General features: G+C 51.5%; 31 protein-coding genes and 1 pseudogene. 6 read left to right on the plus strand and 26 right to left on the minus strand.

Features of this window, described 5'->3' with window-relative positions; all coding sequences use genetic code 11:
- Nucleotides 1-134 precede the first annotated feature (134 nt).
- Nucleotides 135-962 carry a hypothetical protein gene (locus Q0R57_RS10600; RefSeq protein ID WP_294747202.1) on the minus strand — a complete coding sequence of 276 codons (828 nt, stop codon included), beginning with the start codon at nucleotides 960-962 and terminating at the stop codon, nucleotides 135-137.
- A gap of 439 nt (nucleotides 963-1401) precedes the next feature.
- Nucleotides 1402-2286, minus strand: a complete 885-nt coding sequence (locus Q0R57_RS10605) for a hypothetical protein (RefSeq protein WP_294747205.1) — start codon at nucleotides 2284-2286, stop codon at nucleotides 1402-1404.
- Between the two features lie 354 nt (nucleotides 2287-2640).
- On the opposite strand from Q0R57_RS10605, the gene Q0R57_RS10610 reads away from it, so the two are divergent.
- The 3 genes from Q0R57_RS10610 to Q0R57_RS10620 are packed head-to-tail and all read left to right on the plus strand — an operon-like array spanning nucleotide 2641 to nucleotide 13308.
- Nucleotides 2641-2799 carry a hypothetical protein gene (locus Q0R57_RS10610; RefSeq protein WP_294747208.1) on the plus strand — a complete coding sequence of 53 codons (159 nt, stop codon included), beginning with the start codon at nucleotides 2641-2643 and terminating at the stop codon, nucleotides 2797-2799.
- A gap of 49 nt (nucleotides 2800-2848) precedes the next feature.
- Complete coding sequence (locus tag Q0R57_RS10615) at nucleotides 2849-3724, plus strand: hypothetical protein (RefSeq protein ID WP_294747210.1); 876 nt, start codon at nucleotides 2849-2851, stop codon at nucleotides 3722-3724.
- A gap of 35 nt (nucleotides 3725-3759) precedes the next feature.
- Nucleotides 3760-13308: a LamG domain-containing protein gene (locus Q0R57_RS10620; protein ID WP_294747213.1), complete on the plus strand. Its 9549-nt coding sequence runs from the start codon at nucleotides 3760-3762 to the stop codon at nucleotides 13306-13308.
- 91 nt (nucleotides 13309-13399) lie between these two features.
- Here Q0R57_RS10620 and Q0R57_RS10625 read toward each other — a convergent pair whose 3' ends face one another.
- The 22 genes from Q0R57_RS10625 to Q0R57_RS10730 form a co-directional block, all read right to left on the minus strand.
- On the minus strand, nucleotides 13400-13633 hold the full coding sequence (locus tag Q0R57_RS10625) for a hypothetical protein (protein ID WP_294747215.1): 234 nt from the start codon (nucleotides 13631-13633) through the stop codon (nucleotides 13400-13402).
- A gap of 84 nt (nucleotides 13634-13717) precedes the next feature.
- Nucleotides 13718-15349, minus strand: a complete 1632-nt coding sequence (locus tag Q0R57_RS10630) for a beta-N-acetylhexosaminidase (protein ID WP_294747218.1) — start codon at nucleotides 15347-15349, stop codon at nucleotides 13718-13720.
- A 1-nt stretch (nucleotide 15350) separates the two neighbouring features.
- Nucleotides 15351-16538, minus strand: a complete 1188-nt coding sequence (locus tag Q0R57_RS10635; RefSeq protein WP_294747221.1) for a hypothetical protein — start codon at nucleotides 16536-16538, stop codon at nucleotides 15351-15353.
- Between the two features lie 16 nt (nucleotides 16539-16554).
- On the minus strand, nucleotides 16555-17745 hold the full coding sequence (locus Q0R57_RS10640; protein ID WP_294747223.1) for a helix-turn-helix domain-containing protein: 1191 nt from the start codon (nucleotides 17743-17745) through the stop codon (nucleotides 16555-16557).
- A gap of 116 nt (nucleotides 17746-17861) precedes the next feature.
- Complete coding sequence (locus Q0R57_RS10645; RefSeq protein ID WP_294747226.1) at nucleotides 17862-17984, minus strand: hypothetical protein; 123 nt, start codon at nucleotides 17982-17984, stop codon at nucleotides 17862-17864.
- Between the two features lie 3 nt (nucleotides 17985-17987).
- Nucleotides 17988-18782, minus strand: coding sequence for a prephenate dehydrogenase/arogenate dehydrogenase family protein (locus Q0R57_RS10650; RefSeq protein WP_294747228.1), 795 nt, complete (start codon nucleotides 18780-18782; stop codon nucleotides 17988-17990).
- A 151-nt stretch (nucleotides 18783-18933) separates the two neighbouring features.
- Entirely contained in the window at nucleotides 18934-19998 is a 1065-nt protein-coding gene (locus Q0R57_RS10655; RefSeq protein ID WP_294747231.1) for a bifunctional 3-deoxy-7-phosphoheptulonate synthase/chorismate mutase type II, read from the minus strand.
- Between the two features lie 27 nt (nucleotides 19999-20025).
- On the minus strand, nucleotides 20026-21189 hold the full coding sequence (locus Q0R57_RS10660) for an aminotransferase class I/II-fold pyridoxal phosphate-dependent enzyme (protein WP_294747234.1): 1164 nt from the start codon (nucleotides 21187-21189) through the stop codon (nucleotides 20026-20028).
- 19 nt (nucleotides 21190-21208) lie between these two features.
- The gene (locus tag Q0R57_RS10665; RefSeq protein ID WP_294747237.1) at nucleotides 21209-22039 is read right to left on the minus strand and encodes a prephenate dehydratase; all 831 of its coding nucleotides are present in this window, start codon (nucleotides 22037-22039) and stop codon (nucleotides 21209-21211) included.
- A gap of 243 nt (nucleotides 22040-22282) precedes the next feature.
- Nucleotides 22283-23158, minus strand: coding sequence for a tetratricopeptide repeat protein (locus Q0R57_RS10670; protein ID WP_294747240.1), 876 nt, complete (start codon nucleotides 23156-23158; stop codon nucleotides 22283-22285).
- A 128-nt stretch (nucleotides 23159-23286) separates the two neighbouring features.
- A complete protein-coding gene (locus Q0R57_RS10675; protein WP_294747279.1) occupies nucleotides 23287-25149 on the minus strand; it encodes an AAA family ATPase in 1863 nt (620 codons plus the stop codon).
- 25 nt (nucleotides 25150-25174) lie between these two features.
- Complete coding sequence (locus Q0R57_RS10680; RefSeq protein ID WP_294747243.1) at nucleotides 25175-26161, minus strand: zinc ribbon domain-containing protein; 987 nt, start codon at nucleotides 26159-26161, stop codon at nucleotides 25175-25177.
- Complete coding sequence (locus Q0R57_RS10685) at nucleotides 26154-27965, minus strand: U32 family peptidase (protein ID WP_294747245.1); 1812 nt, start codon at nucleotides 27963-27965, stop codon at nucleotides 26154-26156. Before Q0R57_RS10685 ends, Q0R57_RS10680 begins: the two co-directional genes overlap by 8 nt.
- A gap of 15 nt (nucleotides 27966-27980) precedes the next feature.
- Nucleotides 27981-28898, minus strand: coding sequence for a homoserine O-succinyltransferase (metA, locus tag Q0R57_RS10690; protein WP_294747248.1), 918 nt, complete (start codon nucleotides 28896-28898; stop codon nucleotides 27981-27983).
- A gap of 8 nt (nucleotides 28899-28906) precedes the next feature.
- On the minus strand, nucleotides 28907-29653 hold the full coding sequence (locus tag Q0R57_RS10695) for a protein phosphatase 2C domain-containing protein (RefSeq protein ID WP_294747251.1): 747 nt from the start codon (nucleotides 29651-29653) through the stop codon (nucleotides 28907-28909).
- Nucleotides 29654-29659: 6 nt separating this feature from the next.
- Nucleotides 29660-30259 carry an FHA domain-containing protein gene (locus Q0R57_RS10700; protein WP_294747253.1) on the minus strand — a complete coding sequence of 200 codons (600 nt, stop codon included), beginning with the start codon at nucleotides 30257-30259 and terminating at the stop codon, nucleotides 29660-29662.
- Nucleotides 30256-33600, minus strand: coding sequence for an AAA family ATPase (locus Q0R57_RS10705; protein ID WP_294747256.1), 3345 nt, complete (start codon nucleotides 33598-33600; stop codon nucleotides 30256-30258). The genes Q0R57_RS10700 and Q0R57_RS10705 overlap by 4 nt, the downstream gene beginning before the upstream one ends.
- Entirely contained in the window at nucleotides 33597-36662 is a 3066-nt protein-coding gene (locus Q0R57_RS10710; protein WP_294747258.1) for a protein kinase, read from the minus strand. The genes Q0R57_RS10705 and Q0R57_RS10710 overlap by 4 nt, the downstream gene beginning before the upstream one ends.
- Nucleotides 36662-37585 (minus strand): zinc ribbon domain-containing protein, encoded by a 924-nt coding sequence (locus Q0R57_RS10715; protein ID WP_294747261.1) that lies wholly within the window; start codon nucleotides 37583-37585, stop codon nucleotides 36662-36664. The genes Q0R57_RS10710 and Q0R57_RS10715 overlap by 1 nt, the downstream gene beginning before the upstream one ends.
- A 115-nt stretch (nucleotides 37586-37700) precedes the next feature.
- Nucleotides 37701-39740: a M13 family metallopeptidase gene (locus Q0R57_RS10720; protein WP_294747263.1), complete on the minus strand. Its 2040-nt coding sequence runs from the start codon at nucleotides 39738-39740 to the stop codon at nucleotides 37701-37703.
- Nucleotides 39741-39772: 32 nt separating this feature from the next.
- Nucleotides 39773-41728, minus strand: coding sequence for an ABC-F family ATP-binding cassette domain-containing protein (locus tag Q0R57_RS10725; protein ID WP_294747265.1), 1956 nt, complete (start codon nucleotides 41726-41728; stop codon nucleotides 39773-39775).
- 19 nt (nucleotides 41729-41747) lie between these two features.
- Complete coding sequence (locus Q0R57_RS10730; protein ID WP_294747268.1) at nucleotides 41748-42920, minus strand: alpha/beta hydrolase-fold protein; 1173 nt, start codon at nucleotides 42918-42920, stop codon at nucleotides 41748-41750.
- Between the two features lie 91 nt (nucleotides 42921-43011).
- On the opposite strand from Q0R57_RS10730, the gene Q0R57_RS10735 reads away from it, so the two are divergent.
- Together Q0R57_RS10735 and Q0R57_RS10740 are read left to right on the plus strand one after the other, a co-directional pair.
- On the plus strand, nucleotides 43012-45081 hold the full coding sequence (locus Q0R57_RS10735) for a TonB-dependent receptor plug domain-containing protein (protein WP_294747270.1): 2070 nt from the start codon (nucleotides 43012-43014) through the stop codon (nucleotides 45079-45081).
- Nucleotides 45082-45083: 2 nt separating this feature from the next.
- A complete protein-coding gene (locus Q0R57_RS10740) occupies nucleotides 45084-45953 on the plus strand; it encodes a DUF4249 family protein (RefSeq protein WP_294747273.1) in 870 nt (289 codons plus the stop codon).
- A 19-nt stretch (nucleotides 45954-45972) separates the two neighbouring features.
- On the opposite strand, the gene Q0R57_RS10745 is transcribed toward Q0R57_RS10740, so the two are convergent.
- The gene (locus tag Q0R57_RS10745) at nucleotides 45973-49770 is read right to left on the minus strand and encodes a glycoside hydrolase family 2 TIM barrel-domain containing protein (protein WP_294747275.1); all 3798 of its coding nucleotides are present in this window, start codon (nucleotides 49768-49770) and stop codon (nucleotides 45973-45975) included.
- A gap of 125 nt (nucleotides 49771-49895) precedes the next feature.
- Between Q0R57_RS10745 and Q0R57_RS10750 the strand changes: the two genes are divergently transcribed.
- Nucleotides 49896-50744: a hypothetical protein gene (locus Q0R57_RS10750; protein WP_294747278.1), complete on the plus strand. Its 849-nt coding sequence runs from the start codon at nucleotides 49896-49898 to the stop codon at nucleotides 50742-50744.
- A gap of 227 nt (nucleotides 50745-50971) precedes the next feature.
- Here Q0R57_RS10750 and Q0R57_RS10755 read toward each other — a convergent pair.
- Nucleotides 50972-51331, minus strand: a pseudogene (locus Q0R57_RS10755) (pyruvate:ferredoxin (flavodoxin) oxidoreductase); the annotation flags it as partial.

A 51331-nucleotide genomic window follows, 5' to 3' on the forward strand; every position in this document is an offset into this window, starting at 1 on the left:
CGGGGCTATTTGATTAATATTTAACTCGTCCCAATTTTAACGGGACACTAATGATTTTAAGTATTAAAATGTAAAGAAAGTGGAGCTGATTTTCTGTCAACCAGAGATGTAAGACCTAGAGAACTCAGAACACCTCATTTGCCTTGAATAGGAGCGATGCCCAAGCGTGCAAGATTAAGCGTAAACTGCAAGAGTTGGTCTTTTTCGATATCCTTCATCATCCTGTCCACCAAGGCGCTTGGTGTTGCATCTCCTCGATCTAAGTAGAAGATCTGGTCGGAATTAACGGCATGGAACGTAAACTGCATGATAGGTATCTCCTTCCTTAAATCGAGAATGGTGACTAGACTCTCGATATGTCCGGAACTAAATGTATCGGAACCAGTGATGGCTGGGCCCGTGAATACAATATTATTAACAAAGACAAGATAGTCGTAGTCTGTCTTTCTTTCTATATACTCCTTGAAACCCGCTATTGACTCTTCAGTTGTTTCTTCGAGTCCTTTGGAATCTCTATAGCGTCCCTGCAAGAATCCTTTCAGCGTCTCCTTAACCTCTTCACGCTTGGTTAACTTGATGTAAAACTCGTCCCATGCCAGACTATCAATATGTTCATATCCATAATCCAAACCGATAAGACCTTGACTATAGACCATAATCTTAGAGAAATCATAGGTTTTGCGGATGCTGTCTTCAGAGAGGGACGCATAAGGCTCATGGTCTATTTCTAGAATTCTTAGGCCTTCAAGCGGCTTCCTGCATTTCCCATAGGTGTCTATCAATCCCTGGATGGTTTTCAGTTTGCCTATCGCATTCTTATTCTCATCCATCACGCTGTCTACTATGCGCTCAGCAGTCTCATTAGCCACCTCATCAGAGAGCTTGTCAGAGTTCTTACACGCCACACAAAAGACCATGCTCAGCGCCAATACTGCCAGTTTAAAAAACATCGACTTCATCATATTAATATTAATAATTGGCTATTTACGACCAGATCCACCACACTTCCAGCATTTACCGCTGCCTTTTCATGTGGAGCACTGATGTCGACCTGTGGTATATGGGTTACTAACGGATCCTGCCCCATAGCATGTTTGACAATTGCCCGTGCCATAACAAACAGAACACGACTGACTAGAAGAAGTAGTTGTAGTAGTACTCGATGAACTCGACGTACTCGTTGGGTATATATATGTTGGATACCCACTCGTCGAATACGTTCTATTCGCATATGTAGGGGAGAGCAAATTTAATACTGTACATGAAGACAAACATACAGTAATTAGAAATGCGAACAACAGATAAAAGGCTTGTTTCTTAATCATAATAGAACGAATTTTAGTTTAACATTATTTTTACGGAAAATTTCGCAAGATGTCTAATTGTTTATACCTTCAGAAATCATTCTTCAAAAGAAGACAATAATTCTGCATTCTTAAATCTCAAGACACAAACTTCATCCTTTTTCTTATCTTGAATAATCACCTTAACGTCATATCCTTCATCGATACATCTTCCAAGAGCTTTGAAATTACTTTTTAGTTTGTTTAGGACGTTCAATATACCAAATCGTATACGTTGCGCATAAGCATCTTTCTTTTCTTTGGATATTTTGTTGATATCTTCTATGTCCTGAATTCCAAACTCATAAATGACCACATCTTCAGTATCGCTGACATCCATATTATTGAGTGTGATCCCATCGCCAAGATCTTTTCCAAATCCGGAACTCTTTACCATTCCGTCATGAATGTTTTTCAGTTCCTGTCTGGCAGAAATGCTGTTGTTAGGTAACACATCTTCTGCAATCTTTATGGTTTTAAGTGTTGAAGCAAATATATTCGGCTTTCCATCCTTGCGCATAAAGAGAATAACATCTGTTGTTGAGCCATTGATGAGGCAATATACCGTACACAAATGTTTTTCTCCAAATATATAATTAGTGAAGTCCATTTTCAGGGCATCATACCCATCCAATTGTGTCTTCTCTGTTTTTCCCCACACAGCACCTTTGTAAAAAGCTGACTGATTATTACGTATAAGACTAGCCATCGCATAGTCTAAATCATCAACCTCAAGATGGTATTCTGTCAACGAATATACATAACTTGGACGATCTGAATCCATCAGCATAAGCATTTTTCCCAACGTTCCAACATCAGGATTCTGAGTCTTCCAACTATCGGGGACTGTCACTGTAATCAATCCGCACTTACTATTTTTCTGAGCATACCCTCCCATCACGAAGCATGAGAGAAGTATTAATAACATCATTACTTTCTTCATAATAGTATTGTTTTGATTAGTAATTCATATTTCTTTGTGTTAGTCTATCGTTTGCAAAGATACAAACTTATACAGACAAATCCAAACATTTGCGTGGATTTTTTCGTTTCGGAGTCTGAAAGAGAATTCTGAATGTCCTATCACCATAATTAATTAGAAAGGCAGGGTTCGGAGAAAGGGAGAGAAAAGAAAGTATTGCTATTAACAGTATTTGCCCTGGCTTTATTAGGATGATGTCAAAGTGATTAAGGTAAAAAAAGATCTCACATAAAAATATTTAAAAATATTAAAATAGTTTGGATTTTGTGAATTTTTTACTAACTTTGCCCGTTGAATAACTAAAACTAACTAACAATGAATAACAAATACGAGAAACCTAAGACGAAAATAGTCCTTTTACAGGAACAGCACCACCTGCTGCAGGCCAGTAATCCGAAAGGAATGAGTGTGAACATGAGCAGTTACCAGGAAGGCGGTAACGGTTCAGACGACAGCGACGGCTGGGAGAACTAACACCATAATGACCAAGACGATTTATTAACACAAATACATGATGATGAAGATGAAACTGACAAGCATAAAGGCCTTTGGCTTTGTAATGATAGCAGCCTTGCTGGGCGCCTGCTCGTCGGACGACAGCACCACACCGCAGGAGGACAACAACGGACGCCGCATGAGGCAACTCACCATCCAGAACGTGGCGATGAACACCAGAGCAGCGATTAACCCATCGACGTACGAAGCCACATGGGAAACGACAGACAGGCCGACATACATCATCCTGAGCGCACAGCCAGAGCTGCGCTACGGCACACTCACACCATCGGCAGCAGGAGCCTCGACAACGCTGACGGGTAGCGTATATTGCACACTGGGCGACAACATTGCCATCGTACTCCCAACGGTGACGCCCGAGTTGCCAGCGAATGGTTCCCTATCCTACCCCATCGACCTGAGCGGACAGAAGGGAACGCTGGCAGATATTGGCGCACGCTACCATTATATATATGGTGTGGGCTCGGTGACATCGACAGACGGCGCTACGGCTACAGGCACTATCAGCAATACGAAGAGCCTGCTTTCACTTTGCAAGTTCACGTTTACAACTATCGATGGTCCTGTCAACGTGAAGTCAGTTCAGATAAACTACAAATCAGAATATACTGGCAACCTCATAGGCTATCCTCAGACGGGTACGGTATCTCTGGCTAATCCAGCGAGCGTCTCAGCAGAAGCCGGTGATCCTAGCGGGCCGCTGACCGTCACACTCGACAAAGCCAACGCAGAGGGTGTGGTCTATGTTGCTCTGTTCCCTTGCAGCAAAAAACTTGCTTTCCACTTCACCGTGAGCGACAACGACAACAATACCTACACAGCAACGAAGAACGCCAAGATGCTGGAAGGGAAATACTACGAAGTGCCAGTGACAGTGGAATAAACAATAACGATAACTATAACTATAAATAATGATCTATGGAAACTAAACGATTCAACTCCACACTACAGCGAATGCTCGTCGTAGTGTTTATGCTTATCGCGATAGTGACAGGTGTGCACGCCGACGGCTATATCACCGAAGTGATCTCACTTGGAACCAAACAAGGTGGTGGCTCTTCCCTAAAGGCTGAGTACAAGAATAAAGGCTGGATAGTCGTCGATAAAGACCTCAACAGGAAAGCTGGCGGCTGGGATGTCTATATTGCCTATAAGACCAGTAGCACGGCTAATCCGGAGACGGGCTACATCACCGACATCTGTGCATCGGATAAGAACGTGAACTCCTTCACGTTTGAAGGTCGCACCTACTATCGAAGCGCGACCAACAGCGGATTCAACGGCGACCTGAACCGCGGAGCAGGAGGTGCGTATATCTACCTTTATTATACGCGCGACAGAAAGAATCTGCTGACGTATGGTGATAGTAAGCGCGTGATAACAGAACTGTCAACGACGAGTTCTGGTGAGGATGGCAAAGCCGAAACAGGCGCTATCCCATGGCGCAACTCCAAGTACAGCGGTCTGTGCGAGGTGAACAAGGGTGCTGGTGGCGACGATATCTATATTCAGCAGCACTTTGCTACCCAGACGCTGCAATGGAGGGAAGAGCCGACGTTCGCGTCAGGCCTCGTCTTCAACGGCGTCGTTCAGAACCTGGTGAGGAAAACCGCAGTTGATAAGAACTGGGGCACGATAAAATTCAGGGTGAACGACGGTGCGTGGACGACTGACATACCGCAGGGACAAACAGTCGGCACCTATAAGATTGACTACTATCTTGACGGTGGCTCCTTTGCCAACAACAGCACTACGCTGAGCACTACCGTCACCATCGACGCGCCCACCGTGCAGGCCAAGGACCTTACGGGCGTGTTCAACCAGGCCGAGAAGAAAGTACGCCTGAACTGGAGCGTAGCTTCTGTTCCAGGCAACTATAGCGACTATCATTGGGTGGTTTATCGCGACGGTGCGAAGATTGCCAAACTCAACCACGATGTGTTTACCTATGCCGATGGCGGCTACACGAACGAGACCTCGACAGTCTATGATGTCTATTACGTGTCAAAGTTCTGGGATGAGAATACTAAGCGCGACGACACGAAAGCCACGGTGACGGTAAGCACGGTACGCACGGTACCTGTGAACAACGTCGAGGTGGAGTGTCAGGCCGACCGCATCATCTTCGTCTGGACCTCCGACGGCTATGCTGCCGGCTTTGGCAATAAGTTCCGCATCTATGTGGGTGACGACGAATCGCCCATCAACACCCTCACACCGACGGACATGCAGACCACCTTCCGCTGGGAGCACCGCACCACCGACCAGCACAGCAACCGCCAGAACAAGGTGGACGACGAGACGGGCGTGCCTTACACCGAGGAGCCGCTGAACGCCTGTGCCCCCTCAACCTACCGCATAGAGGGCGTTATCGGCGACAAGGTGCTCAACTCGTATGACATCAACCCGAAGGCCATCGGCAACGGCACGCTGTTCTACAGCCTCGATGCCACGAAAGGCGTGTACGAGAGCATGGTGAAGTTGACATGGCACGTCAACAAGCAAGGCTCGACGCTGAGCAAGACCTACATCGTGGAGCGTCGCCAGGCAGAGCAGGAGAACGAGGCATGGACGATGCTCGCCCGCATGTCGAATACCGATGATTACCTGAGCTACGACGACCAGACGGCTCTGCCAGGCATCTTCTACGACTACCGTGTGACAGTGGAAGACAAGTGCGCTGACGGTACCGTCATTAACAACGAGATAACGAACATAGGCTATACCAAGTCAACGGGTACTGTGACGGGCCGTATCGCCTACGGCTCGTCGGGTACTGCAGTACAAGGCGTGGAGGTGGTGATGACGATGACCAGCTCAGGCGGTGAAAATCTGGAGCAGTACCACTCTATGTACTTCACCGATGTCAACGGCTCTGTGACGTGGCAGTACCCCTCCGATACCTACGCCTCCAACCTGTTCTCTTCAGGCGACATGACCATACAGATGTGGCTGTTCCCTGAGGCGTTCAGCGACAGCAGGATAGTAGATTTGGGCAACAACATCGCCCTCGGCATGACGAGCAGCGGACAGCTCACCTTCACCAACGGCACCAGCACCCAGACCTTCGACGGCATCGCGCTGAAGGCGAACACCTACAACCACGTGGTGCTGACCCGCAAGGGCACGACGCTGACTTGCTACGTGGGAAAGATGGAAGATGACCAATGGTCAATGGTCCAAGGTCAATGCTCAATGCTCAATGCTCAATGGATGCTTGACGGTGCCACACAGTTTGAACTGGGTCACTTCAAAGGTTCTGTCGATGAGTTCCGCCTCTGGACGAAATGTCTCAGCGAGGCCGATATCTTGGAGAACTACGACCACCTGCTCGTGGGCAACGAGAAGAACCTGGAGACCTACTGGACCTTCGACGAGGGCCTACGCACACAGTTCTTCGACTATTCGCGCAACGGCACCACCTACCACCAGCACCACGGCAGAGTGGGTAGCAACGCCATGTCATCTACCGTTACGCCCAGCGTGCTGACCCTGAAGGCCAAGACCGACAGCAACGGCAACTATGTGATCCAGGGCATACCATTCAGTGGCGAAGGAACGGCCTATGCTGTCGTACCCATGTACGGTATTCACGAGTTCAACCCCAACAAGAAGTTGCTCTTCTTCAACAGCAACTCGCTCGTACACAACAATACCGACTTTGACGATGTGTCGTCGTTCATCATGAGCGGTCACATCTACTATGCTGGTACCAACGTGCCCGCCGACAGCGTGCAGCTCTATGTGGACGGTATGCTGCAGAGCAAGGACGGCGAATCCGTGCAGACCGACGAGAATGGTTACTACGAGCTGTCCGTACCCATCGGCAAGCATTTCGTGGAGGCCAGACGTTCGGGTCACGCTATGGTTGACGGCGGACGCTATCCCACGCATGGTACGTTCTATTTTGACCGTCCCGTGCAGCACGACTTCACCGATGCCACGCTGGTGAACTTCGTAGGCCGCGTGGGTGGCGGTGAGCGTAACGACACGCTGGCTGTGGGCTTTGCAGCGTCGAAAAATAACATCGGCATAGCCACCATCCAGCTGGCGCTGAACAACGAGTCGTTCTCGCTGAACTGCCTCGACGACCACATCAGCGATGCCACTACCCAGCGCTCATGGGCCAGCGACACCACCAGTATCAACAGCAGCGCCTGGACTGGTACGAGTTACGATTCGAAGTATGTCTTCATCCGCACCGACTCGCTCACCGGCGAGTTCTCGGCTCTGTTGCCGCCGCTGAAGTATAAGGTCAAGAGCCTGCAAGTGGATAACAACCCCGATATCGAGTTCTTCTCGCTGCCCGAGATCGATATGACCAATCCTATGCAGGAGTACACGGAGAAGATTCTGCCAGAGGACAGGGACCCCAACCTTGTCATAGGCCCAGACACCTATAAGTATAATGCCAAGCAGGTGTTCACCCACTATGCCCCGCCTCAGATTGACGTCACAGACAAGGCCAATGGAACGACGGGTGCCTTCGGCATAGAGGAACTCATAGATTATCCTGTAGGCGACTCCGACTCGCCAGAGACGGTAACCATCAGCGACATCTGGAAGCAAGAGCAGGACGGTTCCATCAGTTACATGCTGGGCTACCCGCTCTACCAGAAGGGGAAAACCGTGAGTTACGAGATTTTCGGCTATGAGAAGTACACAAACTACGACGGCAAGGAGCCTGTCGATGACATCATCCCGCTGAACGATCAGGAGATAACACTCGTCAACGAGATGGGTGAGAACCAGAAGGTCGTCTATCAAGTGGAAGATCCGAGCTCCGGTTATCAGGTGGGCGAGATCTACGACCTGGAGACCAACCAGGTCACCCTCGACGCAACAGGACATGTGACCTATAAATGGGGTGTAGGCCTGCCTAACATCATTGCGCCCTACAGCCGTAACTTCAGCATCCTGCTGGAGCGCAACAACCGTACCTATCAGCCCTTCTCGCTGAACGCCGTCGTGCTGGGCGACCTTCCCGAAGGCGATAACTTTGTGACACAGGGTCCCGACCTGGTGCAGTTCGTGCTGCGCGACCCGCCAGGAGCCAAGTCGAAGACCACGCTGAAGCGCGCCGTAGTGAACGGAACGACCCATTTAAGTTCTGATTATGGCGTAGGCAACCACCAGCTGCTAGTCCAGAATCTTTTCGGTTCAGGTGTTACCTCAGGTTCTGGAATGGGTTTCATCTTCATTACGCAGCAAGAGGTCTATGACAAGCTCGATGTCGGAACACACGCCACTTGGCGCTCCGGGCATTCCGACGACAAGTCGTGGACAACCACCTATACCCAAGCCATCTCCACCAGTTCGGAGTTCCCGTATATCGGTAGCGCCGGTGACGTGTTTGTAGGAACGGCCACCAACATGCTCTTAGGCAAGACCCGCAACCTCTGCATCGTTAAGAACCTGGAAGGCAAGTTTGTGTTCGATGTGGTCGATGCGCTTTCACTGGGTCAGGAGGTGACCACGCTGTTCAACTACACTGCCTACGAGCTGGAGAACGTGATGATTCCGAAGTGGAAAGACCAGCGTCTGTCGTACCTGACAGAGGTCGCCGACTCGATGGCTGCGGTGAACTATGTGAACACGGGCAAGAAAACCGTCTATGTCACGTGGGTAGGGAAGAATAAGGACACCGAGTATATCACGAATGTGAACTACTTCGCTATTCCTCCACAAGAAGTGGTGGAGAATGAGATGGACAGCGTGCAATGGTGTACGAACCAGATTAACAGTTGGAAGCAGGTGCTCTCTGACAACGAGGAAAACAAGGTGAAAGCCATGCAGAGCCGTAAGGCTGACAAGTCTCAGCCTTGGAAAGGATGGGAGAACTTCTCCGTTGATGGAGGTTCGAGCTATACCTACTCTGTCGCCCAGGATACCTCTGCCGTCCATAAGACCGAAACAACCTGGTATATGGGTGGCATCGTCAACAACACTTGGGGAAACAACTTCAAGAACGTGGTCCACTGGAGCATTCTCACCACCATCAGTAATGAGGCGGGACGTGAGCAAAGTGACATCGACGGCGAAGTGCATAAGAACTCTATGGAGTGGGATTACGTAATTGCCGACGGCAATGCCGATACCGACCTCTCCATCGACAAGTACCCTTCCGGGCAGACAGGCTACAGCGATGTCTTCTCACTTTTCGGCGGCCAGACCTACAACCCCTATGAGGGCAAGGAATACACGAAGTGGTTCGAGCCCGGACAGCACGTGCTGAGCAACGGCTCGGAACAGATGGAGCAGCCCGACATACGCATCAGCGCCGATGGCGTGAACAGCGCCAAGGAGGCCACGCTGACCGATGTGCCCGCCGGACAGGAAGGAACCTTTACGTTGTACATGTCGAACAAGAGCAACGCCAACCGTCACTACGACCCCGTCTTCCAGATGATATTGCCGGATAACGCTAATGAGAAGGGACTGCAGATTCAAATGGACGGCATGCCGCTGGTCAACGGCCACAACATCCTGATTCCACAAGGCGAGACCGTGAAGAAAACCATCACTGTCAGGCAGACCGACCAAAGCGTGCTCGACTATGAAGGCGTGGGAATTGTGCTGGCATCAAGATTCCAGGCTATAGAGATTCGGGACAGAGCGACGTTGAACGTACACTTCAAGCCCAGTTCCAGTCCCATTGACCTGGTCATCAACGAGCCGATATTCAACATTGAGAACATGAACCACAACCAAGGCAACCTGGAGATGAAACTGACCAACTTCAACCGTCAGTTCAAGGGCATGAAGAAACTGGGCGTTGAATACCGCTACGAAGGTTCCACTGCGTGGACACAGCCCTCGGGTTTGCAGTTCTATGTGAACAAGGAGGATTCTACGAAGCAGGGCGACCAGGTGTTGCCCGCCACTGGCGACCTGCGCCTGTACTTCAACATGAACAATGCCAACGACTACCCACAGGGCACCTATACCTTCCGTGCCTACACCACGACGATGTACGGTGAGGAACCGATCACCGTCTATAGCGACGAGATTGAGGTGGTGAAGGACGACGCAGCTCCACACCAACTCACCACACCAGCGCCGACAGACGGCATACTGGGCTATGGCGACGACTTGCTGGTTGAGTTCAACGAGGACATCGTACCAGGCTATGTCAGCGACAAGAACATCATCGTCACGGCCAAGCTCAACAGTCAGAAGGTACAGCACGATGTGGCTGTGCGACTGTTCCCTGCAGGAGGCACGCCAAAAACGCTGAACCCCATCTTCCTCAATGGCGACTTCTCCATTGATTTCTGGATGAAATGGATGTCGAGCGGCACCATCCTGTCGTTAGGACAGAGCCAACTGACGATGGGTGTGGATAGCGAAGGCCACGTAGAGGTGGGCGTTGCTGGTTTGGTGATCAAGTCGGAAGAGGTAATACCCAAAGATACCTGGACCTACGTCGTGCTGAGTTACAAGGCCGACGAAATGACGTTCTCCGCCTTGGCACAATATGACGCCGTCACGCTGCCCTTGTTTACCAGCCAGCAGGTCACAGCGGGTATCGTGGAAGCCCACGATTATACCAGTGAGAACTGGCTCTACCTGGGCAACATGAATGGTGCCATCCATGACCTGAGTCTCTTCAACATCTACCGCGATCCTGTGGTGGCTGCTTCCGAGAAGTATCAGTCGAAGGACAACTATGTCTATGGACTGGTCAACTACTGGCCTATGGACGAGGGACACGGAAGTGTGGCACGCGACACACGTCATACCCATGACTTCACTGTATCAAACTGGCTCCGCGACAACAAGAACTATGCCCTGAGTGTAGATGAAAAGGGTGCCGATATTGACATCTCGCAAATCAACACAAGGCCTGGCGACAGCTATGTGATAGAAATGTGGTACAACTCGCCTCGTCGTCCAGATCAGGAGCAGACCGTATTCGAGGTGGGATATAATGACGCTAACCGTATCGGTCTCTATCACAATCATGACTATGACTGGATACTCCGCTATGGCGGCAACGAACATGTGGTAGGCAATAATGGAGATATTGTTGACACAGACTGGAACCATGTGGCGCTGAATGTGGTGCGGGGGCAGTCTGCATCTTTCTATTTCAACGGACAGCGTACGGCTGTCATTGCTGAGGCCGACGTGCCGTCATTGGAAGGTGCCATTCTCAGCGTAGCCAAAGGTGCACCACAGGCTCTCATCGATGAGCTGCGTATCTGGCATGCCACACTCTCTGAGAGTCGTCTGCTCAACAATATCTATAACTGCATAGATACTGCCGACCATTATTCGCGCGGACTGGTGGCCTACTATCCTTTCGAGAAAGAGGGAACAGTTGATGGTGTAGCCACACGTGTTGAGACGCTCGACAATATGGCGTCGCGTTCGCTCGGCACTCCTGTCAGCCAAGGTATGACGCTGGAAGGAGCATATTCGTTCAGCAGTATGACACCAGCTATCAAGAACGCTCCTGTAGAGAGCAGACTCATGGCCAAGCCCATCGCCTCAGAACGTAAGGTGGTCATCAACCTGGTAGAGAGCAGCGGCATCAAGGCCCGTGACATTGAGGGTACCACACTCAACATCACCGTTGATAAGATTCACGATATGCACGGCAACCAGTCGGCACCAATACGCTGGACAGCTTACGTGCAGAAGAACACGCTGAAGTGGGCTAAGGATAGCGTCACCATCATCAAGCAGTATGGCGACAACCGCTATTTCGACGTGGAGATTGTCAACAAGGGTGGTAACACCGAGTACTACACCTTATATAACATGCCACAATGGCTCACCCTTGTCAATGCACTCGACGGCTCACCTGTCGAGACTACTGGCGACCTCGCTCCACAGTCCAGGAAGACGCTGCGTTTCAAGGTTTCGTCAACTGTACCAGTAGGCAACTACGATGTCACCGTAGGACTGCAGGGCAACGACGAGATTCTCGAACCCCTGCGCATCGTGATGAAGGTGCGCGGCGAGGCTCCTGAATGGATAGTGAATCCCAACCTTTACGAGAACTCTATGAGCATCGTAGGCCAGATTTATGCCAACGGTGTGCTGATGAGCAACATTGAGAGCTGCGTGGCTGCATTCATCGACGGTGAGTGTCGAGGAAAGGCCTATATAGAGCCAATACGAGGCTCCGCCTTCGTGGCACTAAGCGTCTATGGCACCGCCCAGCAAAACGTCAACGGCACAATGAAAGACCTGGACAACGGTAAGAACGTTACCTTCCGCATCTGGGATGCAGCCAGGGGCGTGACCTACACCAACGTCAACGTCACCTTGCCATCAGCCTCTACTCCCGAGTCATCATTGGGCATCGCCTTCGACCCCTCCGTGACCTACGGCAACTTCGACAAGCCCGTCACCTTCACCAAGAGCAACCTCATGGAGCAGGAACTGAAGCTGAAGCAGAACTGGAACTGGATATCACTCAACGTCGAACCCGTTGATGACAAGACCTCCGTCGTCTTCAAGGATATCTCCACATGGAACGTGTACATCAAGGACCGCACCACGGGTACCTACTATTGCAACGGCACCTACTGGGACGGCACACTCGCCAACGTTCATGCCAACACCATGTACAAGATGAAGCTCACCAAGCTGTCGAAGAGCAAGGAAATACCCACATCGCTGCCCGTCACGGGAGAGCAGGTGAAGCTTTCTGACACGAAGGTGACGCTGAAGAAGAACTGGAACTGGATATGCTATCTGCCCACCACAACTATGACCCTCGACATGGCACTCGCTGGAGCCAACCCGCAACGTGGCGATCAGGTCAAGTCGCAACAAGGCTTCGCCATCTACGGCAACAGCGGATGGGACGGCAACCTCAAAGTGATGGAAAGCGGTAAGGGCTACCTCTACTACAGCGTCGATGATGCCGACAAGGAGTTCGTCTATCCAACAGCCAATGGCGCCGCAGGCAGCAGACAGAGTAGAGATGGCGCGGAAGAAGATAACCCTTCACCCTTCACCCTTCACTCTTCACTCTTCACTCCTCTCGACCCAGAAAACTATCCTGACAACATGTCTATGGTTATCAAGCTCGTCAAGAGCGGGCAACCTGTGACCAATGCCGAGCTGGGAGCTTTCATCGACGATGAGTGTCGTGGTGCTGCTGTTGCCTCCGAGACGAGTGGTCTCTACTACCTGCTCATTGCTGGCGAGGGTCACGAAAAAGCCATGCAGATACGCGCCGCCATCGATGGCATTGTCACCACCGTATGCACCACCGTACCCTTCAACAGCGATGCCATCGTCGGCACACCGTGGGAACCCTTCGTCATCGATCTCGACGCCCCAGCAGTCATCAACGCCGTCTCCTCTGACCTCGACTATGACACAGAGTGGTACACGCTCCAGGGCTTTAAGATTGGGCGCCGTCCCACCACCCCGGGCATTTATATACACCGTGGACAAAGGGTAACCGTTGGCTTTGAGGAAAGAGGAATGAGGAAAGAGGAATGAGGAAAGTGGATAGACTCTGCCCCACCCGTCTGATTCACGAGAACATAAAGAAATGCACCGACCTAATTAATATTTAGGCCGGTGCGTTTTGTTAAAGATGAATTAACGAAGCTCCACGCAGGTGGTCACCCTCGTCGTCTGTGGGAGGATTATTCTTTGGGAAGTAAGGATTCAGCTTAAAGATACGGCTCCAGCGCACCTTCTGGTCGAACGCCGTCTTATAGTAGGTGTTGGCGAACGACTGCCAAGGCTTATTGCTGCTATATCCATCAGAAATTGTCGTGCCTTCCCAATAGACATACTCGTTACCGTTGTCGGTTGTCATCGCTGTCAGAGCAAGACACAAAAAACATTGCAGCCAAGAAGGCAACCGATAAATAGTAGATTTTTTTTCATATGTTTTATTATGTTACTCAACACCTTGACAGTATCTGACGCCAAGGATGTTGTATATCTGCTTCATATGGGGGAGACGCTGTTTGAAGTCGTCGAAATCTTTTTGCTGAGGACGGCACCACTGCACCTCGCTGATGGCATCGAGACGGGGCAGGAGCATATAGAAGAGATGGTCGGGAGCAGCCACGTATTCCGTCCAGAGGTTGACCTGGGCACCGAGGATATACTGCTGTTCCTCTTCCGTCAGCGTCTCGGGCACCAACGGCTCGAAGGCATAGACCTTGCTCAGGGGCACATAGCCTCCGATGGCCAGTGGTTCGTTCCACGTGTTCTTCAACTGATAATAGTCGATATAGCAATAGTCAGTAGGCGTCATGATGACGTGATGATGCTGACGGGCCGCTTCGATACCGCCATTGATGCCGCGCCACGACATAACGGTGGCCTCGGTGGTGAGTCCGCCCTCGAGGGTCTCGTCCCAGCCTATGAGGGTGCGGCCCCGTTGCTTCAGGAACTGCTCCATCTCGCGGTTGATGTAGGTCTGCAACTGGTTCTCGATGCTATGATGCCCGTCGTCCTTCAGTCCTAACTCGCGCGCCTTGGCCTGACATTTCTCGCAGTTCTTCCAACGGTGTTTGGGACACTCGTCGCCACCGATATGGATGAACTTCGAGGGGAAGACGTCGCACAGCTCGCCATAGACGGTCTTCAGGAACGTGAGCACCTCGGGGTTGCCGGCACAGAGCACATCATTGCTGACACCCCACACCTGCCATACCTCGTAGGGACCGCCCGTACAGCCCAGATGGGGATAGACGTGGAGGGCAGCCTGCATGTGGCCCGGGAGGTCGATCTCGGGGATGATGTTGATATAACGTTCGGCAGCGTAGCGCACAATCTCGCGACAGTCGTCCTGGGTGTAGTAGCCGCCATAGGGCTGACCGTCGAAGACGCCGCTGTTGCGACTGATGACGGTCTGCTGTCGTACGCTACCTTTCGGTGCCAGGTCGGGAAGAGCCTTCACCTCGAAACGCCAGCCCTGGTCGTCGGTGAGATGCCAGTGGAACTGGTTGCAGCCGTGCAATGCCAGCAGGTCGAGATAGCGTTTGATGACGTCGACGGAGAAGAAATGACGGGCACAGTCGAGGTGCACGCCGCGATAGCTGAAGCGGGGCGAATCGTTGATGGTGGCGTAGGGAAACAGGATGGGCGCCTGGGCTTTTACAGGCAGACTCTTACGCAGGGTCTGGATGCCACGGAAGATGCCCTCGGGCTCGTGGGCCTGGATGGTGATGCCTTTCTTGTGGACGGTGAGGGTATAGGCCTCGCTGGGCAGTCGGTTGGGCTTATCCATGAGGCTGAGCCAGATGGCGCATCGGAGGTCGGTGCCGCGATGCGGATGGGGAATGAGTTGCAGACGCAGCCCTGTGAGCTCTGCCACCCATTGCTGCAGGAACTCGGCATTACGCTGCATCGCGGGTACGCTTTCGTCATAGACGATACCCATGCCCGTCTGTAGCTTAAACACCCGTGTTGTGTCAATCGTGATGCTCCTGGGCAGAGGCACAACGCGATAATCGGCCTGTGCCCTGGCACTCATGCCGACCAGCAGGCTCATGAGTATAAGGCAAAAAATCTTCTTCATGCTAATACTGATTAATCTTCTTCTGGTCTATGATGCGGAGCCCGCGAGAGGTCTTGGTGGTAGGGATGCCATTGAGGTTAAAGGCATGCACGTCAGTACTTTTAGCTTTTACAGAACGAATCTTCGTTATATCGTTGAGATACTTGAAGTTATTGTCGATGATAGCCTTCACCAGTTGGGCACCTTTTACGTTGTAGCCCTCGCTCTGATCCACGCCCACATAGTCCATGATGACCACGCCCATAGGACCAGCCTCGTGCGTGTCCAGGTAGTCGAGAATGGCGGCGTGGGTGTGTGCGGCATTGTCGCGATAGCCCTCGCTTGTCGATATCTCATAACCGAAAATCGACAACACCTTTGAGTAGGCTGAGGCGAAGTTGAATATCCAGCGTATGGAGGTAAGGTTGGTGGTGGTATGGGTGGTGCTGAAGTCCAACAGTCGTTTGATGGCGTTGACCTTGATGTCGAGACCACCCGTGTTGTGGGTGTCGGAGTAGTCCTGCATGTAACAAGTGCCTGACGTGCCACCAGGACCCATGATGCGTCCCTGCGTCTGTTTGTCCCAGTTGGCCTCGCCCGTCCAGTTCTTGAACACGCCGCCCGTGGTGATGGTGGTGGCATAGTTGTCGCGGCTCAGCAGCAGTATCTTACCTCGCATATCGCCTACAGTGAGTCCCGTCTTGAACTTCACGAACAGGGGCTTCAGGTCGTCACGATTCAGCAGCGCCTTCAGTCGGGTGCCGTAGTCATCATCCACCTGGTCGCCGTCGGTCTCGTGCAACAGGTGGATCACCACGAACTCCGTGGGATGCGCGGCCAGCGAGTCGCGCAGCAGCTCCAGCGCCTCCTCGAAATGCATGCTGGTGGGCACGATGCCGTGGTTCAGATTCATGTAGCCGTCGTAGAGACAGGGTCTCAGGTCGAAGGCCCTGACGCCTATGTGCCACTGCTGCGCTATGTTCAGGTCCTGTGTGCGGGCATAGCTGTTGCCTGTCTCCTCGGCACCCTCGCCCCAGCCACAGCCCGTGGCCGAGTCGTGAGCCCCAGGTATAGACACTCGGGCCACCAGCACATCGTCGGCCAGCCGTCCCATCCAGTCACCGTCAGGCGTCAGTTCCGCGTCCTGTGCCCACGTCGCCTGCCCTACTGCACATAGTAGCACGAACATACATAGAATCCTCTTCTTCATAGTTTTATGTCTTTAGTTAGTATCGGAAGTTTAATTTGTGCAACCACACCGTCACCGTCGTTCCCATATTCTGCTTGAAGGCTGTATTGAACGTGTTGTAGCTGCGGAAGCCACTATCGCGGACCAGTTCCCGCAGCGTTATTGTTTCATTGGCTGCGGCCTTCTTTTGGCAGAGCGTGACGAAATGCTGGATGCGCAGGGCGTTGATGTAGGTGTTGTAGGTGATGCCCTGCAAGGAAAAGTAGTTGCTGAGGTAGGTACGATTGGTACCAATCATGGTGGCCAGCTCGTTAAGGGAAATATCATGCTTCAGATAGAGCTGCGGTTCCTCGCAATACTGCTTCAACAATGGTCCGATGTCGTTGCGAGCAGACAGGAGGGCATCGAGCGAGAGACTCTCCTGACTCTCCTCCGACAGACTCTCCCCCGTCCCCTCCCTGTGAGGGAGGGGCGTAGATAGTTTTTGTTCTTGAGTCTGAATACTACCCTCGATCAATGAGAGAGGGCGGGGCTGAGTCTCCAAGGTCTGCAGCGTCTCCACACGCCACAGCAGATAGAATATCAGTATGATGGCGCTCATCTGGATGATGTATTCGTAGGTCATGCCACTGACACCGCTAACGTAATAGCCGAACATAAGCATGATGTAGGCCAGCGCAAAGATGCTCTGCCACACCTCCTTGTGCTCCAGGTCGGCATAGTTTTCGCGCAGCCACCGGCCATACTGTTTCAGAGCGTGTAGCATATAGATGATGAAAGCAATACTCATCAGCACGAAATAGATGCGTACCATGGGTAATAAGACATCGCTGAGAGTGAAAAGGCACACCGCCATTCCCACCACGAGGGGCGCTATCATCACGGCGACAGGCCACAGCGGTCGCTGACGGTCCTGCAGCATACAAAGCATGACGATGAAGGCCATGGGGATGGTGAGCAGGCAGTCGAGCAAGCCGCCTATGAGCAGGCTCATCTTGAAGCTGTCGACAGAATCGGGCATGATGGATGGGATGTACCACAAATGTCCTATGGCTATGACACCTAAGAAGGCTGCCGTCCAGCGGCGCAGGCGCCTCGGCGTCGTGATGTGAGCAGCAAAGGCATTACCCCGTCGAAACAGCAAGTAAATGCATGCAATTGCGGAGATCACCGTCACCACAGTATAAAGTATAATAAATAGTGTGTCTTCTAATATCTGTTCGTACATAATCAATGTCAGGTTAGTATCTTATTTGTTACAAGTACCGACTGCAAAGATAAAAAGAAAAAACTTTCCATCCAAATAAAATGGACAGAAAGTTTATAAATGAGGAACGAGAGCGCTCAGTCCTTCAGGTTGTTAAGGTAAATCTCTTCTACTCTCCTGTCGAGTTCTTCCAACTCTTCACAGCTGGTGAACGCCAGGACACCAAGCATGGCGATGGCAAATAATCTGATTGTTTTCATTTTCTATTTTTTGATTTCAATGTCGCGACGCACGTTGTCACGAATCTTGGTGAGATAACGCTTCATGCCGTCGGCATCCTTGTTGTCGATAATCTCCAGCAACTCCTTCAACTCGGTACGAATCTGCGACACCTGGTCGTGGGTGTAGGGGTTGAACAGGATTTCCTGAAGCAGGTAGTCGTCTTCGTTGAGCACACCCTTGGCAATGCGCATGTGACGCTTGAAGGTGGTACCAGGGGCATCCTGATGCTTCATCACAGCGGCAAAGACGAAGGTGCTGACAAAGGGGATACTCAGCGAGTAAGCCACCGTCTTGTCGTGCTCCTCGAAGGTGTACTCATAGATGTTCAGCCCCAGCTTCTGGTAGAGGTCCTTGAAGAAGATGCGACCCATATAGTCGCCCTCGCTGATGATGATGGCATTCTCCTCGGAGAGTTGCTGCAGGTTGGCAAACGTCGGACCGAACATGGGGTGTGTGGATACATAACGCATACCCGTCTGCTCGTAAAACTCTTTCAAGTCGGTTTTTACGCTGGCGATGTCGCTGATGATACACTCCTTAGGCAGGTAAGGTATCACATCCTTAAATACAGGAATGGTATATTTCAGCGTCACAGCATTAATCAGCAACTCGGGCTTAAAGGCCTTGATTTCCTCATATGTAGTAAACCGCTGGCAGTTGTAGGTGAAGCGCATACGCTTGGCGTCGCGTTCGAACACAGCCACCTCGTGGTCAAAGCTCAGCAGGTCGATGAAGAAGCTTCCCATCTTGCCTGCTCCCATCACAAGAATTTTCATATACTATTCTTTATATTAGGAAACGAATTAGAATAATGAGAATAATTTATCCACGAGACTTGTCGAAGACCCACGAGTGCTTGCAGTAATGAGAATAAAAAATATTATTCGTTATAATTCGTTTTAATTATTCTAATTCGTTTCTAAAAACTCATTTATTGATGATCTCTATCTGCTGACGAACACTTTCTTCGTGAATGCTCTCGAAGACGTGGGCCACGAAATCGGGCGACATACCACAGAGCGAGCCCTGGGCACCACGCTTAGACAGAATCTCATTATAGCGCGAGGTCTGCAGCACCGTCATGTTGTGCTCCTTCTTGTACTGACCAATCTCACGACATACACGCATACGCTTGGTCAGGATATCCATGATCTGGTTGTCCAACTCGTCAATCTGCTTACGCAACTGCTGGATGCCCTCGGTGGTGGTATTCTCGTCGCGGATGACCAGCAGCGAGAGGATATAGTCGAGCACATCAGGCGTCACTTGCTGCTTAGCATCACTCCAAGCCTTGTCGGGGTCGCAGTGGCTCTCGATGATAAGACCGTCGAAGCCCAGGTCCATAGCCTGCTGACACAGCGGGGCGATCAGCTCACGACGTCCACCAATATGGCTGGGGTCGCTGATGATGGGCAGGTCGGGTATGCGGCGATGCAGCTCGATAGGAATCTGCCACATGGGGGTGTTGCGGTAGATCTTGTTGTCGTAAGACGAGAAGCCGCGATGGATGGCACCCAGACGCTTGATGCCGGCGCCGTTGATGCGCTCCAAGGCACCAATCCACAGCTCCAGGTCGGGGTTGACGGGGTTCTTCACGAAGACAGGCACATCGACACCCTTCAGCGAGTCGGCCAGAGCCTGCATAGCAAAGGGGTTAGCCGACGTGCGGGCACCTACCCACAGAATGTCGATATCGTATTTCAGGGCCAGTTCTACATGCTCGGGCGTAGCCACCTCAGTAGCCACCAGCATCTTCGTTTCCTGCTTCACCTGCTTCATCCACTGCAGGGCGGGCTCACCGTGACCTTCAAAGCCACCGGGTTTGGTACGGGGCTTCCACACACCGGCACGAAAGTTATGGCAGCCTTTCATGGCCAGCTGCTTGGCGGTGGTCATCACTTGCTCTTCACTCTCGGCAGAGCATGGGCCGGCAATCACGAACGGACGTTCGTTGTCGCTCGGCAAATTCAATGGTGCTAATTCTAAACTCATAACTATATTTTCTATTTTACTATTTCACTATTTTACGATTTGCTCAATGCGTTCGAGGGCTTGCTTGATTCTTTCCTCCTTGGCGCAAAGGGATATTCTGATGTATCTTTCGCCATTCGAGCCGAAGATGAAACCTGGGGTGATGAAGACACGAGCCTCGTGGAGTACACGCTCGGTGAGGTCTTCCACGTTCTTGATATCGGCAGGAATCTTACCCCAAAGGAACATACCCACCTGATTCTTATCATAGGTACAACCCAGCACATCCATAATCTTCTCGGCCCACTGGCGACGACGGGCATAGGTCTCAATATTGTATTCACGATGCCAGGTCTCGTCATTCTTATAGGCCTCGGCAGCAGCCAGCTGGATGCCGCGGAAGGTGCCACTCTCAATATTCGACTGCACCTTGAGAATCCACTGAATAAACTGTGGGTTGGAGGCGCAGAGACCCACTCGCCAACCAGGCATGTTGTGACTCTTCGACATAGAGTTGAACTCAATGCAGCAGTCTTTGGCACCAGGAACCTGCAGGATGCTGAGATGTTCCTCGCTCAGGATGAAGCTGTAGGGGTTGTCGTTCACCACCACGATGTCGTGGTCTTTAGCGAACTTCACCAAGCGCTCGTAGGTCGCCATCTGAGCACGACCACCTGTGGGCATGTTGGGATAGTTGGTCCACATCAGTTTCACCTTGCTCAGGTCCATCTTCTCCAACTCATCGAAGTCGGGCTGCCAGCCATTATCCTCGCGCAGGTCGTAGTTCACTATCTTGGCACCAAGAATCTTCGACAGCGAAGTGTAGGTAGGATAGCCGGGATTGGGCACCAGCACCTCATCGCCAGGATTTACGAAAGCCAGCGTCACGTGAAGGATACCTTCCTTAGAACCAATCAAGGGCAGCACCTCGCTCTTGGCGTCGAGGTCTACACCGTACCAACGCTTGTAGAAGGCTGACATAGCCTCGCGCAATTCAGGTGTGCCCTGTGTGGGCTGATAGCCGTGGGCGTTGGGCTGCTGGGCCACCTCACAAAGCTTGTCGATGGTTTGCTTCGACGGCGGCATATCAGGACTGCCAATGGCTAACGAGATAATATCCTTGCCCTCGGCGTTGAGCTGGGCCACTTCCTTCAGTTTGCGGCTGAAGTAGTACTCCTGTACTAAACTTAATCTTTCTGCTGGTTGTATCATAATTCTCAATTTTCAATTCTCAATTCGCCTTATACTCTCCCAATATCTTCAGTTCCTTGGTCAATGGGATGATCGCATCCACAGCCTGACGATAACGGGTGAGGTCGTTGTAGGTCACATCGACATAGAACAGATACTCCCACTCTCTACCGATGATGGGCAGCGACTGAATCTTGGTGAGGTTAATCTTATAAAACGACAAGATGGCGAGGATGGCCGACAATGATCCCTCTTCGTGAGGCAGCGCAAAGACGATGCTCGACTTGTTGGTCTCGACCAACGGGCGCAGCATGTCGGCTTTCTGTGGAGCAGAGCAGACGAGGAATCGCGTAAAATTGTGCTTGTTGTCCTCGATGCCGTCCTCCAACACCTTCAGACCATAGAGCTTAGCAGCCTCTGCATGACAGATGGCAGCCCACCCTTTGTGCTGGCCCTCGGCAATCATCTTGGCAGAGCCGGCAGTATCGTCGCCTTCCACAATGCGCAGATTAGGATGGCGCTCCAGGTAATGACGCGTCTGCATCAGGGCCACAGGATGTGAGTGCACCTCGGTAATGGTGTCCCAGTCATCGTCGGGCAGACAACAGATGCAGTGGGTGATATGCAACTTATGCTCACCAACCACCGTCGTACCGCTGTCGCGAAGCAACTCGTAGTTATGTAGCAGCGAGCCAGCGATGGTATTCTCGATGGCAGCCATACCAATGACGGTAGGGTCCTGCTGTATGCTGTCGTATACCTGCTCGAAGGTCTGACAGCAGATAAGCTGCAACTGTTCGCCCTTGAAATACTGATGTGCAGCAATGTCGTGAAACGATCCTATCTCTCCTTGTATCGCAATTCTCTTCATCTTTACTCTTTACTTAAAAGAAAGCCCCACTATCACTCTTCGTGAAGCGGGGCCTTATTTAATTTTCAACTTTCAATTTTCAACTTTAAATTTACATACGACTACCCGCTTCACAATTGCTTGTAAAGTAATAATAAAAGTAGAAGTATGCGTTAAATTTAGTCATTTTTGTTACTGTTTGTTATTTTCGGGTGCAAATTTATAACAATTCTCCGAATTACGCAAATAATTTGGCAAAAAATTTCAAATACCAAACGGATTCATGTTCGAGTAGGCCCGTTTCACGGCTTGTTCCACCCCTTCTGCAGTATAATCGCCACTAACATTGGCCATCTCGTCGGGGTTCATCTCGAGCAACTTCTGCATCTCCTCTTCAGCACCTTGTTTGTCGCCTAACTCGAACTTGAGCTTGCCACGTTCGCGATAGGCATCCAACTGGAAGGGATTCAGTTCTGTCACCTTATTATATATGTTGATAGCCTCTTCAGTCTGTCCCTTGGCACAAGCCACACGGGCAGCCATCAGCAACACGTCTTCCTCTTCGTCAGTATGCGCCATCAGCCAGTCCACATCCTCGCCGGCGCCCTTCACATCGCCCATAGCCAGCAACGTCTTAGCTCGCAGCAGACGGGCATCGGCCAGCTCTTCGCTCAGCGTGATGGCCTTAGTCAGATAGGCAATACCACTAATCGTATCACCCTGTCCAATCACGGCCTGTGCCATCTGATAGTTAGCCAACGCATTCTCACCGTCAAGAGCGAGGGCCTGTTCGCACAGCGTCTTCATCTGCTCGTAGTTCTCAAGCATATAAGCCACATGAGCACCCTGCATCAACACCGCCACATTATCGGGGGCCACACGGGCCATTGTCAGCAGCTCTTGCAGCGCACCTTCCAGATTACCAAGACGGGTGAGCGTCTGCGACAGATAGTCGTGCACCTCCATATCGTCCTGTATTTTCAATGCCTCGTTGAAGCATCGCTCTGCATATTCAAGCTGTCCCATGCGCATAGCCTTCACACCGTCATATTTCATCAGGTCGAAGTTCTTGGCATCTGCATTCTTCTTCTCCTCGGGTGTTGCTTCTTCACCACCGAAAAACGTTTTCCAAAATCCCATTATTTATCTATTTTATAATTTGCCTATTAACTATCCTCTTTGACCTACGGTCTAGTCTGCTTACGCTCGGGAGAGCTTAAGCGAGCTTAGCTCTCCTCTCGCTTACTCGCAGCCTTCCACTTTCCTCTTTATACTTTCCTCTTTCCACTTTTTCTCTTCTTTTTCTTCAGCGTCTGCTCATCCATTGCATCAAGCAGCGAGTGTTGCTTCTGACGCAGATAGTCGGCAATGGTGAAGGTGCGCTCTGACAACTGCTGCAACAGATAGCGGCGTGAGAGCCAAGCCTGTCGCAAATCGGTATAGTTCTCCGTAAGTCGTTTCATCGCTAGTTTGTTCTGTGACTTGATATCTAGCACCAACGACAAAGGCTTCGTCAGTACCTTGTCGAGCGTCTGCTCGAAATAAGCCGCACTACGTTTCACACGTTCCAGGAATTCCTCTTCGTGTAGCGCGTCGATGGTCATCTGCTGAATCATCGCACGCCATTTATCGGCCACCACAATCATCTTCTGTTTGTAATCCTCCAACGCACGCTTGTGCAACTCAGCAATATCGGTATGACTGCGATAGAAGAACTCGATGATGATGCGTCCCAAGTACTCCTCACGGTAGAGGATATCCTTGAAGTCGAAGAGCTCCATCAACAGGTAACGGTAATACTCATCCTTGAGCGTAGGCAACTGGTCGATGCTACGCTGCGCAGCCTCTTCCTGATGCGAGATATAGGAATCGACACGTTCATCATTGATGATGGCATGAGGCGGAATCTGCGAGGCCAGCACCATACCTTCCAAAGTCTTACAGCGGCTCAGAGCCACATATACCTGACCAGGGGCAAACGACAGGCTGGCGTCAATGATAGCATGTTCGAAGGTGAGTCCCTGACTCTTGTGGATGGTGATAGCCCATGCCAGTCGTAGAGGCAGCTGCGAGAACTTGCCCAGCACCTCGGTCTCTATCTCGCGGGTCTCGTCGTTCAAAGTATAGCGGGCATTCTCCCACTCTAAAGGCACCACCTCGATGGCATCAGCGTCGCCAGGACAATACACCATAAGACGGGTGGGTTCAGTCAATGTCACATGTCCTATGCGACCATTATAATAGCGGTGCTCGTTTGAAGGGTCGTTCTTCACAAACATCACCTGCGCACCTACCTTCAGCGTCAACGTCTCTGCCGTAGGATAGGAATACTCAGGAAATGTTCCTTCAATCTTGGCCTGATAGTTGACTGCACGTCCTGATAACTTCTGCAACTCCGTCTCGTTATAGTTATTAGCCATCTGGTTGTGAGTGGTCAGACGGATATAACCCTCTTCGGGCTTGGGCAGGAAGACGGGCTTATAGCGGGAGTTCAGCAAGGTGAGGTCGGCGGCTGTAGGCTGTCCCTCACGGATATGGTTCAGCAGCGAGAGGAAAGTATCGTCCTGCTGGCGATAGACCTTCTCCAGCTGTATCGTCACATAGTCAATCTCTGAAAGTGCCTTTGAACCGAAGAAATAAGGTGTGTCGTAATAGGGTTTCAGCATCCTTTCGTCATCAGGGGTCACCACTGGCGTCAATTGCTGTAGGTCACCAATCATCAACAGTTGCACGCCACCAAAGGGCTTGTAGCGGTCGCGAAAGCGTCGCAGGATGCTGTCGATGGCATCAAGCAGGTCGCTGCGCACCATTGAGATCTCGTCGATAATCAGGAGGTCAAGCGAGGCAATGAGCTTACGTTTCTCCTTGCCAAAGTCGAACTTACTCTCTATCTTGGCACCAGGCACAAAAGGTGAGAAAGGCAGCTGGAAGAACGAATGGATAGTCATGCCGCCAGCATTGATGGCTGCCACACCCGTTGGGGCCACCACCACATTACGTTTGCTACTCTGATCCACAACGGTTTTCAGAAACGTGGTCTTACCCGTTCCAGCCTTTCCTGTCAGGAAGATGCTACGCCCTGTATGCTCCACAAAGTCCCAGGCGTTGCGCAGTTCCGTATTCTGAGTCATCATCACGTCTTCCATCATCACTCTATCAGATGTTATTGGCACCACAATGTGGACAGATGCCCTTATGCGTTAGTTGTTGTCCACAGCTTCCGCAGATGTAGTTGGCACGATTCTTACGGATATAACGTCGAACGGCAATGATGACATAGATTACCAACAGGGGATAACCTATATAATATAATGTGGAGATGCTGAACACCACATAGTTGATGGTGCAAACACCCATGAGTCCGAAGAGATAAAGGATTGTCTCGCCAAAAGGCAGATGACGACGGATATCGTCGATAGCTGCCAGCGATATCAGCAAGAGGGCCCACACAGAGAAGATAAAGATGCCAAGATGGAGGGGAACGGCAAAGGGATTGAGTGTGGGGTGATAGTAATAATGGCGCCACGAGTCGGGAGCTACCAACTGGATGGTGCTGTAGAACACAGCTGCGGCAGCCACGAAGAGGGCGAGAAGCGTGGGATAGAACGATGGAATATCATTGAAATGCACAATCTTGGCATTGCGGCGAGCCAACGCCCAGATGGTATAGATGGCTGCCACCACAGCCCAGAAGGCCAGCATGATGAGCAGGTGGGTATCGGAGAACGCATCGATGAAGCGGGAGATAGGATTATCGGGAGCCACGTTTGGCAGCATCTCTTTTTCACGCACCCATCCAATAGTTTCCTGATCGCGTGCCACCTGTACCCATACCGAGTCGATAGTATCTGTTGATAGCATCATGATGTCAGCTACCACCAGACGGTCGTTGTTGACAACAGCAATCGTATCGACCCACATCTCGCTGAGGAATTCTGTAGGCTGCTGTACGATAAGACGCAACGTGTCGGCTGTCACGAAGAAGTTATAGTTCTGAGTATAGTGGTGCGTGGTATAGAACGAAATGGAGTCCATCTGCTCTTCGGTAACTATCCATGCATCAGACGTTTCCGGCTCCTGATGATAGCAACTGTTGAACATTAGGAACAACAAGCCTATGAGATATGTGTACAGCTTATTCATGGGCATAGACATTCATTTGACAATGCTGGCAATCGAACTCAAGACGGAACAGGCGTCCGTCACCCAGACGCAACGACAGGGGCTCTTTCCACTCAGGACGGCGTCCACCATGCTTCACGCAGAAGCCTAACGAATAACGCAGACAATGGCGGCATTGCATGATGAGAGGCTGGGCAAGCTGACGTAACTCGAAGGCCTCGCCCACGTTGACACCTTGTGTCTTATAGAACTCACGGGCCAGACGGTTGGAGATGTTATAGAGATAAGGCACATGATAGGTTTGAACGGGGGAAACGGGGCGTTTGCTCTGTTGAGACTGGGCGTTTGCTCCGTTCATACTCATCGTTTCCCGTAAAGCCACAACTTGTCGCCTCATATCAGAGAGGAGGCTCGCGGGAATGAAATAGTTGAAGGCCTTGGGGATATCGACATCACTACACTCATAGGGTGTTCCACCCAACTTGGTCAACTGTCGAATGATATTCTCGCGAGGGTCTTTCTGTGCCTCCTGATGTTCGGCCTGAATACGCACCACAGCATCGTCCATCCGTAATGAGAAACCATCATCGGTGGCACGAAGCGACATGGTGACGGGAATCTTTCGTTCAGCACTGGGCTTTGATAAGAGTCGCTCCATCTCCTGATCATTATTACGATAGAGACGAAGTCCGGGACGCAAGTTATCAGGCATCTTCAGCGGAAACAGACGGTTACCCTCAACCCTATTCACACGGAATCCCTCCAACTCGCGTTGGTCGTTGACGAAGCAGAGTCCATCGCCATTACTAAAAGAGGCAACACCAGCCACGTTGAATGAACGGCCTCGAATCTCCTTGACCGTTCCTACATATTCGCCCATAGCCTTTGGGGTATCGAAAGATGCAATATTCGGCTGACGACCCTTTAGGAAATAGGTGGTATAGCCACGATTGAATGTCTTGCGCAAATCGGGCTTGAAGGTATAGGCGCAACGACCTTTCGAGGCTCGTTGGTATTCTAAGGGATGGGTAGCGATATAGCGATTGAGCAGTTCGCTGTAGGCGGCAGTAACGTTCTTGACATAAGCCACATCCTTCAGACGACCCTCAATCTTAAACGACATAGTGCCTGCCTCTATAAGTTCGGCAAGGTGCTCGCTCTGGTTCATATCTTTAAGCGAAAGGAAATAACGCTGACTGTCAAGTTGCTGACCATCAGCATCGAGCAGGTCGAACTTCATGCGACAGAACTGGGCACAGGCTCCACGGTTGGCACTTCGGTTGAAGCAATACTGCGAGGCATAGCAGAGACCACTATAGCTGACACACAAAGCACCGTGAATAAAGACCTCGAGGTCAGTATCGGGTACCTGACGATGAATATCTGCAATCTCTGCAACAGAGAGCTCGCGTGCTAACACCACTCGTGAGAACCCCAGCGTGCTGAGCCAACGGACTTTCTCTGGGGTGCGGTTATCGGTCTGGGTGCTGGCATGAACGGTAAGTCCCAGCTCCTGCGCCATCTGCATAACGCCCATATCCTGCACTAAAATAGCATCGACACAAGCTTCTGCCAATTGCTGCAGCAGCTGACGCACGCCATCCAACTCATCATCATAGACGATGGTGTTGACAGTGACGTAAACCTTAGCTCCATAACGATGGGCATAGTCACAGAGGGAACGGATATCATCGACAGAATTGCCTACAGCAGCTCGTGCGCCAAAATGTGGAGCACCAATATATACAGCATCGGCACCATGATCAATGGCAGCGATACCACACTCCAGGTTCTTGGCGGGGGATAGCAGTTCCAGTATGCGCATCAGTAACACAAAACCCTACTCAATCTTATTGATGTCGTAAGGTGTCTCTTGATATACGTAATAGTTAATCCAGTTGCTGTAGAACAGGTTGGCATGAGCACGCCACGTGACCACGGGTGACTGCGAAGGGTCATCATTGCGGTAATAATTGCGAGGCAGCTCCACATCATCGCGTACTCCGACATCACGACGATACTCATTATCGAGGGTGTTGGGTGCATACTCCAGATGACCTGTGATAAAGAACTCTCTACCATTGCGGGCCATCACGATGCTGACACCGCTATCCTCCGACTCAGCAATGAGCGACAGCTCAGGGCGAGCTAGCACATCTTCCTTGCGAATCTCGGTATGACGACTATGGGGCATCATAAACCTATCGTCGAAACCTCGGAAGATAGGCATCTTGGGTACGAGGGTATGCTGTTCGAAGATGCCAAACATCTTCTTGGGCAATGGATATTTTGGCACACCATAGAAATGATAGAGTCCAGCCTGTGCTGCCCAGCAGATATAAAGCGTACTGGTGACGTGAGTACGGGCCCAGTTGAAGATCTCTACAATCTCGTCCCAGTAGGTCACCTCTTCATAGTCCATCGTCTCAACAGGAGCTCCTGTGATGATCATACCATCGAACTTCTCGTTGCGCATGGACTCAAAATCACGATAGAACATCATCATGTGCTCTATCGGTGTATTCTTGGGGGTATGACTCTTCAGTTTCATGAAGTTGATATCCAACTGAAGCGGGGTGTTAGAAAGCAGACGTACCAAGTCGGTCTCTGTCGTAATCTTCAGCGGCATCAAGTTCAGGATGACAATACGCAAGGGACGTATATCCTGAGCATGGGCCCGCGAGTTATCCATCACAAAGATATTCTCATTCTTCAGAATATCTATCGCGGGCAGTTTATCGGGTAATCTTAAAGGCATTAATTCTTTTATTCTTCTACGTGAATCACTATAACTGAGACATTATCGTAGCCACCGGCATCATCGGCCAATTGACACAAGGCATCGGCATCAAAACCTGCTGCCAGCTGTCCCTTGATAGTCTCGTCGTCAACCATATCGGTAAGACCATCGCTACAAAGCAGCAACACATCGCCCACCTCAATCTGATCGGTACATTTCTCAATGTCGATATAGCTTTCCTTGCAACCGCCACCAATACAGTTCACTATCAAACTGGAGTGCTCTTTGCTGCCCATCATCTGACTGAGGGAATGGTCGGTGGTGAGCTGGGTAAGTACACCATTATGCAGACGGTAGAAACGACTGTCGCCACAATTCATCCAGTAGAACTCGCCACCAATATAAACCAATGATACCAGCGTAGTTCCCATGTTCAGATACATGGGGTCGCTATGTCCTTTGGAGTCGATGGTCCGGCAGATACTTGTCAACCAACCATATATAGCATTGGGAAAAGCTGTTGTCGAGAGATTGTCAGGGAGGTCGTTGAAATAATAGCGTAAGTTATGAAGCACATCAGAGCTGGCCACCTCACCGCTGTTATGTCCTCCCATGCCATCGGCAAGTGCGATGAGCATTTTTTTCTCATCGGCATCAAACTCATAATGGTCCTTACCATTACGAAGAAATGATTCCTTAACCAGAATCATATCTTCATTATTTGTTCTTACACAACCTACTCTGCTTGAAGCAGTTATATGAAAATGTAACATATTACTTTAGTTTATACTAACTTTTAACACCACATTTGCCAAGATGACGATATCGCCATTCTTCAGTGACATCTCCACATCGGGCTGTAATTTGTGGTCATTCAACTTTGTGCCGTTAGATGAATGCTTGTCAACAATACGCCAGCCGGTATCAGGACTATACAACAACTGTGCATGGGCACCAGACATGTACATCTGCTGTTGGAAGAACTGGACATACGGACCCTGGCGACGACCTATGATGGCACCATTCATTCCTACAACGCGGATGCCCAGCGAGTCGTTATATAGCAGCAACTGAGGCATACCACCACCCATGCCGCCCATGACACCTCTTTGCGAGACTCCCATATTAGGACCTGGGTTGGAGATACTGGCCCGTTGCGAGATGAATCCCTGAGACATGCCGAATGATGACGAGATGCTCCTCATACTGGGACGATTCTGGAAATCGTCGGCAGAAAGCATCAGTCCGCCACACGAGGTGCAGCGGCGTCCTAATCCCACACGTCCACATTTCTCACAATAGAACAGCATCTGTCCACATTGGTCGCAGTAATGGGAATCGTCGTCTATTTCTTCTTTGCAGTTTGGACAAATAATCATCTTTCTTTAATATCTTCTGGAAGTATTAACTGATATGTTTCCTTAGTCACCTGATCAGGCGGCAACTCTGCCACACGGACAGACAACTGCTGGATGGTCTCGTCAAGCATGTTACGGATCTCACGGGCATTGCCGAAGGTCTCGTCTTTCTTACTCAACATCTTACAGATGACATCGAGTGCCTTAAACTCTGCATTCGGTGAGAGCGTATACTGCTCTTTTTCTGCCATCTTCTTGAAGATAGCCAACAGCTCGTCCTCGTTGTAGTCTTCAATATGCAACTTGTGGGTGAAGCGGCTGGCCAGTCCAGCATTCATCTGCAGGAACTCCTCCATTTTGTCCTGATAGCCGGCAGCAATAACCACGAACTTACCGCGGTCATCTTCCATACGCTTCATCAGGGTGTCGATGGCTTCCTTGCCATATTGGTCGTTCTGGTCGCTGAGCGTATAGGCCTCGTCAATAAAGAGGATTCCACCCATAGCCTTGTCGCACATAGCGTTGACAATCTTCGGCGTCTCACCCATATATTTTCCAATCAGCGTGGCACGACTGGCCTCTACGACATTCGATGTAGGCAACACCTCGATGGCCTGGAGCACCTCACCCATCTTACGAGCAATTGAGGTCTTACCTGTACCTGGGTTACCCGTCAGGATGAAGTTCATCGTCATCTGTTGCACATTACCAGCACCGATGGCAGCACGCTGCTTGATAAACATGCTCTGCACAGCCAGTCGACGGATAGCATTCTTTACGGAACGCATGCCGATGAAGTCCTCCAACTCGCTGAGCACCTCGTCGAGAGAACGGGTTGGCGTGCTCATTGCAGTAGGCAGGTCTTCCACCTTGAAGCGATACATATCGTCGAACTGGAAGCCGTCGGCCGCATCGTCACACACCTGAACACCAGGCTGGCTCATCTCCTTCACCAGACGCTGACTCTGTCGTTCCACAGTCTGGTCGAAGACACGTCGTGCCTCACGGGCATTACCAAAGTTCTTATCGCGACGCAGATACATTTGCTGGAACAGACGGTTGATGGCCTGCTTCATCTCATCATCAACAACGAAGTTCTTTGCTGATGCCATATTGATGAATATCTGAGTGAGCTCGTCGGCAGTATAGTCTTCAAAATGAATGGTCTGAGTGAAGCGGCTCTTCAGTCCTGGGTTAGAGTCGATGAAGTCGTGCATCTGATTGGTATAACCAGCCACGATACAGATAAACTTACCACGATCATCCTCCAATCGCTTCAACAAGGTATCGATAGCTTCTGCACCGAAAGAGTCTTGATCATTGGACTTCAAAGTATAAGCTTCATCAATGAACAGCACACCACCCATTGCCGAGTCAATAAGCTGGTTGGTCTTGATGGCGGTCTGTCCTGCAAAGCCTGCCACCAGCTTAGAGCGGTCGGCCTCTATCAGCTGTCCTCTTGTCAGGATGCCAAGGGTTTTGAAGACATCAGCCATGATACGTGCCACAGTCGTTTTACCAGTACCTGGGTTACCCGTAAACACATAGTGCTTGCCTTGGAAGGTGTTTGTCTCGCCACGTTTGATTTGCAAGGTGAGGAAGGCTGTGAGGTTGGATATCTCTTTCTTTACAGCATCGAGACCCACCATACCATCGAGTTTCTTCAGGCACTCAGAACAATCGACAGCCTGCGGAGCCTCGTAAGGAACATCCTCAGCAACGAAGGTCATCAGCTCATCGTTAGTCATCTGTGAGACGTCACCCTGTTGCAGACGTTTTGCCTGACGCTTACACATCTCATCGAACAATGAACGCATGGTACGTCCATTGGCAAAGTCCTTGTCGCGCTGCACATAGAGTTCCTTGATCATCTTCTGGGCGAGAGCCTCTGCTTCTGGCGAGAACTGATACTTCTTGCCTTTTGCGAAGACCTGCATAATCTGATAGAGCTCTTCGGGTGTGTAGTCTTCAAGATTCAGGAAATAGTTGAAACGGCTGCGCACACCAGGGTTGATACGGAACAGGTTGTCCATCTCCATACGATAGCCGGCAGCGATAACCACGAACTTACCGCGGTCATCTTCCATTCGTTTCATTAAGGTCTCCAGAGCCTGCGTGCCTTGTACATCACGATCTCCTGCCTGACTGACAGGAGCCAGCGTGTAGGCCTCGTCAACAAACAAGATACCACCCATGGCTTTGTCACATAACTGGTTAACAAGCTTGGGCGTCTCACCCTGATAGGGAGACACCATCTTAGAGCGGTCTACCTCAACCACATGACCAGAATCCAGATAACCTATGGCAGCCAGAATCTCTCCCAACTTACGGGCGATAGTGGTCTTACCTGTACCAGGATTACCTGTCAGCACAATATGCATCGACATCTTCTGGAACTCACCCAGACCACGTTCAGCACGCTGCATATCGTTCTGTACCGACAGGGCCATCTCACGAACAGCCTGCTTCACATCGGTCATTCCGATAAAGCTATCCAAATCGCTGAGTATCTGGTCGAGTGTACGCTCTTCTGGAACATAGCCTCTGATATCCTCACGCTCCACCATAGAGTTCTGTGCGCCCCTACTGATGAATGAGGTAAAGATATCCTCAGCAGTCTTCATTGCCAGATGAGCATTACCGAAGGTCTCGTCCTTAATCTTTATCTGGTACTTGAAATAACGTGCCAACTGTTTGTCGGCCTCCTCAGAGAATGCCGTCAGGCTATACTTGGTGCGCAGCTGCAACTTCACAATATCGCAGAGTTCCTGGAAGTTTGGCGTAGGCAACCTGAACATATACTTGAAACGGTTCTTCACAGCAGGGTTATTCTCGAGGAAGTCCTCGAAACCTTTGGGTAGACCTGCCATGATGACAATGGGATTACCTTCCCACTTATCCATCTCAACAAACAACTTATCGAGCGGATTAACCTGATTCGAGTATTTATCGGGCAACAGTTTCTGCACGTTGTCAAAGAACAGAATACCGTTACGTGCCTTCTTGATATTTTCATCCCATTGGTCAACAAAACGCTGATAGTCCACAGCATCGACCATAGTGAGCTTAGGTTTCTCAAGAATCTTGTGCTGATAGAAATAATCACGGATAATTTCTGCTAAGGCCGTCTTACCAGTACCCGTCTCACCCATGATGATAGCATTGACAGCGAGATGAATGGAAGAGATGTCCTTGCGTGAACGGAGATAGGCATAGGTGTCTACAATGGTCTTCAGCTGAGTCTTCACATCTTTCAGACCTACCAGCTTGTCGAGGACATGCTGCGACACCAATGGCTGTCCGCACCACTTGCAGAACTTCGCATTGTTTCTATTTTCCCTATTACACTTTTCGCACTTCATTCTACAAAATCTTGTTCTACAAACTCTTGCTGGGGCTCTACATACTCCTGCTGGGGCATATTCTTCTGTGGCCATCCTATGACACTAGGACTGAACAGACACAACTCCAAAATCATCACAAGGGCCATCAACGACCACAGTAGATAATGGATTACAGATTCTCCAGAGAGTGAGTTGATATGGTCTTCTATCTCGCCGAGCACGCCATAGTACGTTGACTTATAGCGCTGCGACTTCGTCTTGAATGCAAAGTAGAGTGGCTCAAGCAACGAGGACTTGATATCCTGTTCCGAGAGTGACTTGTTCACGAACTTAGGATCAAGAATCTGATCACGACTGAAGTCCGTCAGTTTGGCAATAGCCACATAGATAGCTGTCAAGGCAAGTACTGCCACATGGAACCATCCGGGATGGGAGTTCTCCACCCATCTCAATATATGATAAGGTATATAGGCAGTAAGTCCGCCCACAGCACCAATAATCATTGAAAGCAGCGTACCGATGCCTCGGAAATAGGTACGACCTGCAACGATAATACCCGTCATAACGCCCAAGGGCAATATGATTGTTGTCACATGATGCGAGAACAGATACGAACGGTCGTCAAGACCGATTATCAGCACCAACAACGCCCAGATGCCACTCAGAATGTAGAATGCCATTTTAAACGACAGGTCACGCAGGTGGGCCGAACGCCATTCGTAGCGTACATCCTTAACACGTTCCTCTGTCTCGGTGATGGCTTTGCGGTATCTGCGGTAATACACTTGTTGCGGGTCGAGAGCACCCAGCGCTTTCACCCATTCTTCAAGAGAACGCTCATAACTGTATTCCTCGTCGAAATACTGCTTGGGGTCTTCATGATAGAACACCGACATCCATTGTGTCAGGGCACCATTACGCATCTCTGAACGCAGCACAGGCGTCTTCTTGGTATCCAGGTTACGACCATCAGTCAACATGGTACCGTTCTGCAGATAGTAAACGGGCTTAACACCCAGAATACAACAGAAGCGATAGAGGGCAGTATGCAGGTCATAGGCCCCCAGTCGTTCACGGTTCTCGTCAGAATTCAGGTCAAAGCACCTGTTACACTCCGACACCAGCTCGTCCCATCCATACTGTTTGGCATAGAAGCAGAAGCGTCCGTCGGGGTCGGTATACTCCTTCATTATTTCAGCCAGCTCATCTTCTGGCGTATGCTGGCACTTTATAAGCTCATGAGCCAGCAGCGCACCGATCTGTTCTGGCGTAGAGGCTTCCTTCAGGTCAAAGGCAGCAAAGGGCTCAATAGAATAAAGTACCTTATAGGCCAGCGAAGGCGAATACTCCTTTCCTTCTGTCAGCACTCGTACTTTCTCGCAGACCGTCACATCCTCGTGCGAATATAGCCACGACAGCAGACGTCCATCGCACAAGGCACGCCAGTCATCATCCCTCACCTGCTCATGACCAAAGGAAAGCACAATCTCCTCTACCGACATTGATGGCAGATGGGCCAGGAACGGAATGCTGGTATCCAGCTCGTAAACCAGTCGCAGCACTGCCACCTTCTCGTCAATCTTTCCATTGAAATAGGTACGCAGACGACGCACATCGCCAATACCACGTGTTTCGAGATACAGGAAGAGGTTGTCGTTGGGGTTCGTCAGCAGGATAGCGTATTTCTCCTGATAGGTCAACAGCGAGAAGGCGATAGCCGATAGGTCTTCACAGTCATCGCCGTTCACGTCACGATAGTTCATCGTGGGCTCCATCGCATAACAGCTGGCCAGCAGTCCAGCCATCTGGTCGTGAGGATATTTGTTCGTAACAATATCCTTCACCAATGCCGACATCTTGACATTACCGCTATTCTCGAGCCATGTGGTGATACGTCCGTTATAGAGATAGCTCATACCCAACTGCTCATTATCCATCAGCAGGGGCACCAACTCATGTACATTCTCAGCAATCAGGTTGCGTTCTGGGTCAACCACGAAACTCTTATAACGCAGGAATGGCGACGAGATATCCACAGCCACTTCCTCGCCTTTGAACCAACGCTCCACCTCGTCATAACCCCAACGGGTCTGCTGGTTCACAGAGGTAAGACCCTGCACAATACGTCTGACTTCTTCTGGCAGCTCGTTGAGTCGTGGCAGACGACCCTCGTTTTTCTGCTTCATCATGGTACGCTCGTTGGTACTCATGGGACTCTCGCCCAGCCAGAGTGCAAACAGCGTCATACCCAATGAATAGAAGTCGGCAGCAAACGTAATCTCCACCACGCCGTCAATCACGTCGGTGTACATCTCAGGAGCCGCATAAATAGGTGTACGAGCCTGCGTGGTACGGAACGACTTGGTGGGTGAAATCTGCAATGACGAGATACCGAAATCACCCAACACCAGTTCCTTCTGGTCTTCATCGCGGAAGAAATAGTTGGTGGGCTTCACATCCTTATGCAGCACATTACACTTATGGCAATAGGCCAAAGCCGCAGCAGCCTGCAATGCCAGACGACGGAAACGGTTGAAGTCACCATTGAGGTTCACATCCTTCAGCGTACCACCCTTCAGATACTCCATCAGTTCGTACTGACGGCTCTTACCATCCACATAGGTCTTACCGAAGTCAATCAGGTTGACAACCATCTCGAAATCAAAGGAGCGGACAATCTGAAGCAGTTTCTTGTCAATGTCGAAGTTAGGATAGTACAACTTCAGCACATATTCCTTACCCTCGCGCTTCACCAAGAACACCTGAGCCTCGCCAGAGTTCTCACTCAGACATGATACCTGTTCGTATTCATCACCACGAAGGTTGAACACCACGGTAGAGGGCTCTACAGGCTCCACGTCAGGCATATTACTCTCCGGACGGAAGGTGCGCTCCATCTTAGGAGCATCATCATCACCCATTGAGTCCGACGCCATCGCATCGTGACCACTCATCACGTTGGTTCTGTCCATGACATTCGTGCGGTCCATCACATTTGTGCGGTCCATCACGCTTGTCTTCTCCATATCAACGGTCTCTGAACCCATCACAGAGGTCTTTTCAAGATTATCGTCTGCCATTATTTATCGTCCTTGATTTCCTGCTTAGAGTTATGTCCCAAAATCACCCAAGTGCCTCCCATCTGGGGCTTGGCGCATCCACAGGGACTGGAATGGAGTGCGTTCTTATAGTTACATTTCCAAGCCAGACGTACGCCAGCAGGTTTCTGAGCCATCGCGTAGTTGCGCACCTTAGCCGGCGACGGACTGGGAGGAATAGACATTCTGCTCAACAGCTCTGCCAACTGGTCCAACTTGCGCTGCTTACTTTCGTTCAGCTCCTCCTTGGTCACACGCTTATAATGCGGAGCAGGAATAATGGGAGCGTCAACGCCTTCGTCTTCGGCCAACAGTTTCAGCACACGTTCACGCAACTCTTGCAAGGCCTCACCACGTTTCTTGTCGGCTTCGGTCTCATAAGGCAACTGCATCTGCAACTCGTTATATTCACGCGACAGAGCCACCAGCTCCTTATATTCAGGAATCTGGCGCATCTCTTCCATGATAGCCTTTGCCTCATTCGTCAGGGGCTGACCACATTGCTTGCAGAACGAGAAGTCATTAAGGGTGTGACAGGTAGGACAAACAATACCGCCTCGGGGCATTCCGCACCCGGGGCAGTAGCCTTCTCTTGGATCAATCTGTGCACCGCAGAACGAACAAACATCCTGACGAATATAATGGTGACACACTTCACAAAAATCAGCATCAGGGTCAATCTCACTGCCACAATTGGGGCATATCGCCATGTGGAGGGGCTCACCGCACGAGGCACAGAACTGTGCCTCAGGCTCGTTGATAGTTCCACATTTTGGACATTTTACACCATCTGCGTAGTTGGCTTGCATCTGCATTTGCTGTTGTGTCTCAGGCACTTCTCGCTGCATCTGCCTCTCTGGGGCCATGCGCATCTGCCCTGCATCAAATATTCCGTCTTCTGTCATTTCGGTCTGTCTTTGGTATAGTATTCAAGTGCAAAGATAAGAATTGTTTATGACATCTGCAAATTAAATTGCAAAAATCTTACACAAAAAATTACGGCACGATAATGAACACCTCTTACCAGAGGGGCAGACGCTGCTCCTTGGGGATGTACATTTTATCGCCAGGTTTCACACCAAATGCCTCGTACCAAGCATCAATATGGGGCAGTGCACCATTCACGCGCCAACGTCCCAATGAGTGGGGATCGCTCTTGGTGCGGTTACGGATCTCTGCCTCTGTGATATTGCCTGCCCACACACCGGCATAAGCCAGGAAGAAGCGCTGGTCGGGAGTCAGTCCGTCGATAACGGGCAGCGGCTTGTTCTTCGTAGCGTTCTTAAAGGCAGCATAGGCCACCTGCAGACCACCGTGGTCAGCCAGGTTCTCACCCAGCGTCAGTCTGCCGTTGGCATTGAGGTCGGGCAGCACCTTGATAGCCGAGAAGAAGTCAGCATATTTGTCAGTACGCGCCTTGAACTGCTCACCATCGCTGGCAGCCCACCAGTCGTGCATGTTACCGTCCTTGTCAAACTGACGACCCTGGTCGTCGAATCCGTGTGTCATCTCATGACCAATGACCACACCGATGGCACCATAATTGAAGGCATCGTCGGCAGTCATATCGAAGAAGGGCACCTGCAGGATACCGGCAGGGAAGCAAATCTCGTTGGTGGTGGGGTTATAGTAGGCATTCACCGTCTGAGGATTCATATACCAGTCGTCGACATCTACTGGTTTACCGGCAGTATGGTCAATCTCGTAGTCGTTCCAGAACCTACGGCATTCCTGCATGTTCTCGTAGTACGATTTCGACGGGTCGATAGTAAGTTTCGTCATATCAATCCACTTATCGGGATAGCCCACCTTCACATAGAACGTATTAAGCTTCAGGAGGGCGTTCACCTTTGTAGAGTCTGTCATCCAGTCCTGAGCGGCAATACGCTCGCCAAGAGCTATCTGCAGGTTCTTGATAAGCTTTGTCATACGTTCCTTGGCAGCAGCAGGGAAATACTTCTCTACATAGATCTTGCCAAGAGCCTGACCCATATAGCGCTCCACCTGGTTGGTGGCACGACGCCAAGCGGGATGGTCCTCCTTACGACCTGACATCACCTTGCCGAAGAATTCGAAGTTAGCCTCGCGAACGGCATCATTCAGACAACCTGTAGAACCCATGATGATGGTCCATTCCATCACGTCGCGATAGGTGTCGGGCTTCAGCGTGGCCAGCAGTTGGTTGGCACCCTCCATAAAGGCAGGCTGACCAACCACCAGTTCCTCCATATACTTGCTCTGCAGACCTTGGGCGTTCATCACCTGTTCCAGTTTCAGGTTAGGATACTTGGCATTAAACTCCTTTAGGGTCATCTTGTTATAGTTGGCCTGAGGGTCACGCAACTCAGTACGGCTCTTCGAAATCTTAGCCAGTTCCAGTTCCATATTGAAGACATTCTTCATCTTCTTCGTGGCAGCACTCTTACTGAAGCCATACATCTGGAACATCCTGACTATGTGATTCTTATACTCATTACGAATCTTCGTTGTGGCTTCATCATTCTCCAGGTAATAATCCTTCATTCCGAGGGTCAGACCACCCTGATTCACACTCAGGATATTCTCTGAGGCATTCTTCTCGTCGGCACCCATACCAGCATTATAGAACTCTGTATTACCATATTTCGCCATCTCCAGCTGTATGGCAAACAATTGGTCTATCGTTTTGGCAGCCTCCAACTTCTTGATAATCGGCATGACGGGTTCTATACCCTCCTTCTCGCGGCGTACAGAGTCCATCGCCAACTTATACAGGTCAGAGAGTTTCTGCTCCGTAGTACCCTTGGTATAGGTATTGTTTAGCAACTCTGCGAGGATACCATTGATACGCTTATTGTTGTCCTCGCCAAGACGGTCAAAGGAGCCGAAGCGTGAGTAGGCTGCAGGCAACGGGTTATTCTTCATCCAGCCGCCACATGCATACTCATAGAAATCGTCAGCGGCACGAACAGAGGTGTTCATGTCATTCAAATCAATACCAGAACGCAGGGGCTCCTGAGCCGACGCGCCCATAGTCATGGTGGTCATTACCATCATTGTAATAATCTTTGTGAATTTCATATCCTTAATTCTTAACTCTTAATTTTTAACTCTTAACTCTTAACTTCCTCCAGTTCCTCCGATAGTTGTTCCCAGCGTTCCACTTCCTCGTCCAGCTGTCGCTTAATGTCAGTATATTCCGTCACCAGCGTCATGTCCGACGCGTTCTTGGGGTCACAGAGCAGGCTGTCGAGTTCTTTCAGTCGCTGTTCCATCTTTGCAATCTTCTTCTCACTCTCTGCCACAGCCTTCTCTGCCCGCGACACTCTACGCTGTTGTTCCTTACGCTCGGCGTAGTCCTGCTTGGTAGATGGTGAAGGGCGAAGGGTGACGGGTGAAGGGTTGTTGACACTTTCAACTTTCAACTTTCCACTTTCAACTTTCAACTTTCCACTTTCAGCACTCCACTTTCCACTAGAATTAATCCAGTCATAGATGCCACCCAGATGTTCGCGCACCTTACCACCGCCAAACTCAAAGACCTTCGTGACCAGACCATCCAGGAACTCACGGTCGTGAGAAACGATGATGGCAGTACCGTCGAAGGCCTTGATAGCTTCTTTCAGCACATCCTTCGAGGGCATGTCGAGGTGGTTGGTAGGCTCGTCGAGAATCAGCAGGTTCACGGGCTCCAGCAGCAGACGAATCATAGCCAGTCGACTACGCTCACCACCACTAAGCACCTTGACCTGCTTGTCAGCGGCCTCGCCTCCAAACATAAAGGCGCCAAGGATATTGTTGATGCGCAGACGGATATCGCCTCGCGCCACATTGTCGATGGTCTGAAACACCGTGAGGTTCTCGTCCAACAACTGCGCCTGGTTCTGTGCGAAGTAACCTATCTGCACGTTATGACCAATCTTCAGATTACCGTCGAAGGGAATCTCGCCCATAATACATTTCACCAGCGTTGACTTACCCTCGCCGTTCTTACCTACAAAGGCCACCTTCTCACCGCGTTTGATGGTGAGGTTCACATGATCGAACACCACATGACTGTAGGCCTTCTTCACCTCATCACAGATGACGGGATAGTCGCCACTACGCAGACAAGGCGGGAACTTCAGGTGCATGGCGGAGTTGTCCACCTCGTCCACCTCAATAATCTCCATCTTCTCCAGCTGACGCAGACGCTGTTGCACCTGCACAGCCTTTGTGGGCTTATAGCGGAAACGCTCCACAAAGTCGCGAATGTCGGCCATCTCCTTCTGTTGGTTCTCGTAGGCCCGCAACTGCTGTTCACGTCGCTCTTTCCTGAGCACCACATACTGGTCGTACTTCACCCTATAGTCAATAATCTGACCGCAGGTAATCTCCAGCGTGCGGTTCGACACATTATTGATAAAGGCACGGTCGTGACTCACCAGCACCACTGCCCCACTCCATGTGGCCAGCAGCTGCTCCAGCCACTGAATAGACTCGATGTCGAGGTGGTTGGTGGGCTCGTCGAGCAACAGCACATCAGGGCGTCGTAACAGTATCTTCGCCAACTCGATACGCATGCGCCAGCCACCAGAGAACTCACTCGTGGGACGTTCAAAATCCTTGCGCTCGAAGCCTAAGCCCATCAACGTGCGCTCTATCTCAGCCTCATAGCCTTCGGCTCCCAACATCTGATAGCGTTCATGTTCATTGGTGAACTTCTCCACCAGCGCCATATAGTTGGCACTCTCGTAGTCTGTTCGTTCGTTCAGCTGTTGCTCCATCCGCTTGATGCGGTCGGCCATCTTCTGTATGTCGGCAAAGGCTTTTTGTGCCTCCTGTCTCACGGTAGTGTCGTCCTGTAGTATCATCACCTGCGGCAGATAGCCAATGGTGGTGTCTGTGGCCACGCTGACGTTACCTGCCGTAGGATGCTCCATGCCGCAGAGTATCTTCAGCAGCGTGGACTTGCCCGCACCGTTCTTACCCACAAGGGCAATGCGGTCTTTATCATTGATTACGAAAGTGGCGTCGCTAAACAGGGGTTTCACCCCAAACTCCACCTTCAGTCCTTCTATTGAAATCATCTATTCCTTTTCTTCGCTTCTATTTAAAAAGATACTGCGCAAACTCATGCAGCGACTTGCGCCATACCTGCCACTCGTGGTCGCCGGGATAGGAGTTGAACCTCACCTCCACGCCACCGTCACGCATCTTTTTCACAATGTTACGGGTATATTCTATACGGGGGTCCTGCTCGCCACAACTCACGAAAAACATGTCGAACTGCTGGTTAAAGGTCTTTGTATCCGTCAGCATGCCAGGCACCTCTTTCTCCAGGTCGAAGTTTGATGCACCCTGGATGCCGCCGAACATGCCCGTTGAAAACACACCCACATTGGCAAAGACCTCTGGGTCACGCAGTCCGATATAGAACGACTGTCCGCCACCCATCGACAAGCCGCACATAGCACGGCTCTTACGGTCTTTCTTTACACGGAAGGTCTTCTCCACAAAGGGTATGATATTATCAATCATCTCGCTGCGGAAGGTCTGCATGCCCTGCCAGCTATAACCGTCGCCCAATCCGCCATTACGGTTCTGCACGTTACTGTTCGAGCTCACCACAATCATCGGCACAGCCTTGCCCGCAGCAATCAGGTTGTCCATAATCTGAGCAGTACGTCCCTGCTCCATCCAGCCGCGGTGGTCCTCACCGCCGCCATGCTGTATATACACCACGGGATAGTCCTGCTTGCCTTCATCATAGCCCGCAGGGGTATAGACCATCAGCGGACGCCACGACTCGTCCACCTTACTATAATAATATAAGGTACGCACCTGACCGTGCTTTACGTCCTGCACCTCGAAATCGTTCATGCCTGCCTCAGCAATCTCGATGGCACTCGACCATCGGCTGCAGCCAAAGAACGTCTGACTGGCAGGGTCGGCAGTCGACACGCCGTCAACAACCAGCGAGTAGTAATGGAATCCAGGCACCTGCGGCTGGGTGGTCACCGTCCATGCGCCACCTTCCTGCTTCTGCATGTCGTATTTCTTGCCGCCCAGGTCAATCTGCACCAGTTGTGCCTGCGGGGCATTCACGCGAAACATCACGCTGTTGTCCTTCAGCACCCTCGGATAGCCATTGCGGTTGATGTTCGTCACTGGCGAGTAGGAGTCTTCGGGCATGCTCTCCCTACGGAAACCCTGCGCTGAAACCTGCGTGCAAATCATGGTCGCCAGCACAACGACCTGTATCATTCTGATTGTTCTCATGAGTTATGTCTTTGAATTTGCGTGCAAAGTTACTTATTTTTCCTTAATATTCCACATCTTTGCCAAAAAACTTTCGTACCTTTGCACCCAGATGAGGAAACAGTTTTGTATTATAGCACTCCTGATGCTGCCTTTTGGGGCGCTGGCACAGCATACCGACGTGGCTCGTGAAGACACGTTGCAGGAGGTGACCATCACCTCACGCTCGGCCCAGAAACGCATGGACGAGGTGCAGATAGGCGTAGAGAAAGTCGATATTGCCACGCTGGCCAAGGTGCCCTCACTCTTTGGCGAGAAAGACATCATCAAGAGCATTCAGCTGTTGCCTGGCGTGAAGAGCGAGAACGAGGCCTCGGGTGGCTATCAGGTACGTGGCGGCAAGGCAGCACAGAACCTCATCCTGCTCGACGGAGCTACGGTCTATAATGCTGGCCATCTCATGGGACTCTTCTCTACCTTCAACGACGATGCGCTGATGAGCGGCTCGCTCTACAAAGGTCTGGTGCCAGCACAGCTGGGAGGCGGCACAGCCTCGGTGTTCGACATCAGCACGCGCTCTGGCAGCCTGCACGACTATCATTTTGGAGGCTCCATCGGACTGCTCTCTGCCAAGGTCGTTGCCGAAGGTCCTATCCAGCAAGACCGCTCTTCGTTCCTGGTGGCTGGTCGTCGTTCCTATCTCGACCTCTTTCTCAAGGCCTCAGAGAAGTACCGCGACAATACCCTGCATTTCTACGATGCCAACGTACGCTTGAACTTCCGCCTGTCGCAGAAAGACATCCTTTCACTCTCGTTCTTTGCCGGACGCGACAATATGGGACTTACCGACATGATGAACATGGAATGGGGCAACATCACCGCCACCGCCAACTGGCTGCACACCTACAGCAGTAATCATTATGCCAACACGAAGGCGCTCTACAGCGACTTCACCAGCGATGTGGGCATCGACATGCTCAACATCTACTACACCATGAAGGGCTATATCCGTCACGCCACCCTGCAGCACCAGCAGACCTTGCAGACAGGCTCACATCGCCTGAACAGCGGGCTTGAGGCCACATACCTGCAACTGCAGTCAGCCGAATGGGATATCAACCTGCTGCATCAGCGCGAGAAGCGCAACGCCCTGACGGGAGCCCTGTGGCTGGGCGATGAATGGCGCCTGGGACGCAACGTCGAGCTGTCGGCAGGTCTGCGCCTCCATCTCTTCTCCGTGCTGGGCGGCGCGCCCTATTACCAGGTTGACGGCGACGGCAACATCACCGAGACCACGGAGGAGAGCAGCGGCCATATCGTGAAGACCTATGCCGACATCGAGCCTCGTGTCAGCGCCAAGATCATGCTCAACCAGCAGCACAGCCTGAAGGTGGGCTATAGTCGCACGTCACAGGATATCCATGCCATCAGCGGCATGTCTATGTCGATGCCTTTCGACCGCTACACCATGACCAGCAACATCATCAAGCCAGAACAGGCCGACCAGGTGGCTGCGGGCTGGTTCTACATCACGCCTCACGACGACTACGACTTCTCCGCCGAGGGCTACTTCAAAAATATTCGCAACGTGTATGACTATCGCGATGGCAAGGCTTTCTATTCTGAGATTGAGATAGAGCGACTCATCCTGGGCGGCAAGGGTCGGGCCTACGGCCTGGAGCTCTGCGCCCATAAGAACAAAGGACCGCTCACAGGCTGGATCAGCTATACCCTCTCGTGGTCGGAGAATAAGATTGAAGGCATCAATGGCGGACGCTGGTATACCGCCTCCAACGACCGTCGCCACGACCTCGCCATCGTGGGCATGTATCAACTGTCGCCCTCGTGGGAGCTGGCAGCCACATGGCGCTATAACACAGGACAGGCCCTTACCGCTCCCTCGTCGAAATACGATATCGACGGCACCACCTTTTATTATTATAACGAGCGCAACGGCTATCGTGCCCCAGCCTATCACCGACTGGACCTCAGCGCCACCTATACCAAGAAGCTGCAGAAAGCCACGCAGATATGGTCGTTTGGCATCTATAATGCCTACTGCCGCTACAACCCGTTTACCATCCGCTTCAAAAACGATGACAAGAGTCCCACAGGTACCATCGTCGAGCAGACCTCGCTCTTCGGCATAGTGCCCTCCGTCTCGTTTACAATAAAATACTGAATATGCGAAAGATTCTATATATCATCCTCTCGATAGTGGCGTTGACGTCGTGCAAGAAAGAAATCGACTTCGACTTCAACGAGATAGAGCCCTTGGTAGTCATCGAAGGACGGGTGACCAACGAAGGCACCAAGGTACAGATTACCCCCAGCCGTTCCGTCACCGACTCCATCCGCCCACGCTGTCTGCAGGGTGCCACCATAGCCATCACTGCCGAGGGCATCACCACCATAGTGCCCTACGACGAGACCTCCGACAGCTACTGCTCACCACTGTCTGGCATTCCTGGCACCACCTATCAGCTCAGCGTCGACTACAACGGCCACCACTACGAGGCCAGCGCCATGATGCCTGAGCCAGCACCAATCATCTCGGCCGACTTCTACTGGATGACGATGCTCGACGAGCGCATGCTGGTCTACGAGCTCTGGGCCCTCGACCCCTACCCCTCACAGCGTAATCAATATTGGTATCGCATAAACCGCATCACGCATCATCCCCATTTCCAGGGGAAGAGAACCACAGAGCCCTATCGCTGGGGCGTGCTCGACGACCGTGGCTGTCCGCCAGGCTATGTCTTTCTCGATATGATGTCGACCAGTGAGAAGACCATGGACAAGGACGAGGAGGAGCATTGGAAGTCCATACTCTACGATGGCGACAGCATCACCTGTCAGCTCATGACCATCGACCGTCCCGTCTATGACTATTTCTCATCGCTGCGTGCGGGACAGAGCGGTGGTGCCAATCCTCGTACCAATATCTCTGGTGGCTGTCTGGGCTACTTCGCCGCAGGTTCCGTCACCCGTACCGACACCATCGTCTTCCGTCGTAGCAATGTCAAGGAATGGCGTTTATATTCCCCTTCTTAACAGCTAACACACTGCCTGATTACCGTATTGGTTTAATTGTCAGACGTCGCTCGTAGCGGGTGGGCTTGACCTGATAGCCGGGCAGGACATAGCAGGCCGTGCAGCCTACGCCGGTCGTGTTGTAGTCGAGGTTCAGGGTAATGCCGTCCTGCTGCTGTAGCTGGTAGGTATAGACCGCCTTCGTCAGGTTGTCGGTGCTATAATGGTAGGCGTTGAAGTTGAATGGCTCGTCCATCGCAAAGCGCAGTCCCTGGCCAGAGCCATTGCTCATGTCGAGCCAGCGGTTGTCGCAGCGCAGACCGCAGTCCTGCGGAATGAGATAGGGCTCGAACATATCATCTACAGTTTTCTCGTAAATGCCGATGGCGTAACCTGTCTTACGATCGGGATAGTTCTCCTCCGGACCGCGACCGTACCACTTCACCTGCTGCATCTCGTCGCAGAGCGTCATCGTCAGTCCGATGCGTGGCAGAAGGGCGGGCATCTGTCCCTCGGGCTCAAGAATATGATGGAGGGCGATGGTGCCGTCGCCGTTGATGCGGTACTCATAGACCTCTGAGAAGCCTGAATAGCGCAGGCCGGTGATGTAGGCATCGAGCGAAGTGTTGACAGGGGCACCGAACTGGGAGAACCAACGCACATTGACATACACCTGACCATTGGCCTCGAAGGCCTCGCAGGAGATAGGGATGCGGGTGGTGGCGTTCAGGTTGTTGCTATAGAACTCGTTGGCTATCTGTGAGCCATTCCATGCCTTGCGGTTGTTGTAGGAGATGTTCCACTGATCCCAGCCGTCGACCTCAAGTGCCAGCGGGGCGCGCCACACGTTCATCTGGAGCGGCGACTTGAGCAGTTCCTTGCCAGCTTGCTTGATGCTGAAAAGTTGGCCGTCGGGGGTGAATGCGTAGGAGAAGCCGTCGCCGCTGACCGTGATAGTGTCGTTGGTACGGCTGAGCACGGCCTTTCCGATGGTCTTGTCTGTAGGTATTGCCAACATACGCCAGGGGAGTTCCAACTGATCCCAGGCCATGACATGACCTTTCTTCGCCCAGATCTCATCGGCCTTCAGACTGCTGGAAATCATGAGGCGGTATTCGCAGCCAGGGTTGAGGACGGGACGGCTGTAGGGTATGGTGATGACCTTCTTGGCCAATGGCTCCACATTAGGACTGAGCGTTCCCTGCTGCAGGCAGGTGCCGTCCTCGTAAAGTTCCCATTTCATATTATAATAAGAGGTGTTGAGGAAGTGGTTCCTGTTCCATATCTCTACCGTACCGTCAGCAGCACTCAGCAACCTGCATGATACGGGCTGGGCCGATTTCTTCATCTGATAGATCTCCGGCTGGACGGTTCTGTCGGGCCATATCGTGCCGTAGGTACGGGCGCCTATGCCGTAACTGAAATAGTTGCCCTCCTGCTGCTCCGTCTCGAAGTCGAGATTGAGCAACTGGCCTGACTTGTCGGCAATGATGACATTATCCATCAGCGCATCACAGATATATACGCGGGTGTCCTGTCCGTGGGTCTGCTCGTTGCGACCTATGTTCACGGGGAATGGCGCGTTGATGATGTTGCCCTGAGCCTCTATCTGGGCTACCTGAGCGTTGTCGATGCTTACCGTCATCTGCTTTCCGTCGTAGCAGGCTTCCACATGGTGCCACTTGTCCTCCCAGTCGGCGGGCAGCGGAGCCGTCAGTTCGTACTTGTGGTTAGCAGCAGCCTGCCTTCTGCCGAAGGGCTGTCTGCCGGCGTCGCCCTCCGCAGCCGGAGCCTTGTCGGTGTTGATGTAGAACACCAGCTGCTCCTTTCCGTTTTGCTGAACGCCAAACTGCCATTCGCCCTTGTTTACGAATGAGCCGCAGGAGCTGATGAGCTTGCGGGGGCAGACGTCGAAGCTGACGGTGAGGGTGTTGCCTGTCAGCTCCAGACAGTCATCACGATAGACCTCTACCCACTCGTCGTGGCCGCTCAGGTCAATCACTTTATTCTTTTTGTTGCGACTGTCGGCCACCAGTTTGGCATTGCCCATGATATGTGCCATCACCTCATGGCCCGACTTGTCGGTGAGGCGGCGTGCGGGCTGCGTCAGTCCTGGCGACACGAAGTCCCAGACGGCACCGCCGATGCAGCGCTCATGGGTATAGATGGCTCGCCACATCTCGTCGAACATACCGCCGCTGTTGCCTGCTACGGAGATATACTCATCCATAAACGACGGGCGCACATCGCCATCGCCGTGACGACCTACCCTGAGGTCGAGAGCCAGCGCGGTGGGGTAGCGCGGACCGATGATGTCCTCGGCGGGATGGCTGTAGGCGTTGCCGCCGTACATCCACCAGCGGGTGTGGTCATATTTGCGGCCTTCTTTAATCACCTCGCCGATGTTGGGACCCTCGCCGCTCTCGTTGCCGGCACTCCAGAAGAGCACTGCCGGCTGGTTGCGGTCGCGCAGCACCATGCGGCGCACACGCTCAAGATACATAGGTATGAAACGCTTGTCGTTTGAAACCCATTCTGTGGCATGTGCCTCAACGCCAGCCTCGTCGATGATGTAGAGTCCGTAGCGGGCGGCATATTCCAGATAGCGCGGCACTGGCGGATAGTGGCTGGTACGCACACCGTTGAAGCCGAACTGCTTGAGGATGGTCATATCCTTCTTGACGAGTTCGTCGTTCACGGCGTGACCGTTGTCAGGATCCTGCATGTGTGAGCACTGGGCATTCACCTTCAGCGGTTTGCCGTTGAGGTAGAACACGTTGTTGCGCATCTCGGTCTCCTTGAAGCCCACGTCCTGACGGGCATCCTCGGGTGTGGCCTCCGACTGACGCTTGCCTGTGGCAGCATCCACGAGGTACATCTTGAGCTCATATAGGTTCGGCGTCTCTGCCGTCCATTTCAGCGGGTTGGAAATATGCTTGTTCATCTTCAGCGTCATAGTGCTGCTGCCGTTGGAGAATGTTGCCGCCTGACTCTCCAGTCGCGCTACCTCCCGTCCGCCGGCACCGGTCAGTACGGCCTGCACCTTAAGCGGCGTCTTGGTGGGTTGCGCATCATAGCTTCTAACGGTCACCTCGATGTTCAGGTCCGCATCGCGATAGACCTTGTCCAGGTCGGTGGTCACATACCAGTCGAACAGGCGGGTCTTGGGTGTGGCGTAGAGCCATACATCGTCGAAGATGCCGGCCAGACGCCAATAGTCCTGTCCCTCCAGATAGAAGCCGTCGCTATATTTGATGACCTTCATAGCCAGCGTGTTGCGACCTTTCTTCAGATACTTCGTGATATTATACTCGGCAGGCTCCTGAGCGCCCTCGTTGTAGCCCACCTCCTGACCGTTGACCCACAGGAACGAGGCTGACGCCACCTTCTCGAAGCGCAGGAAGACCTCCTCACCGCTCCAGTCGGCGGGAATGGTGAATGTGGTGCGGTAGGCACCCGTGGGGTTGTAGTCGCGTGGCGTCATAGGCGGGTCGGCCTTGAAGGGCGAGGCCACATTGCGGAACAGCGGGTCGCCGTAGCCCCTCATCTCCCAGTTCGACGGCACGTCGATGGTGGCCCACTTCGCATCAGAGTATTTCTCCTCAAAGAAGTTGGCAGGAATCTCCTGCGGCGTGTCACCATAGTAGAACTTCCACCTGCCGTTGAGCAGCATGTGATGCCCAGGAATGTAGTATGCGCGGCTTTCCTCTTGTCCGTATTCAAACACGTCGAGGTTCTCAATGAAATGATACAGGTCGTCAAAACCTTTCTTCTCTGTCTGTGCCGATGTCGCCATCATGGCAGGTATCATCAGCAGAGTTGTGAATAACTTTCTCATAAGTGCTATAAAATAAGTATAGTCTTTTTAATCATCAATTTCACAAAAACATAAAAATTTTGCGGCAAAGTTAATCATTTTTGTTCACTTTTTCGTATTTTTGCAGCAAAATATTTTAGATTGTTATGAAAAAGATTTTTGTATTCGTCTTGAGCACCATGCTCCTGACAGTAGGATTAACTGGTTGCACGAATTGTAAGCCCATCGACGGGCCAGGTATGGAACGCGATTCTGCCGCCATCGCCGCAGACTCCCTAGCCATGAAGGCACAGGAAGACATTACCGCTGTTATCAAGAATCTGTATGCTGCCGCCGCTCAGAACGAAAGTGATATAGACCAGCGTTTTGCCTGTCATGCCTGGCGCGACAATGTGGCTGCCGTTGAGAAGAAAGACGCCAATGTGGCGGATATCGGCTTCTTCAACGATGACTACTGGACCATGATGCAGGACGACAATCCGAGTGATCTGGAGGCTCGCGACATCAAGTTTGAAGAGCTGGACGTTGAAAAAGCCACCGCTTTGGTCGATTATACGCTCTACAGCTCCGTCCAGACCATTCACCAGCAGTTTAGGTTCTGCCGCGAGGATGGCAACTGGCGCGTACACGACATCATCAGGTTCTACGCCGATGCTGACGACAAGGAGGTTGCGGCCAGCCTCATGGAGGCTATGCAAGCCTATCTCTCTGCGCCCCAGGAGGAAACCCCTGAGCTAACCTATGCCAACATGGCTGGCATCTACGACGACGCCGACCAGGAAAGCCGTATTGACCTTTGTAAGGACGGCACTGCCACATGGTGCATGATAGGCAGTCTTAACTATACGGAGTACACCTATCATATTGAGGGTAACACCATCTGCCTGAAGCCTACTGATGTGGACTCTGAGGAGGACTGCTATGAGTACGACCCCAACACCCGCACGCTGAAGAACGAACAGGGCGCGGTCTATTACAGGCAGGACATCGACTGATTGACGTCATCTTACACCTGTTCTAACGTCATCTTCGGGTGCTTCCAATGGCATCTACGACTCGTTCCGATGATACTTTACCCCCCTAAAGTATCATCGGAACGACCGCAAAATACCATCGAAACGGATGAAAGGAACGTCAGAAAAGACCCGAAAGTGACTATATTCAAAAAAAAATTATCCCCCGCCGATTGGCGAGGGATAATTGTATAGAAATATTGAGTAAATTACTCGTTGCTCCAATCCTCAGCAGCCTTGCGGATGTAAGTCTTGTAGCGCAGCTGGGCCATCTTCTGTGCCTCAGCGAACAGCTCCTCAGCCTCGTTGGGATAAGCCTTCTTAACTGACAGGTAACGAACCTCACCAAGCAGGAAGTCGTGGAAGTTCTCCCAGTTAGGCTCCTTAGAGTCGAGAGAGAATGGGTTCTTGCCTTCCTCAGCCAGAGCTGGGTTGTAGCGCCACAGGTGCCAGTAACCGCACTCAACAGCCTTCTTCTCCTCGGCCTGGCTCTTACCCATACCGCCCTTGGCCTTCAGACCGTGGTTGATACATGGAGCGTAGGCGATGATGATTGAAGGTCCGTGCCA

The sequence above is a fragment of the uncultured Prevotella sp. genome (assembly GCF_946407605.1).
Lineage (GTDB): Bacteria > Bacteroidota > Bacteroidia > Bacteroidales > Bacteroidaceae > Prevotella.

Coding starts and splice junctions, on each gene's coding strand:
- Q0R57_RS10670 (WP_294747240.1), bottom strand. CDS start 23,158: ATGGGATTTTGGAAAACGTTTTTCGGTGGTGAAGAAGCAACACCCGAG.
- Q0R57_RS10685 (WP_294747245.1), bottom strand. CDS start 27,965: ATGCGCATACTGGAACTGCTATCCCCCGCCAAGAACCTGGAGTGTGGT.
- Q0R57_RS10655 (WP_294747231.1), bottom strand. CDS start 19,998: ATGAGTTTAGAATTAGCACCATTGAATTTGCCGAGCGACAACGAACGT.
- Q0R57_RS10615 (WP_294747210.1), top strand. CDS start 2,849: ATGAAACTGACAAGCATAAAGGCCTTTGGCTTTGTAATGATAGCAGCC.
- Q0R57_RS10635 (WP_294747221.1), bottom strand. CDS start 16,538: ATGAAGAAGAGGATTCTATGTATGTTCGTGCTACTATGTGCAGTAGGG.
- Q0R57_RS10645 (WP_294747226.1), bottom strand. CDS start 17,984: ATGAAAACAATCAGATTATTTGCCATCGCCATGCTTGGTGTCCTGGCG.
- Q0R57_RS10745 (WP_294747275.1), bottom strand. CDS start 49,770: ATGAGAAAGTTATTCACAACTCTGCTGATGATACCTGCCATGATGGCG.
- Q0R57_RS10750 (WP_294747278.1), top strand. CDS start 49,896: ATGAAAAAGATTTTTGTATTCGTCTTGAGCACCATGCTCCTGACAGTA.
- Q0R57_RS10625 (WP_294747215.1), bottom strand. CDS start 13,633: ATGACAACCGACAACGGTAACGAGTATGTCTATTGGGAAGGCACGACA.
- Q0R57_RS10600 (WP_294747202.1), bottom strand. CDS start 962: ATGATGAAGTCGATGTTTTTTAAACTGGCAGTATTGGCGCTGAGCATG.
- Q0R57_RS10710 (WP_294747258.1), bottom strand. CDS start 36,662: ATGGCAGACGATAATCTTGAAAAGACCTCTGTGATGGGTTCAGAGACC.
- Q0R57_RS10730 (WP_294747268.1), bottom strand. CDS start 42,920: ATGAGAACAATCAGAATGATACAGGTCGTTGTGCTGGCGACCATGATT.
- Q0R57_RS10630 (WP_294747218.1), bottom strand. CDS start 15,349: ATGAAGAAGATTTTTTGCCTTATACTCATGAGCCTGCTGGTCGGCATG.
- Q0R57_RS10675 (WP_294747279.1), bottom strand. CDS start 25,149: ATGACTCAGAATACGGAACTGCGCAACGCCTGGGACTTTGTGGAGCAT.
- Q0R57_RS10650 (WP_294747228.1), bottom strand. CDS start 18,782: ATGAAAATTCTTGTGATGGGAGCAGGCAAGATGGGAAGCTTCTTCATC.
- Q0R57_RS10725 (WP_294747265.1), bottom strand. CDS start 41,728: ATGATTTCAATAGAAGGACTGAAGGTGGAGTTTGGGGTGAAACCCCTG.
- Q0R57_RS10640 (WP_294747223.1), bottom strand. CDS start 17,745: ATGTACGAACAGATATTAGAAGACACACTATTTATTATACTTTATACT.
- Q0R57_RS10610 (WP_294747208.1), top strand. CDS start 2,641: ATGAATAACAAATACGAGAAACCTAAGACGAAAATAGTCCTTTTACAG.
- Q0R57_RS10700 (WP_294747253.1), bottom strand. CDS start 30,259: ATGATTATTTGTCCAAACTGCAAAGAAGAAATAGACGACGATTCCCAT.
- Q0R57_RS10695 (WP_294747251.1), bottom strand. CDS start 29,653: ATGTTACATTTTCATATAACTGCTTCAAGCAGAGTAGGTTGTGTAAGA.
- Q0R57_RS10605 (WP_294747205.1), bottom strand. CDS start 2,286: ATGAAGAAAGTAATGATGTTATTAATACTTCTCTCATGCTTCGTGATG.
- Q0R57_RS10735 (WP_294747270.1), top strand. CDS start 43,012: ATGAGGAAACAGTTTTGTATTATAGCACTCCTGATGCTGCCTTTTGGG.
- metA (WP_294747248.1), bottom strand. CDS start 28,898: ATGCCTTTAAGATTACCCGATAAACTGCCCGCGATAGATATTCTGAAG.
- Q0R57_RS10660 (WP_294747234.1), bottom strand. CDS start 21,189: ATGATACAACCAGCAGAAAGATTAAGTTTAGTACAGGAGTACTACTTC.
- Q0R57_RS10665 (WP_294747237.1), bottom strand. CDS start 22,039: ATGAAGAGAATTGCGATACAAGGAGAGATAGGATCGTTTCACGACATT.
- Q0R57_RS10740 (WP_294747273.1), top strand. CDS start 45,084: ATGCGAAAGATTCTATATATCATCCTCTCGATAGTGGCGTTGACGTCG.
- Q0R57_RS10680 (WP_294747243.1), bottom strand. CDS start 26,161: ATGAATAAGCTGTACACATATCTCATAGGCTTGTTGTTCCTAATGTTC.
- Q0R57_RS10620 (WP_294747213.1), top strand. CDS start 3,760: ATGGAAACTAAACGATTCAACTCCACACTACAGCGAATGCTCGTCGTA.
- Q0R57_RS10715 (WP_294747261.1), bottom strand. CDS start 37,585: ATGACAGAAGACGGAATATTTGATGCAGGGCAGATGCGCATGGCCCCA.
- Q0R57_RS10720 (WP_294747263.1), bottom strand. CDS start 39,740: ATGAAATTCACAAAGATTATTACAATGATGGTAATGACCACCATGACT.
- Q0R57_RS10705 (WP_294747256.1), bottom strand. CDS start 33,600: ATGAAGTGCGAAAAGTGTAATAGGGAAAATAGAAACAATGCGAAGTTC.